At 74.7% G+C, this 57,671-nt stretch carries 41 protein-coding genes (1 of these 41 running past the window's edge); 27 read left to right on the top strand and 14 right to left on the bottom strand.

Annotation, left to right across the window (positions count from 1 at the left end; all coding sequences use genetic code 11):
* Positions 1 to 266: 266 nt before the first annotated feature.
* From RTG05_RS21820 to RTG05_RS21805, 4 genes are all read left to right on the top strand, one after another.
* The gene (locus RTG05_RS21820; RefSeq protein ID WP_166526854.1) at positions 267 to 1,871 is read left to right on the top strand and encodes a methyl-accepting chemotaxis protein; all 1,605 of its coding nucleotides are present in this window, start codon (positions 267 to 269) and stop codon (positions 1,869 to 1,871) included.
* 251 nt (positions 1,872 to 2,122) lie between these two features.
* The gene (locus RTG05_RS21815) at positions 2,123 to 3,730 is read left to right on the top strand and encodes a methyl-accepting chemotaxis protein (RefSeq protein WP_166526853.1); all 1,608 of its coding nucleotides are present in this window, start codon (positions 2,123 to 2,125) and stop codon (positions 3,728 to 3,730) included.
* Between the two features lie 951 nt (positions 3,731 to 4,681).
* Positions 4,682 to 6,322: a methyl-accepting chemotaxis protein gene (locus RTG05_RS21810; protein ID WP_166526852.1), complete on the top strand. Its 1,641-nt coding sequence runs from the start codon at positions 4,682 to 4,684 to the stop codon at positions 6,320 to 6,322.
* Positions 6,323 to 6,605: 283 nt separating this feature from the next.
* On the top strand, positions 6,606 to 8,240 hold the full coding sequence (locus tag RTG05_RS21805) for a methyl-accepting chemotaxis protein (protein ID WP_166526851.1): 1,635 nt from the start codon (positions 6,606 to 6,608) through the stop codon (positions 8,238 to 8,240).
* A gap of 256 nt (positions 8,241 to 8,496) precedes the next feature.
* On the opposite strand, the gene RTG05_RS21800 is transcribed toward RTG05_RS21805, so the two are convergent.
* Entirely contained in the window at positions 8,497 to 10,674 is a 2,178-nt protein-coding gene (locus RTG05_RS21800) for a putative bifunctional diguanylate cyclase/phosphodiesterase (RefSeq protein ID WP_166526850.1), read from the bottom strand.
* 354 nt (positions 10,675 to 11,028) lie between these two features.
* Here RTG05_RS21800 and RTG05_RS21795 point away from each other — a divergent pair, with 354 nt between their 5' ends.
* On the top strand, positions 11,029 to 12,573 hold the full coding sequence (locus RTG05_RS21795) for a PP2C family protein-serine/threonine phosphatase (protein ID WP_166526849.1): 1,545 nt from the start codon (positions 11,029 to 11,031) through the stop codon (positions 12,571 to 12,573).
* Positions 12,574 to 12,796: 223 nt separating this feature from the next.
* Complete coding sequence (locus tag RTG05_RS21790) at positions 12,797 to 13,141, top strand: hypothetical protein (protein WP_166526848.1); 345 nt, start codon at positions 12,797 to 12,799, stop codon at positions 13,139 to 13,141.
* A 147-nt stretch (positions 13,142 to 13,288) separates the two neighbouring features.
* Here RTG05_RS21790 and RTG05_RS21785 read toward each other — a convergent pair whose 3' ends face one another.
* Both RTG05_RS21785 and RTG05_RS21780 read right to left on the bottom strand, forming a co-directional pair.
* Positions 13,289 to 14,518, bottom strand: coding sequence for a hypothetical protein (locus RTG05_RS21785; protein ID WP_166526847.1), 1,230 nt, complete (start codon positions 14,516 to 14,518; stop codon positions 13,289 to 13,291).
* Positions 14,519 to 15,706 carry a type III PLP-dependent enzyme gene (locus tag RTG05_RS21780; protein WP_208104710.1) on the bottom strand — a complete coding sequence of 396 codons (1,188 nt, stop codon included), beginning with the start codon at positions 15,704 to 15,706 and terminating at the stop codon, positions 14,519 to 14,521. It abuts the gene before it with no gap.
* A 141-nt stretch (positions 15,707 to 15,847) separates the two neighbouring features.
* Between RTG05_RS21780 and RTG05_RS21775 the strand changes: the two genes are divergently transcribed.
* From RTG05_RS21775 to RTG05_RS21745, 7 genes are all read left to right on the top strand, one after another.
* Entirely contained in the window at positions 15,848 to 18,589 is a 2,742-nt protein-coding gene (locus RTG05_RS21775) for a putative bifunctional diguanylate cyclase/phosphodiesterase (protein ID WP_166526846.1), read from the top strand.
* A gap of 318 nt (positions 18,590 to 18,907) precedes the next feature.
* Complete coding sequence (locus tag RTG05_RS21770) at positions 18,908 to 20,539, top strand: methyl-accepting chemotaxis protein (RefSeq protein WP_166526845.1); 1,632 nt, start codon at positions 18,908 to 18,910, stop codon at positions 20,537 to 20,539.
* Between the two features lie 293 nt (positions 20,540 to 20,832).
* Positions 20,833 to 23,145: a chemotaxis protein CheW gene (locus RTG05_RS21765; RefSeq protein ID WP_315912139.1), complete on the top strand. Its 2,313-nt coding sequence runs from the start codon at positions 20,833 to 20,835 to the stop codon at positions 23,143 to 23,145.
* A gap of 2 nt (positions 23,146 to 23,147) precedes the next feature.
* The gene (locus RTG05_RS21760; RefSeq protein ID WP_166526844.1) at positions 23,148 to 23,591 is read left to right on the top strand and encodes a chemotaxis protein CheW; all 444 of its coding nucleotides are present in this window, start codon (positions 23,148 to 23,150) and stop codon (positions 23,589 to 23,591) included.
* Positions 23,592 to 23,757: 166 nt separating this feature from the next.
* Positions 23,758 to 24,651 (top strand): hypothetical protein, encoded by an 894-nt coding sequence (locus RTG05_RS21755; protein WP_166526843.1) that lies wholly within the window; start codon positions 23,758 to 23,760, stop codon positions 24,649 to 24,651.
* 190 nt (positions 24,652 to 24,841) lie between these two features.
* Positions 24,842 to 26,926, top strand: coding sequence for a methyl-accepting chemotaxis protein (locus RTG05_RS21750; protein ID WP_315912138.1), 2,085 nt, complete (start codon positions 24,842 to 24,844; stop codon positions 26,924 to 26,926).
* A 2-nt stretch (positions 26,927 to 26,928) separates the two neighbouring features.
* A complete protein-coding gene (locus RTG05_RS21745; RefSeq protein WP_315912137.1) occupies positions 26,929 to 28,500 on the top strand; it encodes a chemotaxis protein CheW in 1,572 nt (523 codons plus the stop codon).
* Positions 28,501 to 28,570: 70 nt separating this feature from the next.
* On the opposite strand, the gene RTG05_RS21740 is transcribed toward RTG05_RS21745, so the two are convergent.
* Positions 28,571 to 29,752 (bottom strand): glucose-1-phosphate adenylyltransferase family protein, encoded by a 1,182-nt coding sequence (locus RTG05_RS21740; protein ID WP_166526841.1) that lies wholly within the window; start codon positions 29,750 to 29,752, stop codon positions 28,571 to 28,573.
* 412 nt (positions 29,753 to 30,164) lie between these two features.
* On the opposite strand from RTG05_RS21740, the gene RTG05_RS21735 reads away from it, so the two are divergent.
* From RTG05_RS21735 to RTG05_RS21710, 6 genes are read left to right on the top strand one after another with little or no spacing between them, the layout of a single operon-like run.
* A complete protein-coding gene (locus RTG05_RS21735; protein ID WP_166526840.1) occupies positions 30,165 to 31,283 on the top strand; it encodes a protein-glutamate methylesterase/protein-glutamine glutaminase in 1,119 nt (372 codons plus the stop codon).
* Positions 31,280 to 32,104: a CheR family methyltransferase gene (locus RTG05_RS21730; RefSeq protein WP_166526839.1), complete on the top strand. Its 825-nt coding sequence runs from the start codon at positions 31,280 to 31,282 to the stop codon at positions 32,102 to 32,104. The genes RTG05_RS21735 and RTG05_RS21730 overlap by 4 nt, the downstream gene beginning before the upstream one ends.
* A gap of 1 nt (position 32,105) precedes the next feature.
* Entirely contained in the window at positions 32,106 to 32,489 is a 384-nt protein-coding gene (locus RTG05_RS21725) for a response regulator (RefSeq protein WP_166526838.1), read from the top strand.
* The gene (locus RTG05_RS21720; protein ID WP_208104709.1) at positions 32,486 to 33,055 is read left to right on the top strand and encodes a chemotaxis protein CheX; all 570 of its coding nucleotides are present in this window, start codon (positions 32,486 to 32,488) and stop codon (positions 33,053 to 33,055) included. The genes RTG05_RS21725 and RTG05_RS21720 overlap by 4 nt, the downstream gene beginning before the upstream one ends.
* Entirely contained in the window at positions 33,052 to 33,414 is a 363-nt protein-coding gene (locus RTG05_RS21715; protein WP_166526837.1) for a response regulator, read from the top strand. The genes RTG05_RS21720 and RTG05_RS21715 overlap by 4 nt, the downstream gene beginning before the upstream one ends.
* Positions 33,411 to 33,914: a hypothetical protein gene (locus RTG05_RS21710; RefSeq protein ID WP_166526836.1), complete on the top strand. Its 504-nt coding sequence runs from the start codon at positions 33,411 to 33,413 to the stop codon at positions 33,912 to 33,914. Before RTG05_RS21715 ends, RTG05_RS21710 begins: the two co-directional genes overlap by 4 nt.
* A gap of 105 nt (positions 33,915 to 34,019) precedes the next feature.
* Here the strand turns inward: RTG05_RS21710 and RTG05_RS21705 are convergent, their stop codons facing one another.
* The 4 genes from RTG05_RS21705 to RTG05_RS21690 form a co-directional block, all read right to left on the bottom strand.
* The gene (locus RTG05_RS21705) at positions 34,020 to 34,481 is read right to left on the bottom strand and encodes an ATP-binding protein (protein ID WP_166526835.1); all 462 of its coding nucleotides are present in this window, start codon (positions 34,479 to 34,481) and stop codon (positions 34,020 to 34,022) included.
* Positions 34,482 to 34,591: 110 nt separating this feature from the next.
* Entirely contained in the window at positions 34,592 to 35,518 is a 927-nt protein-coding gene (locus tag RTG05_RS21700; protein ID WP_166526834.1) for an alpha/beta fold hydrolase, read from the bottom strand.
* A 103-nt stretch (positions 35,519 to 35,621) separates the two neighbouring features.
* Positions 35,622 to 36,803 carry an ATP-binding protein gene (locus RTG05_RS21695; RefSeq protein ID WP_166526833.1) on the bottom strand — a complete coding sequence of 394 codons (1,182 nt, stop codon included), beginning with the start codon at positions 36,801 to 36,803 and terminating at the stop codon, positions 35,622 to 35,624.
* Positions 36,804 to 36,857: 54 nt separating this feature from the next.
* Positions 36,858 to 37,457: a TetR family transcriptional regulator C-terminal domain-containing protein gene (locus RTG05_RS21690; RefSeq protein ID WP_166526832.1), complete on the bottom strand. Its 600-nt coding sequence runs from the start codon at positions 37,455 to 37,457 to the stop codon at positions 36,858 to 36,860.
* 69 nt (positions 37,458 to 37,526) lie between these two features.
* Between RTG05_RS21690 and RTG05_RS21685 the strand changes: the two genes are divergently transcribed.
* The 3 genes from RTG05_RS21685 (at position 37,527) to RTG05_RS21675 (ending at position 43,741) form a co-directional block, all read left to right on the top strand.
* Entirely contained in the window at positions 37,527 to 38,249 is a 723-nt protein-coding gene (locus RTG05_RS21685; protein ID WP_166526831.1) for a GAP family protein, read from the top strand.
* 116 nt (positions 38,250 to 38,365) lie between these two features.
* Positions 38,366 to 38,734 carry a phage holin family protein gene (locus RTG05_RS21680; protein ID WP_315912136.1) on the top strand — a complete coding sequence of 123 codons (369 nt, stop codon included), beginning with the start codon at positions 38,366 to 38,368 and terminating at the stop codon, positions 38,732 to 38,734.
* Positions 38,735 to 38,788: 54 nt separating this feature from the next.
* Positions 38,789 to 43,741: an NAD-glutamate dehydrogenase gene (locus RTG05_RS21675; RefSeq protein WP_166526830.1), complete on the top strand. Its 4,953-nt coding sequence runs from the start codon at positions 38,789 to 38,791 to the stop codon at positions 43,739 to 43,741.
* 145 nt (positions 43,742 to 43,886) lie between these two features.
* Here the strand turns inward: RTG05_RS21675 and RTG05_RS21670 are convergent, their stop codons facing one another.
* Positions 43,887 to 45,302, bottom strand: a complete 1,416-nt coding sequence (locus RTG05_RS21670; RefSeq protein WP_166526829.1) for an amidase — start codon at positions 45,300 to 45,302, stop codon at positions 43,887 to 43,889.
* A 684-nt stretch (positions 45,303 to 45,986) separates the two neighbouring features.
* On the opposite strand from RTG05_RS21670, the gene RTG05_RS21665 reads away from it, so the two are divergent.
* Positions 45,987 to 46,781 (top strand): ANTAR domain-containing protein, encoded by a 795-nt coding sequence (locus tag RTG05_RS21665; RefSeq protein ID WP_315912135.1) that lies wholly within the window; start codon positions 45,987 to 45,989, stop codon positions 46,779 to 46,781.
* An 82-nt stretch (positions 46,782 to 46,863) separates the two neighbouring features.
* Here the strand turns inward: RTG05_RS21665 and RTG05_RS21660 are convergent, their stop codons facing one another.
* Both RTG05_RS21660 and yaaA read right to left on the bottom strand, forming a co-directional pair.
* Positions 46,864 to 49,467, bottom strand: coding sequence for a SpoIIE family protein phosphatase (locus RTG05_RS21660; protein WP_166526827.1), 2,604 nt, complete (start codon positions 49,465 to 49,467; stop codon positions 46,864 to 46,866).
* 168 nt (positions 49,468 to 49,635) lie between these two features.
* The gene (gene yaaA, locus RTG05_RS21655) at positions 49,636 to 50,385 is read right to left on the bottom strand and encodes a peroxide stress protein YaaA (RefSeq protein ID WP_166526826.1); all 750 of its coding nucleotides are present in this window, start codon (positions 50,383 to 50,385) and stop codon (positions 49,636 to 49,638) included.
* A 223-nt stretch (positions 50,386 to 50,608) separates the two neighbouring features.
* On the opposite strand from yaaA, the gene fdhA reads away from it, so the two are divergent.
* Positions 50,609 to 51,829, top strand: coding sequence for a formaldehyde dehydrogenase, glutathione-independent (fdhA, locus tag RTG05_RS21650; RefSeq protein WP_166526825.1), 1,221 nt, complete (start codon positions 50,609 to 50,611; stop codon positions 51,827 to 51,829).
* A 48-nt stretch (positions 51,830 to 51,877) separates the two neighbouring features.
* Here fdhA and RTG05_RS21645 read toward each other — a convergent pair whose 3' ends face one another.
* Positions 51,878 to 52,975 (bottom strand): SPL family radical SAM protein, encoded by a 1,098-nt coding sequence (locus RTG05_RS21645; RefSeq protein WP_166526824.1) that lies wholly within the window; start codon positions 52,973 to 52,975, stop codon positions 51,878 to 51,880.
* Between the two features lie 64 nt (positions 52,976 to 53,039).
* Positions 53,040 to 53,516 (bottom strand): MarR family winged helix-turn-helix transcriptional regulator, encoded by a 477-nt coding sequence (locus RTG05_RS21640; RefSeq protein WP_208104708.1) that lies wholly within the window; start codon positions 53,514 to 53,516, stop codon positions 53,040 to 53,042.
* Positions 53,517 to 53,610: 94 nt separating this feature from the next.
* Between RTG05_RS21640 and RTG05_RS21635 the strand changes: the two genes are divergently transcribed.
* Together RTG05_RS21635 and RTG05_RS21630 are read left to right on the top strand one after the other, a co-directional pair.
* Positions 53,611 to 54,540, top strand: coding sequence for an ATP-binding cassette domain-containing protein (locus RTG05_RS21635; protein WP_315912134.1), 930 nt, complete (start codon positions 53,611 to 53,613; stop codon positions 54,538 to 54,540).
* Between the two features lie 27 nt (positions 54,541 to 54,567).
* Positions 54,568 to 55,410: an ABC transporter permease gene (locus tag RTG05_RS21630; protein WP_166526822.1), complete on the top strand. Its 843-nt coding sequence runs from the start codon at positions 54,568 to 54,570 to the stop codon at positions 55,408 to 55,410.
* Between the two features lie 6 nt (positions 55,411 to 55,416).
* On the opposite strand, the gene RTG05_RS21625 is transcribed toward RTG05_RS21630, so the two are convergent.
* On the bottom strand, positions 55,417 to 56,217 hold the full coding sequence (locus RTG05_RS21625; RefSeq protein WP_166526821.1) for an exodeoxyribonuclease III: 801 nt from the start codon (positions 56,215 to 56,217) through the stop codon (positions 55,417 to 55,419).
* A gap of 115 nt (positions 56,218 to 56,332) precedes the next feature.
* Here RTG05_RS21625 and RTG05_RS21620 point away from each other — a divergent pair, with 115 nt between their 5' ends.
* Positions 56,333 to 57,671, top strand: partial view of an LCP family protein gene (locus RTG05_RS21620; RefSeq protein ID WP_166526820.1) — the 5' portion only. 254 nt of this gene lie beyond the right edge of the window; 1,339 of the gene's 1,593 nt are visible here — the first part of the coding sequence; it begins with the start codon at positions 56,333 to 56,335; the stop codon falls past the right edge of the window.

Here is a 57,671-nt window from a genome sequence, read left to right as displayed (position 1 = left end):
CCGTAGACGTGCGAGGTGCCCACCCGCCCGTGAGCAGCGCGGACGCTCCCGCGCCGTCCGGGCCGGCGGTCGTGCGGCCCCAGCCGCCCGGGTGGTGGGCCGACGACCTCGGTCGACTCGGCGCCTCGCGCAGGCCGGTCACCCGCTCGCCGCGCAACGATCGGCGCACCGGCCGGCCGACGTCCCCCGGGCGCAGCGCCCTCGGCCCGACGATCCGTTCCGACACCAGCCGCCCCCCGGCGAGGACCCGTCCACGAGGAGAGACCATGAGCACTGACCCCACTGCGCGCCGCGGGGGCTGGTTCGCCGACCGCCCCGTCGGCGTCAAGATCGCCACGGCCCTGGTGCTGCTCGGCGTCGTGGCCACGGCCCTCACCGGCCTGGCCGTCCAGCGCATCTCCAGCCTGGCCAGCGACGAGCAGCACCTCTACGAGGAGGCCGTCGAGCCACTCGTCGACCTGGGTGCCATCCTGCGTGAGTTCCAGGGCATCCGTGCCCGCTACGTCACCTACGGCCTGGCCGACGCCCCCGGCCGGGCTCAGCTGGCGACCGAGATCGCCGAGTGGAAGGCGGGCCTGGAGGAGGAGCTCGTCGCCTACGAGGAGCACGCCTCCAGCCCGGAGAACTACGCCCGGCTCGTCGGCCTGGTCGACGGCTACTTCGCCGTCACCGAGGGCCAGCTCGTGCCGGCCGCCGACACCGACAACCGGGCGGCCGTGCAGCAGCTGGTGCTGGGCCCGGTGCGCGAGGCGGCCAACGCCGTGGGCGACGAGCTCGAGGCCGCCCAGTCCCGCAAGGCGGAGCAGGCCCGGCTCGAGGCCGAGGACGGCGCCGGCGCAGCGAGCAGCGCCATCGTGACCCTGTGGGCGGCCCTGACCGCCGGGGTGCTCGTCGCCGGCCTCCTGGCCTGGGTGGTGGTCCGGCAGATCACCCGCACGGTCGGGGCCGTGCAGCGGTCGCTGCAGGCGCTGGCCACCGGTGACCTCACCGTCGACCCCGAGGTGCGGTCGAACGACGAGCTGGGCCGGATGGCCGCCTCGCTGACGCAGGCCCAAGTCTCGTTGCGCGAGGTGATGGCCGGCGTGGTGTCCTCGGCGGACGCGGTGGCCGCGTCGTCGGAGGAGTTGAGCGCGTCGTCGGCGCAGATCTCGGCGTCGGCGGAGGAGACCTCCGCGCAGTCCGGGGTGGTGGCCGGTGCGGCCGAGGAGGTGTCGCGCAGTGTGCAGACGGTCGCGGCCGGTGCGGAGGAGATGGGCGCGTCCATCCGGGAGATCGCCACGAACGCCGCGGAGGCCTCCGACGTGGCGGCCCGGGCGGTGACCGCGGTGGAGACCACCTCGGCCACGGTGACCAGGCTGGGCGCGTCGTCCGCGGAGATCGGCAACGTGGTGAAGGTGATCACCAGCATCGCGGAGCAGACCAACCTGCTCGCATTGAACGCCACCATCGAGGCGGCGCGTGCCGGGGAGGCCGGGAAGGGCTTCGCCGTGGTGGCCAACGAGGTCAAGGAGCTCGCGCAGGAGACGGCCAAGGCTACGGAGGACATCGCCCGGCGGGTGCAGGCGATCCAGGGCGACACCACCGCGGCGGTCACGGCGATCGGGGAGATCAGCATGATCGTGGCGCAGATCTCCGACCGGCAGACCACCATCGCCTCGGCGGTGGAGGAGCAGACCGCCACGACGAGCGAGATGTCCCGGTCGGTGACCGAGGCCGCGGGTGGGGCCACGCAGATCGCGGAGAACATCGCCGGGGTGTCGGGTGCGGCGGACGCGACCACGCAGGCGCTCACCCAGACCCGCACCGCCGTCGACGAGCTGTCCCGGATGGCCGCCGACCTGCGCCTGGGGGTGTCCCGCTTCACCTACTGACCAGCTCGGCACCACGGACAGGAGCCGGCGCCCGGCCCCGCGACCACGCGGGCCGGGCGCCGTTGCCGTTCCCCGGACAGGACCGGGGGTGTGATGTCGACCCCGGGAGAGCGGTGACCGACCTTTCTGCCCTGCACCGATCCGACACGTGGTTGGACGCGCCGAGGAGCGGCACGCAACTCCCTATTTTCCTCTCGCCCGGAGGATCCGGGCGCACGCCTCCACCCGCACCGCACACACAGGAGACAGGGATGTCGCGCACCTCTACCGACCGCCGTCCGGGGGGGTGGTTCGCCGACCGCCCGATCGCCGTCAAGATCGGCGCCGTCGTCGGCCTGCTGGCCGTCGTCGTCCTCGCTACGAACCTGCTCGCCGTCGTGCGCATCTCCGAGCTGCGCGAGAACCAGCAGACGCTCTACGCCGAGAACCTGCTCCCGCTCAACGCGCTGTCCGAGGTGCAGCGGGCGCACGCCGCCCACCGCGCCCGCACCCTGGAGTACGCCGTGTCCACCCCCGAGCGACGGGTCGAGCTGCGCGAGCAGATGGCGGACAAGAACGCCGACCTGGCGGCCGGCATGGACGCCTACGGGCCCCACGTCGTCGCCCCGGAGGCCATGGCGACCTTCGCCACCGACCGCGAGCAGTTCCTCGGCCTGCTGGAGACCGCGCTGTTCCCGGCCGCCGACCGCGGCGACCTCGCGGGTTTCGCCGCCGTCCAGTCCACGCAGCTGCAGCCGCTGCTGGAGACGATGGCCGACGCGCTCGAGGCCGAGGGCGTCGCCCAGTCGGCGCAGGCCGACGCGCGCAACGCCCAGGCGGCCGCCGACGCCGACGCTGCGGTCACCCTGCTGCTCGCCACCGCGGTCGGTTCGGTGGCCGCTGCCGGCGTGCTGACCGTGCTCGTCGTCCGCCGGCTGACCCGGACCGTGCGGTCGGTGCAGGCCGCCGCCGAGGCGATGGCCGACGGTGACCTGACGGTCGCCACCGGCGTGGTGTCCCGCGACGAGCTGGGCCGGATGGCGGCCGCCCTGGACTCCGCGCAGTCGGCGTTGGGCGAGGTGCTGTCCGGCGTCGTCAGTTCCGCGGACGCGGTGGCGGCCAGCTCGGAGGAACTGTCCGCGTCGTCGGCGCAGATCTCCGCGTCGGCGCAGGAGACCTCGGCCCAGTCCGGCGTGGTCGCGGGCGCGGCGGAGGAGGTCAGCCGCAGCGTGCAGACGGTGGCCGCCGGGGCGGAGGAGATGGGCGCGTCCATCCGGGAGATCGCCTCCAACGCGGCGGAGGCCTCCGATGTGGCGGCCCGTGCGGTGACCGCGGTGGAGACGACGTCGGCGACGGTGACGAAGCTGGGGGAGTCCTCGGCGGAGATCGGCAACGTGGTGAAGGTGATCACCAGCATCGCGGAGCAGACGAACCTGCTGGCGCTGAACGCCACGATCGAGGCGGCGCGGGCCGGGGAGGCGGGCAAGGGGTTCGCGGTGGTGGCCAACGAGGTCAAGGAGCTGGCGCAGGAGACGGCCAAGGCGACCGAGGACATCGCCCGCCGCGTGCAGGCCATCCAGGGCGACACGACCGCGGCGGTGACCGCGATCGAGGAGATCTCGGTGATCGTGGGCCAGATCTCCGACCGGCAGACCACCATCGCCTCCGCGGTGGAGGAGCAGACCGCGACCACCAACGAGATGAGCCGCTCGGTCAGCGAGGCCGCGGGAGGCGCCACCCAGATCGCGGAGAACATCTCCGGGGTCTCCGGGGCTGCCGAGGCGACCACGCAGGCGCTCACCCAGACCCGCACCGCGGTGGACGAGCTCTCCCGCATGGCTGCGAACCTGCGCACCTCGGTGAGCCGCTTCACCTACTGAGCTGCCCGCGGGAGCACCGGGCAGGACACCTGGACAGGGGCACGGCTGCGATCCGCGGCCGTGCCCCTGTCGCGTGTCGGGGCTCCTGGCCGGGGTGACGTCTCCCGGACGGTCGGCCGCTCGCCCGGAGACGACACGTCGACGAGAGGCCCTCGGCAGGCAGGCTCTCCCCGCCGACCTGACCCGGCACGACCATCCGGTCCGCGGGGCCGATCGCCGCGACGGCCAGCCGGCCGAGATCCGGAACTCCTCTCGTCGCTCAGCCCCCGCGACCTCCCGTCGAGCCCCAGGAGGGGTCCCCATGACCACCACGCCACCGCCCCCTCGGCCGGCCGGGGAGCCGGGTGGTTCGCTGATCTCCCTCAGCGCGAAGTGAGCCGCTGGGCGAGCGGGGCCACCGGGGGCACGACGCAGATCGCGCAGGACGTCTCCGGGGTCTCCGGGCCACCGATGCGACCACGCAGGCGCTGACCCAGACCCGCACCGCGGTCGACGAGCTGTCCCGGATGGCGGCCGACCTGCGCTCGGGGGTCACCCGCTCCACCTTCTGAGCAACACGCACGCCTCCCGCCGCAGCGGGACCACGCCTGCGGGCCGGGCCCCTCCGGGGTCCGGCCGCCGTCGTGTACGCCGAGGGTCGGCCCGCCGCGCGGCGTGTCGCCCGCCGTGGCGCAGCGACCGGGGGGCGCGGCGACGGCGACCGGCCCCGCGGTGTCGACACCGGAGAAGACGCGCAGGTCGGGCGACCGCGGGACCCGGCGGGCCGGCGCGCCGCGGCGCGGTGCGGTCGACACGGAGAGAACCCCGGAGTGCTCACCCACCCCTCGGGTCGCAATCCGTGCAGAACCCCGCCGGCATGCGCCGTCCGCGCGCCGTCGGCACCCACCCTGGTCCCCGACAGGCAGCCGTGCTGCCCCATCCTGCCCCTGCCCCGTACCAGGAGTGAGCACCGTGTCCGACACCCTCAGCCCGTCCAGCTCCCCCGCTCTCCGCCGCTCCTGGTGGGGTGACCGCGGCGTCAAGGTCAAGGTCCTGACCGCGGTGATCGTCGCCGCCCTCGTCGCCACCGTCATCGGCGTCCTCGGGTTGCAGGCCCTCAGCTCAGCGGCCGGCAGGACCCAGCACATCTACGAGGTCAACCTGAAGGGCGTCAGCGCCATCACGGGCGTCCGCGGGACGACCAAGGACTTCCGGGTCGCGGTGCGGGACGCCGTCCTCGCCGCCGACCCGGCGGCGGCGCAGAAGGCCGTCGACCGCCTGACCGAGCTCGAGCAGGGCTTCGAGACCAAGCTACAGCAGTACACCGACTACACGGCCCCGGCGCCCGGCTCGGAGAAGCAGGCCCTGGTGGCCGAGATCGGGACGGCCTTCGCCGGGTACCTCGACGTGGCGCGGACGGAGCTCACCCCGCTCGCCCTGGTCAAGGACTATGCAGGCTGGGTGGCGGCCAACACGACCAAGGCCAAGCCGCTCGCCGATCGGGTCGAGGAGGCGGCGACCGCCCTCGTGGCGATGGAGGACGCCGAGGCAGCGGCCGCCGCGCAGGCCGCGGCCTCGGCAGCGACCGCCCAGCGGACGACCTCGATCGTCCTGCTGCTCGCCGGCATCGCACTGGCCACCGGGCTCGGTCTGGTCGTGGCCAGTGGGATCGCCCGGGCGACCCGCCGGGTGCAGGACGTGGCCGAGGCGCTGGCGGCCGGTGACCTGACCCGCACCTCCGGGCTGACCACGCGCGACGAGCTGGGTCGGATGGGCGCCTCGCTGGACACCGCGGTCACCGGGCTGCGCGAGCTGATGGCCTCGGTGGTGTCCTCGGCCGACGCGGTGGCCGCCAGCTCGGAGGAGCTGTCGGCGTCCTCGGCACAGATCTCGGCGTCGGCGGAGGAGACCTCCGCACAGTCCGGCGTGGTCTCCGGCGCCGCCGAGGAGGTCTCGCGCAGCGTGCAGACCGTGGCCGCGGGCGCGGAGCAGATGGGCGCGAGCATCCGCGAGATCAGCCAGAACGCCGCCGAGGCGGCACGGGTGGCCGCGCAGGCGGTGACCGAGGCGGAGACCACCACGGCCACGGTGACCAAGCTCGGCGAGTCCTCCCGGCAGATCGGCGACGTCATCAAGGTGATCACCTCGATCGCGGAGCAGACGAACCTGCTGGCGCTGAACGCCACCATCGAGGCGGCGCGGGCCGGGGAGGCGGGCAAGGGCTTCGCGGTGGTGGCCAACGAGGTCAAGGAGCTGGCGCAGGAGACGGCCAAGGCGACCGAGGACATCGCGCGGCGGGTGGAGGCCATCCAGGGCGACAGCACCGGTGCGGTCGCCGCGATCGGGCGGATCAGCACGGTCATCGGGCAGATCAACGACTACCAGACCACCATCGCCAGCGCGGTGGAGGAGCAGACCGCGACCACCAGTGAGATGTCCCGCTCGGTGAGCGAGGCGGCAGGGGGCACCACCCAGATCGCGGAGAACATCTCCGGGGTCTCCGGGGCGGCCGATGCCACCACGCAGGCGCTCACCCAGACCCGCACCGCGGTCGACGAGCTGTCCCGGATGGCCGTGGACCTGCGCACCACGGTGGGCCGCTTCACCTACTGACGACCGCAGCACCACCGGACAGGGGCACGGCCGCGAGAGTGGCCGTGCCCCTGTCCGGTCCGGGCGCGGGTCGTCGACACCCGTCATCGCCGGCCGTGGACGCGGGCGTGGTTGTCGACACGCAGACGCACCAGGGACGCCCACCCGACTCTCCTGTCACGAGTCGGTGGCATGGCTCGACAGTCGGACCCGCCCCGCCGACAACGACTCCTGAGGGCGCTCGTCAGGGACGGCGCCGTCTCCTCCCGCGGTGCAGTCCCTACTCCTGATTGGACCAACTCCCATGGCCACCACTCCGTCCGAGACCGGCCGGCGCCCCGCCGGCGGGCCGCTCGGGTTCTTCCGCAACCTGCGGACCGCACAGAAGCTGCTCGCCGGCTTCCTCGTGGTCGTCGGCCTGACCGCTGCGGTCGGGTTCGTCGGCTACACCAAGCTGAACCAGGCGGCCAGCGACGCCCAGGGCATCTACGAGCAGAACCTGCTCGGTGGGATGGAGGTGGCCGAGATCCGGCGTACGGCGCTGCAGTCGCGGCTGGAGCTGAGCGGTCACGCCCTGGCTGCCACCGCCGAGGCGAAGGGCAAGGCGGACACCAAGATCGTCGATGCGGACACGGCGCTCGACGCGGCGGTGCAGACCTACGACACGGAGCTGTCCGCCACCGAGCGCGGACTGCTGGACACCTTCACCGCCCAGTGGGGGCAGTACCGCTCCATCCGGGACGCGGAGCTGCTGCCGCTGAGCCGGGTGGGCGACATCGCCACCTTCAACGCCGTCCGCTCGGCGAAGCACACCGGGATCGTGGACGAGGCGTATGCGGCCCTGGACGGTCTCGCGGCCTACCAGGCCGACGAGGCTGAGGCCGCCGCCCGGTCCACCGCCCGGTCCGCCGACTCCGCCGGTCTGCTCATCCTCGGGGTCGTGGCCGGTGCCGTCGGCCTGGGGCTCGGGCTGGCCCTGGGGCTGGGCCGGATGATCGCCGCCCCGCTGCGGCGCACGGTGGAGGTGCTGCAGGGTGTCGCGGAGGGGCGGCTCGACCAGCGCCTGGACCTGCACACCCGGGACGAGGCCGGTGCCATGGCCCGCGCCCTGAACACCGCGGTCGAGAACATGGCCACGGCGATGCGCAGCATCGGGTCCAACGCGCAGACCCTGTCGGCGGCCTCGGAGGAGCTGTCGGCCACCTCGGCGCAGATGTCCACGAGCGCCCAGGAGTCCGCGGCGCAGGCCGGCGCGGTGTCGGCGGCCGCCGAGGAGGTGTCCAGCAACGTGCAGACCGTGGCGGCGGGCACCGAGGAGATGGGTGCGTCCATCCGGGAGATCGCCACGAACGCCGCGGAGGCCTCCGACGTGGCGGCGCGGGCGGTGACGGCGGTGGAGACCACCAGCGCGACGGTGACCAAGCTCGGAGAGTCGTCGGCGGAGATCGGCAACGTGGTGAAGGTGATCACCAGCATCGCGGAGCAGACGAACCTGCTGGCGCTGAACGCCACGATCGAGGCGGCGCGGGCCGGGGAGGCCGGCAAGGGCTTCGCGGTGGTGGCCAACGAGGTCAAGGAGCTGGCGCAGGAGACGGCCAAGGCGACCGAGGACATCGCCCGCCGGGTGCAGGCCATCCAGGGCGACACCACGGCGGCGGTCACCGCCATCGAGGAGATCAGCACGATCGTGGCGCAGATCTCCGACCGGCAGACCACCATCGCCTCCGCGGTGGAGGAGCAGACCGCGACCACCAACGAGATGGCCCGCAACGTCTCCGAGGCCGCGGCCGGCGCCTCGGAGATCGCCCGCAACGTCACCGGGGTGGCCCAGGCCGCCCAGGAGACCACCAGCGGGGCGAGCAACACGTCATCGGCGGCCGGGGACCTCTCCCGGATGTCGGCCGAGCTGCAGGAGCTGGTGGGCCGCTTCCGCTTCTGACCACCAGTCGCGCCCGTTCCGGCCGCGGTGCCCCGCCACGGGGCACCGCGGCCGTCGGTGTCCCGTGGCCCCGCCGCGTGCGGCGACACGCCCACGGGTCCCCGTCAGGGAGGTGACGCAGGCTGCCGAGATCCATGGTGTACACCACGGTCGTCCCCCAACACCCCTCGGGGGATGCGTCGTGGCGGCAGCACCCCAGCGGACCCACAGGCCGGGAACCGTCTCGGCTCCCGCACGTGCAGATCTGGGTCAGCCGCTACGCCACCGGGTGTCCGCTCCCCACGCGGTCGGTCGGCCTGGGGGAGGGGACCGTTCCCGACGACGCGGGCGGTTGGTGGCCGACGGCCAGCGTGGCGACGCGGGCGGCGGTCGTGGGTGCGGAGAACAGGTACCCCTGGGCGAGCTGGCAGCCGAGCTGCCGCAGTGCGGTCAGCTGGTCGGCGTGCTCGACGCCCTCGGCGACGGTCTGCAGGCCGAGGGAACGTCCCAGGGTGACCACGGCGGCGACGATGGCGGCGTCACTCGTGTCGTCGACCAGGTCGCAGACGAAGGACCGGTCGATCTTGACCACGTCGATGGGGAAGCGCTTGAGGAAGGTGAGGGAAGAGAACCCGGTGCCGAAGTCGTCCAGGGCCAGGCGCACGCCGAACGCGTGCAGGCGCCGCAGGGTCGCCACCGTCGCCCCGGTGGCGTCGAGCAGTGCGGTCTCGGTGAGCTCGAGGCAGACGGCGGCCGGGTCGACGCCACTGGTCGTCACGACGGCCGCGACGAGGTCGGGGAACTGCGGGTCGGCGAGCTGGCGGGCGGAGACGTTGACCGCCACGGTGAGGTCCAGCCCGGCGCGCCGCCAGGCCGCCAGCTGGCGGCAGGCCTCCTGCAGGACCCACTCGCCGAGGGGCACGACGAGCCCGGTGTCCTCGGCGACGGCGATGAACGCGTCGGGCCCGAGCAGGCCGCGCGTGGGGTGCTGCCAGCGCACCAGGGCCTCGACGCCGACCAGGCAGCCGGACGCGGTGTCGACCACCGGTTGGTAGAGCAGGCGCATCTCGTCGCGGGTGATGCCGGCGCGCAGGTCGGCCTCGGTGCGCTGGCGCCGCTCGAGGGCCGCCCGCAGCGCACCGTCGAAGACCACGATGCTGCCGCGACCCCGGTCCTTGGCCTCGTACATCGCCAGGTCGGCGTCTCGCAGCAGCGCCTCGGCACTGTCCTGGCCGCGCGCGGAGACCGCGATGCCGATGCACGCGCCGAGGGTGAACTGCTCGCTGCCGACGTGGAACGGCGCGGCCATCGCGTCTCGCAGGCGCTCGGCGACCACCAACAGCTCGCGGTCGCCGCCGATGTCCTCGCACACCACGACGAACTCGTCGCCGCCGAAGCGTGCGGCGCAGTCGGCGGCCCGCAGCTGCGCCGACAGCCGCTGGGCCGCCGTGCGCAGCAGCGCGTCGCCCACGGTGTGGCCGGCGGAGTCGTTGACGGTCTTGAAGCGGTCCAGGTCGACGAACAGCACCGCCACCGCCGTTCCGCGCCGGCGTGCCCGGGTGAGGGCCTGGTCGAGCCGGTCGGCCAGCAGGCGCCGGTTGGCCAACCCGGTGAGACCGTCGTGCAGCGCGTGGTGGGCCAGCTGGTCCTCGGCCTCCCGGCGTCCGGTGACGTCGACCAGCTGGAGCACCGCGTGCACCGGCCGGCCGTCACCGTCGCGCAGCACCGAGATGCTGGTGTCCGCCCAGACCACGGCCCCGTCGGCGTGTCGGAAGCGCTGCTGCCCCAGGTGGTGAGCCAGCTCTCCGGCGGCCAGCTGCTCGATCGCGGTGCGCAGGGCGGCCCGGTCGTCCGGATGGGACAGGTCCTCGACCGTCGTGCGGCGCAGCCGGGTGGGTGGGTGGCCGACGATGCGGCCCAGTGCCGCGTTCGTCTCCACGAACCGGCCCAGGTCTCCCGGCGTCAGGCTGAGCAGCGCCATGCCGGTGGGGGCGTCGGCGAAGGCCGACCGGAAACGGTCCTCCGACACCGCCAGCGCGTCCAGTGCCGCCGTCCGCTCGGCCAGCAGCTCCTGGTTGGCGGCGAGGGCCGCCTCCTTCTCCTGCAGGTCGGCGAACAGTGCCCCACCACCCAGCAGCGCGCCGTACGTGCGCCGCAGCGACCAGTAGTAGACGGCGACGGCGGCGGTCACCAGCGCCCAGAACGTGTCGTGCCAGCCCCAGCTGTCCCGTACCGCGTGCAGGTCGTGCGCCTCGGCGCCGGGCAGCGGCAGCAGGTGGACGACGTGCAGGGCGTGGCCCACCGCGCAGGAGAAGAAGATCAGCCCGGTCGCCGTCCCCAGCCGGTTGGACAGCAGCTGCCCGCTGCGGGCCAGCGGAGCGAAGACCGCCACGGAGATCGCGAGGTAGGCGACGGCGATGACGCCGCCACCGACCGCACTCAGCTGCCAGGACACAGCTCACCTCCGCACGCCATCGGATCGTGTACGACGCGTTCATCGGTACCGCCGCCGGTCCGGCTAAACCCGGAGTCCCCCCAAGGGGGCAGGTGGCTCCCTGACCCTTGCCGACGTCGACTGCGGTGCGTCCCGCCGCCGTGCTGCCAGCAGATCACAGCGGTGTAACGATCACGACCGTGACAGCGTCCACCGGCCGTTGTCAACCGGCGCGCCGGGCAGTTGCGGCCACGGCTCGACGTCCACCGGCCGCCCTCCGTGACCCGACCACGGACGCGTCCTGCGCGACGCGCGTGGCGGCAGGTGCTGGGCACTCGACGGAACGGGCACTGTGGTCTGGAACACTCCTCCTGCGTGGGGCAGTGGACCGACGATGCGGGTGAGGTCGACCGTCAGGCAGGGCTGCTCCGGGCACTGTTCGCCGGTGACGCCGTCGGGATGGCGGCCGGCTCCGGAGAGGCGATCACCCAGGCCAACGACGAGCTGCTGCGCATCCTCGGTCGCAGCCGGGCGGACGTCGACGCCGGGCTCGCGTGGCCGGCCATCACGCCGACCGACCACGCCGAGCGGGATGCCGGAGGGGTGGACGACGTCCGCCGCACCGGGTCGGCGGTGGTGCAGAAGGACTTCCTGCGGCCGGACGGCAGCCGCACCCCGGTCCTGGCGGCCGTGGCCGCGGTGAGCTGGAACCCCTACGAGTGGGTCGCCGTCGTCATCGACCTCAGCCAGCAGGAACGCCTGCGCCGACTGGTGCAGTCGGAGGCCGCCATCGTCTCCACCCTCCTGGAGGACGCCCCGGTCGGCTTCGCCCTCATCGACCCGGACCTGCGCTTCGTCCGCATCAACCGGGAACTGGCCGCCATGAACGGCTTTCCCGTCGCCGAGCACGAGGGCCGGTCGGTGTTCGACCTGCTGCCCGATCTGCGGGCGGAGGCCGAGCCCCTGCTGCGGCACGTCCTGGAGACCGGCGAGCCGCTGCGGGACGTCGAGATCGTGGGCACCACGCCCGCGGACCCCGGTCACAGCCACACCTGGCTGGAGTCCTTCTTCCCCGTGCGCGTGCCCCAGGGGCCGACCATCGGCGTGGCCGCGGTCGCTCGGGACGTCACGGCGGTGCGCCGCCTCGAGCAGGAGCTGACCGCCACGCTGGACCGCCAGCGGCAGGTCCTGCACGAGTTGCAGACCAGCGTGCTCCCGGAGCTGCCCGACGTCCCGGGGGTGGACCTGGCCGCGCGCTACCTCGGCGCCTCGCAGGAGGTGCACCTGGGCGGCGACTGGTTCGACGTGTTCACCGCTCCCGATGGGCGCCTGGTCCTGGCCGTCGGCGACGTCGTGGGCCACGGACCAGCTGCCGTCGGGCTGATGGCGCGGCTCAGTGGTGCCGTGCGCGCGTATGCCGGCGACGGCCGGGCTCCCGCGGAGGTGCTGGCTGGTCTCAACCGGCTGCTGGACCACTCGCTGGCCCCGGCCATGGCCAGTGCCGCGATGGTCTTCCTCGACGTGGCCTCCGGCGAGGTGGAGTACGCCAGTGCCGGTCATCCCCACCCGCTGCTGTGTGGACGCAGCGACGCACCCGAGGTGATGGACCGCGCCCAGGGACGGATGCTCGGCGCCAGCGCGGACTCGGCATACCCGACCGGGCACGCCACCCTGGTCGATGGTGCGACGGTGCTGCTGTACACCGATGGCCTCGTCGAGCGGCGCGGCCAGACCCTGGACGAGGGCATGGCCCGCCTCACCGCCGCCGTCACCGAGCACTGCGGGACCGGCAGGGACGCCGGGCGACTCGTCCACGCGGTGGTCGAGCACAGCCACACGGCCCTCGACCGGGACGACGACGTCTGTGTCCTGGCCGCCCGGAGGGTCAGCGGTCCGCAGTCGCCGCCCGCCAGCGCCTGATCGAGGGCGCGGCGCGTCGGTGCCCGACTCCTCGGCCGTCCCGCTCCACCACCTCCCCGATGGGCACGGAGCGCATGCCCAGGGCCCGTGCCCGGAGACCCTCCGGACCACTGACGGCAGCGGCGCCGGGTGTCAGCGAGATCCGGGCGGTCCGTACAGATCTGTCACGGACCTGCCGATGGGCTGGTGTCCGTGCCACACGACCTGACGAGAGGGGCTTGGAGTGCTGATCTCCGCCCGGACGACGAGACCCGCGACCGACGCAGACGTCACCCGGGAGGTCCCCCGGTACTTCGCGCGTCGGGCAGCCCTCGAGCAGCCGCCGGCCACGCTGACCGTCTCCGACGCGGTCGCGCTCGGCATCGCCGGCTCCTTCGGCAGCCGGACGCCGTCCGGACAGCTGCTCGGCCGCTTCGCCACCGGGGGCCTGGTCGACAGCGACGCCCTCCGGGAGGCAGCACGTTTCGAGCAGGGGTTCGCCACGCCGGAGGGGCACGCCGCGTTGCGGTGCCTCGTCCTCTGGGTCGACGGCCAGGTGCACGAGCGGCGGAGTCTGGCCCAGGCCTGAAGCCGGCGGCGCGCCGGTCCGGCCCGCCCGACCCGCGCCCACGGGCACCACGCTCGACGGGGAGGGCGCCGCGCTGACCGTCGGGGTGAGCCGGCCACCGTCACCGCTGTCGACACGGCGCGACCGACGACGTCCTGGAGGGCCCGGTCAGGTGCCGAGGGGGAGCGCCGGTGCGCGACGTGCGACGGGCGACGTCGTCTCGCGCGGCTTCCCCGCGCGACGCACCCGACCGGACAGTGCGGCTGCGCCGGCCGTGGCCAGCAGCACACCGGTGGCGGTCACGGCGACCGTGGCCATGGGCACCCCGGTCAGCACCAAGGGCAGCACCCCGGTCGCCGCCGCCCCGCCCAGGGCCCGCCCGGCGGTGACCGAGGCGAGCGCGCCGGTGACCTGGCCGGGCCGACGGCGGACGGCCGCGTCGTCGAGGAGCCCCTCCAGCAGGGTGAGACAGAGACCGGACAGCACCTGGGCGGTACACAGCAGCACCACCGACAGCGGGGCGACGGTCCAGCCGGCGACCATGCCGGCGGCCGCCAGTGACCACGTCACACCCCCGTCCGCATGGGCTCGGCGGGTCGCCCGCACCACCAGGGGGGCCAACAACGAGCCTGCCGTGAACGCCACAGCGGCCAGCGCGACCGCGCCCCGTCCGTGCACCTGCTCGCTCAGTGCGACGAACAGCAGGGTGGGGCCGGCCGCCAGCACCATCAGCAGCGCGCCCGCCAGCACGGGCCCCGACGGCACGAGACGCACGCCGTCCGCGACCGAGGAGACCATGCGGGGTACCCGCGAAGCACCGGCGACCACGACGGTGGGGACCAGGGAGAGGACGTAGCAGCAGGCGACGCCGAGGAGCAGGGCGCCGCCGTCCTCGGCGGTCACGGACACCAGCGCCGCCAGGGCGACACCGGTGGCCTCGGCCGCGGCGACGAGCGTTCCGTACCCGGTGAGTGCGCCTGCGCCGGGGCGGACAGCGGCGACCTCGGCACGCATCGCGGCGTAGCCGGTCCACGCAGTGACGTTCATGGCCCCGATGACCACGGCCGTGAGGACGATCGGCGCCTGCGCCGCCACGAGGAGCACCAGCCCGGTGCGCAGCGCCATCTCGGTGCCCGCGGCGGCCCGCAGCACACGGCGACCGTCCCCCAGACGCGCCGCCCGTCCGGCCACCGGTGCCGAGAGTGCGACGCCCACGAGCATGGCTGCGGTGCAGAACCCGACCGCGGGCAGCCCGTGGGAGTCGGCGATCTGCAGGACCACGAGGGTCCACCCGACCGACAGGAACAGGGAGTCGGTCAGGCCGGCGGCGCAGATTGCGGTCAGCCGCCGACGGTCGGGGTCCCGTGCCGTCCGGCGCGGCGCCGAGTGCCTGCCCACTCAGCCGCCGGTGAAGTGCGTCCCCGGTGGCGGGAACCCGTTGAACGAGGAGGCGTAGCTGAGCGTGTAGGCGCCGGCGGAGGCGATGAACAGCCGGTCGCCCTCGGCCAGCGTGACCGGCAGCGGTGCCCCGTAGAACATCGTGTCCGAGCTGTCGCAGCTCGGGCCGGTCACCGTGACCGGGACCTGGTCGACCGCGGAGTGGTCGTGCCGCGACGACCACATCGGGAAGGGCCACCGACCGCCCATCTGCTGGGTCTCCATGAGGCCGTTGTAGGCGCCGACGTCCAGGTACAGCCACTCCTCGCCGGCCCGCTGCTCCCGCCCGAGGACGCTGGCGACCATGACCGCGGTCTCGGCGACCATGTGCCGCCCCGGTTCGGCCACCAGCAGGGGCGGCTGGTACGGCAGCAGGTCGTCCAGGGAGGTCTCCACCACGGTGCCGATCTGGTCGATGGACGGCACGGGCGCGCCGTACGAGGCGGGGAAACCGCCGCCGACGTCCAGCATCTCCAGCCGGATGCCGTCGGCGGCGAGTTGACGCATCAGCCGGCCGGCCGAGGCGATGGCCCGTCGCCACGCCGACGTCTCGACGCACTGCGAGCCGACGTGGAAGGTCAGTCCGTACGGCCGCAGGCCCAACCGCTCGGTCTGCTGGAGCAGGGCACGGGCGTGGTGGACCTCCGCGCCGAACTTCCTCGACAGCGGGAAGACGCTGCCGCCGTCGTCGACCCGGATCCGGACGTAGACGGCGCTGCCCGGCGCCACCCGGGCGATCTTGCCGAGCTCCCCCGCGGAGTCCGCGGCGAAGCGCCACAGCCCGGCCTCGGCTGCGGCGGCGACGTGCGCTGCGGGCTTGACCGTGTTGCTGTACAGCACGTCAGCCGGGGCCACCCCGATCCCCTGCAGCATCCGCAACTCGCCCAGCGAGGCGACCTCGAAGCCGGCTCCCTGCGCGGCCACGGTCCGGAGCACCTCCGGCGCGGGGTTGCACTTGACCGCGTAGTGCGGGCGGACCCGGGGCAGTGCCGCACGGAACCGGGTGAACCGGTCCGCGACCATGTCCAGGTCACAGGCGAGGAACGGCGTGGGCAGGTCGATCGCGCCCAGCACCTCGGGGGACAGCCCCTCCGGCCAGCCGGCCGGCAGCTCCACCGCCGGTCCCGTCCTGACCATCGATGCGGTCACGCCATCTCCTCCCGTCCGGGCACCGGGTGTGCCCGCGCAGGTCTTCGACCGGCCGGCGCACAGTGTTGAACCCACTCACCCCTCGGGAGGAGACGACGCCGTGGAGGTCAGGTGAACGGCTGACCGGTCGATGCAGCAGGCATGACCACGATCACGGCGGCCTCCCGGCGCGTCCTCGCGGCGGCCGCGAGCGGCGCGCTCGCCGTCTGGGCCCTCGCGCTGACGACGGTCCCTGCGGGCACCTCGATGCACCTGTCCAACGCCGGGCTCGTCGCCTTCCCACTGCTCGCGGGGGTGGCCGGCCTGGTCCGTGGCCGTCGGGACGACGGCCCAGCACGCCGGTTCTGGCTGCTGCTCGGCGCCGCCTGCCTGTCCTGGGCCGGAGGCATGGTCGTGTGGACCTGGTACGAGTCCGTGCGCGGGGCCGAGGTGCCCTTCCCGTCGCTGGCCGACCTGGGCTACCTCGGTCTCCCGCCCCTGGCCACCGCCGCGCTGCTGTCCCTGCCGCTCGCGGCCCGGACGCTGGCCGGGCGGGTCCGGACCGTGCTCGACGGGCTCGTCGTCGCCAGCGCGCTGCTGCTGTGCAGCTGGGTCGCCGTGCTGCGGGCGGTGGCCGAGGCCGGTGGCGAGCCGCTGGCCCAGGTCATCTCCCTCGCCTACCCGGTCAGTGACGTCGTCGTGATCACGCTCGTCGCCTACACCTGGATGCGGGCCCGGCAGCGCGGCATGCGGCTGCCGGTCCCCCTGCCGCTGCTGGGCGCCGGCCTGGTCGCCTTCGCGGTCGCCGACTCGGGGTTCGTCTACCTCACCAGCGTGGCCAGCTACAGCTCCGGCAACCTCATCGACATCGGGTGGGGGCTGGGCTTCGTCCTGCTGTTCCTCGCCGCCCTCGCCCGCACCGGGACCGAGGCGGACGTCGCTGACGACGACGGTGGCGGTCGGCCGCTCGGGAACCTGCTGCCCTACGCGGCCGTGGGCGCCGCGCTGCTCGTCTCGGCGGCCTCGACGGTGCGCAGCGGGACGACGGACACCTTCACGAGCTGGGCGCTGATCGTGATCGCCGTCCTCCTGGTCCTCCGCCAGGTGCTGACCCTGCAGGAGAACGACTCGCTGACCCGCAACCTCGAGCGCCTGGTCGGGGAGCGCACGGCGGAACTGCGGGCCAGCGGAGAGCGCTTCGCCGCCCTCGTCCAGCACAGCTCCGACCTGGTCACCCTCGTCGACCGCGAGGGGCTGATCCGGTACCAGAGCGAGTCGAGCCTGCGCGTGCTGGGCCGCCCCGCGGAGTCACTCGTCGGCCGCGACCTGACCGCGCTGATGACGCCGGAGCAGGCTGCCGAGCTGCTCGCCGTCCTGCAGCAGGCTGCCGGTGGTGACCCCGACCGGGCCCTGACCTTCCAGGGCACCTGGTCGCACGCCGCCGGACGGGAGCGCCGGGTGGAGGTCACCGTGACCAACCTGCTCGGCAACGACGCCGTCGGCGGTCTGGTGTTGAACACCCGGGACGTGACCGATCGCGTGCGGCTGGAGCGGCAGCTCACCCACCAGGCCTTCACCGACTCGTTGACCGGCCTGCCCAACCGGGCCCTGTTCCGGGACCGCCTGCAGCAGGCGCTGTCCCGGCGAGACGCGGTCGGGTCCTCACCGGCCGTGTGCTTCCTGGACCTCGACGGCTTTAAGGAGGTCAACGACACCCTCGGCCACAGTGCGGGCGACGCCCTGCTGGTCGAGGTGGGGGCGCGACTGCGCACGGCGGTGCGGCCGGGCGACACCGTCGCGCGCTTCGGCGGGGACGAGTTCGCCATCCTGGTGGACGACGTCCCGGCGGGTGACGACGGCACGCAGCTCGCCGAGCGGGTCTGCCAGGTGTTGGAGGCACCCGTGGACCTGGACGGGGAGACGGTGCACGTCGCGGCCAGCATCGGCATCGCCCACCAGGACGGGGTGGGCATCGACGCCGAGCAGCTGCTGCGCAACGCGGACCTGGCCATGTACCGGGCCAAGGCCGCCGGCGGGGGCTTCGCCGTCTACGCCCCCGAGATGCACGAGGGTCTCGTCGCCCGGGTCCGCCTGGAGGCCGACCTGCGGCGCGCCCTGCGCGACGGGGAGTTCGTCGTCCACTACCAGCCCATGGTGACGATGCGCACCGGCACGATCACCGGTGTCGAGGCCCTGGTCCGCTGGGAGCACCCCGAGCACGGACTCATCCCGCCGGATGACTTCATCCCGCTGGCCGAGGCGACCGGGCTCATCCGGCCCCTGGGGCTGTGGGTGCTCCGAACGGCCTGCCGGCAGGCGATGGAGTGGCAGGTCCTCGACCAGCGCGAGGAGCCCCTCAAGGTCAGTGTCAACGTGTCCGGCCGCCAGCTCCACCACCCGGACCTGGTCGGAGAGGTCGCGGACGTGCTGGCCGAGACGGGTCTGCCCGCCCACAAGCTGACCCTGGAGATGACCGAGAGCGTCCTGATGGAGAACAGCGACGACACGATCGCGACGCTCGAGTCGCTGCGCGCCATGGGGATACGCCTGGCCATCGACGACTTCGGCACGGGGTACTCCTCGCTGAGCTACCTGCACCGCTTCCCCGTCGACATCCTCAAGATCGACCGGAGCTTCGTCGAGGGGCTGGCCACCGGCGGTGACGCCGCCCTGGTGAACACCATCCTGCGGCTGGGCAAGGCGCTGCGGCTGGAGACCGTGGCCGAGGGCATCGAGCACGCCGAGGAGATGGTGCTGTTGCGCCGGCAGGGGTGCACCACGGGACAGGGCTACCACTTCTCACCCCCGGTCCCGGCTGCTCGCCTCCTCGAGATGCTCACCACGGACGAGGGCCGGCGACAGCGGGTCGTCGGCCGGTCGCCCGCAGCGGTCGGCGCGGACTGACCGGCCGCCCGGGTCAGCTCCGTGCCGGGACCCGCGGCGCCCGCACCGCGACCGCGCCCCAGGCGTCGTCGGGCCCGTGACCCCGGCGCGCAGCTGCTGACAGGCGCGGTGCGTGCCCCGGCCGTGGTCGGCCGGTGGTCGCCACCGGGACACCACCGCGACACCTCAGTGGCGCTCGTGCGTCCCGTCCGTCCCTCCCGTGCCGCGCGTTCCTCCAGTGGCGCGTGCGGCGGCCGAGAAGGGGTGCGGAGGCCCCCGTCGAGAACGGCGCGTCCCGGCCCCCGGCGCAGCACCGACTCCCTCGATTGGACCCGACGCATGAGCACGACGACGAAGGCCCCCGCGCGCAGCCCGGGCGGGCCGATCGGCTTCTTCCGCAACCTCAAGACGGCGCCGAAGCTGCTCGCCGGATTCCTGGTGATGGTCGTCTGCACCGCCGCCGTGGGCCTGCTCGGGCTCACCCAGCTCGGCGCCGCACAGGAGCGCATCCAGGTGCTGCTCGACGACCGCATCTCCGCCGCCGAGCAGCTGGGCAAGATCGAGGCGCGCTTCCAGACGATGCGCTACCGGGTCACCGACCTGGCGCTGCAGACCGACCCGGCGACCCGCACGGAGCTCGAGAACCGCATCGCCGAGCTCGACGCCGGGATCGACGAGCAGGTCGTCGCCTACAAGGAGGGCCTGGAGGGCCAGCAGGTCGAGTTCATCGCCGAGTTCGACGAGCTGCTCGCGGGTTACCGGCAGATCCGCGACACCGAGCTGCTGCCGCTGGCCCGCGCCGGCAACCTGCCGGTCTTCCTCGCCGTCCGCAAGGACAAGGCGTCGGCCCCGTCGGACCGGATCGCCGACATCGTCGACGAGCTGCTGGTCATCGAGAACGACGACGCCCGGGCCAGCGTCAGTGCGGCGGAGGCGGCCTACGGCACCGCCCGGACGACGATCGTCACCGTCATCGTCGGCGCCGTCGTCCTGGGCCTGGGCCTGGCGTTCGGCCTCGGCCGGCTGGTCGCCGGCCCGCTGCGCCGGACCGTCGAGGTGCTGCAGGGGGTCGCCGCCGGCCGGCTGGACCGGCACCTGGACATCGACACCCGGGACGAGGTCGGCGACATGGCCCGCGCCCTGAACGCGGCCATCGACAACGTCGGCTCGGCGATGCGCAGCATCGGGGCCAACGCGCAGACCCTGGCCGCCGCCTCCGAGGAGCTGTCGGCCACCTCGGGGACCATGTCCTCCAACGCCCAGCAGTCCGCGGCGCAGGCCGGCGCGGTCTCGGCCGCCGCCGAGGAGGTGTCCAGCAACGTGCAGACCGTCGCCGCGGGCACCGAGGAGATGGGTGCGTCGATCCGGGAGATCGCGACCAACGCGGCGGAGGCCTCCGACGTGGCGGCGCGGGCGGTGACGGCGGTGGAGACGACGTCGGCGACGGTGACCAAGCTCGGAGAGTCGTCGGCGGAGATCGGCAACGTGGTGAAGGTGATCACGTCGATCGCGGAGCAGACGAACCTGCTGGCGCTGAACGCCACCATCGAGGCGGCGCGGGCCGGGGAGGCGGGCAAGGGCTTCGCGGTGGTGGCCAACGAGGTCAAGGAGCTGGCGCAGGAGACGGCCAAGGCGACCGAGGACATCGCCCGCCGCGTGCAGGCCATCCAGGGCGACACCACGGCGGCGGTGACCGCGATCGAGGAGATCTCGGTGATCGTCGGGCAGATCTCCGACCGGCAGACCACCATCGCCTCCGCGGTGGAGGAGCAGACCGCGACCACCAACGAGATGGCCCGCAACGTCTCCGAGGCCGCGGCCGGCGCCTCGGAGATCGCCCGCAACGTCACCGGGGTGGCCCAGGCCGCCCAGGAGACGACCACCGGGGCGACCAACTCCTCCGCGGCCGCCGAGGACCTCTCCCGGATGTCGGCGGAGCTGCAGGAGCTGGTGGGCCGCTTCCGCTGCTAGGTGAAGGACCCCCCTGCCCCCCGTCACTCGCAGGCTCGTGGCGGGACCCTGCAGGGGGGCCACCCCCGTGCCCCTCAGACCTCGCTCCGCTCGGCGTGGGGCCCTGCACGGGGGCCGTTCCAGCACACCACCTGACGCCCCGGACCGGTCCACGGTCCGGGGCGTCGCGGCGTCCTGGCGCGCCGGGACCGGGCCGGCACGTCGACCGGTGCGGCGGTTGGGGTCAACCGGGCCGCCGGACTGCCGATGACTCCCCCGGGGCGCGCACGCCCCGTGGAGAGAGGGAGAGCACCGTGGACGGTCTGGACGACATCGTCGAGGAGTTCCTGGTCGAGAGCCACGAGAACCTCGACCAGCTGGACACCGACCTGGTCGCCCTCGAGCAGGAGCCCGACTCCCGGGAGCGGATCTCCAGCATCTTCCGCACGATCCACACCATCAAGGGCACCAGCGGCTTCCTGGCCTTCAACCGCCTGGAGGAGGTCACCCACGTCGGGGAGAACATGCTCTCCCGGCTGCGCGACGGCGCGCTGGAGCTCACCCCGCACCGGACCAGCGTGCTGCTGCGCATGGTCGACACCGTCCGCTCGCTGCTGGCCTCCATCGAGGCCACCGGCGGCGAGGGGGCGGTGGACGTCGCCGACGTCGTCGCGGACATCACCGCCGCCATGGAGGACAGGCCCGCGCCCGAGCCGGCCCCCGCGGCCGCCACCGGGCCCACCCCCGAGGTCCCGGCCACCGTGCAGGCACCGGCCGCCGCCGTCGAGGTGCCCGCCCCTGCGGCCGAGGCGCCCGCCGTCCCCGCCCCCCGCCCCGTCCCCGCGGCCGAGGCCGTCCCCGAGCCGGCGCACGAGGCCCCGCACGAGCCGGAGGCGGCCCCCGCCGCCGACGCCGGCTCCCAGGCCCGCCGCGGCGTCGCCGACAGCACCATCCGGGTGGACGTCGACCTGCTCGACGAGCTGATGCTGCTGGTCGGGGAGCTGGTGCTCACCCGCAACCAGATCGTCCAGCACGTCGGGCGCTCCAACGACACCGACCTGCTGCGGTCCTCCCAGCGGCTCAACCTGATCGCCAGCGAGCTGCAGGAGGGGGTCATGAAGACCCGCATGCAGCCGATCGACCACATCTGGTCCAAGCTGCCGCGGGTCGTGCGCGACCTGGGCATCCAGTGCGGCAAGACCGTCCGCCTGGACATGGAGGGCAAGGACACCGAGCTCGACAAGACCCTGCTGGAGGCGGTCAAGGACCCGCTGACCCACCTGGTCCGCAACTCCGTCGACCACGGCATCGAGGCACCGGACGCGCGCCGGGCCGCCGGCAAGCCGGCCGAGGGCGTGCTGACGCTGCGGGCGCGGCACGAGAGCGGCCAGGTCGTCGTGGAGGTCGCCGACGACGGCGCGGGGATCGACCCGGCCCGCATCGGCGCCAAGGGTGTCGAGCGGGGGCTGATCACGCACGACGCGCTGTCCCGGATGAGCCCGCAGGACCTGCTGCAGATGATCTTCCTGCCCGGCTTCTCCACGGCCGCGGCGGTCACCAACGTGTCCGGCCGCGGCGTCGGCATGGACGTCGTCAAGACCAACATCGAGTCCATCGGCGGCACCATCGAGGTCGAGTCGGTGCACGGCCAGGGCACCGTCTGCCGGCTGCGCATCCCGCTGACCCTGGCCATCGTCCCGGCGCTGACCGTCGAGTGCGCCGGCGACCGCTACGCCATCCCGCAGATCAGCCTGCAGGAGCTGGTCAGCCTGGACGCGGAGAAGGCCGCCAGCGCCGTCGAGGAGGTCGGCGGCGCGCCGGTGTACCGGCTGCGCGGCGAGCTGCTGCCGCTGGTCCGGCTCACCGACGTCCTCGGCCTGACCTCCGACCGGCACGACGGGCACGTGGTCATCGCCGTCCTGCGCTCGGAGGGCCGGCGCTTCGGCCTGGTCGTCGACCGGGTCATCAACACCGAGGAGATCGTGGTCAAGGCCGTCGGCGGCCAGCTCAAGGCGATCGGCCTCTACTCCGGTGCCACCGTCCTCGGAGACGGCACCGTGGCCCTCATCCTCGACGTGCAGGCCCTGGCCCGCCGGGCGCTGCGCACCGAGACCACCGAGCGCCAGGAGTCCCGCGCGGCGGCGCTGCGCGCCGCAGCGAGCGACGCCGAGCGGCAGCGGATGCTGCTGGCCGCCATCGGCGGGGCCCGCCGGGTCGCCATCCCGCTGGACACCGTCACCCGCCTGGAGCAGGTGCGCACCGAGTCGGTGGAGCGGGTCGGCAACCGCGAGGTGGTGCAGTACCGCGGGGCGATCCTGCCGATCGTCCGCCTGGACCGGCACCTGGGCTCCTACGGCGAGAGCGACCGCGAGGTCCTCGAGGTGATCGTCTACAGCGACCACGGCCGCAGCGTGGCCATCGTGGTCGAGGAGATCCTCGACATCGTCGACGGCGAGGCCGCCGTGCGCAGCGACATCGACGACATGGGCCTGCTCGGCTCGGCCGTGCTCGGCGACAAGGTGACCGAGCTGCTCGACGTCCGAGCCGCCATCCTCGCCGCCGACCCGGCGTTCTACTCGACCCCCGTGACGCCGGACGGCGTCCCGGCGTCCCTCCTGGAGGCCTGACGATGACCACTGCCGAGGCCCCCGCCATCGGCGGCCAGCTGGCCACCTTCTGGCTGGACGGCGACCTGTACGGCGTCGAGGTGGCGCACGTGCAGGAGGTCCTGAAGAGCCAGGGCCTGACCCGGGTGCCGCTGGCCCCGGCCGCCGTCGCCGGGCTGATCAACCTGCGTGGGCAGGTGGTCACCGCGATCGAGCTGCGCGAGCGGCTCGGCCGGCCGCCGCGGCCCGAGGACACCGCCGCCGTCGTCATCGTCGTGCGCCTGCACGGCGAGGCGGTCAGCCTGCTGGTCGACGCCATCGCCGACGTCGTGGACGTCGACCCGGCCGACTTCGAGGCACCGCCGGACACCCTCGGCGGTGCCGGCCGGGAGCTGATCCGCGGGGCGTTCAAGCTGGACGGGCAGCTGCTGCTGGCTCTCGACGTGCACAAGGCGGTCAGCCCGTAGCCGGAGGCCTTGCCCCCCGTTGTCACTCTGCGTATCCGATTCGGAGCTGATTCGCGTCGGACACGCAGGTGACACGGCGGTGGTGTCCTGCCTGCGAGTGATGGCCACGTGGCGTGAGCAGCCGGTGGCGGCGAGCATGGCGGGACCTACGTCCGGGGGAGACGCCGTGCCCTACTCGCTCGTCAGTGCCGCCACGCTCGGGTTCGACCTGGTGCGGCTGCCGCACGGCCGTGCCGTCGCCGACGCCCTGCTCGCCGGGCTGGCCGCGGACGCGGACGCCCTGGGGCGGCTCGCCGCCGCGCACCCGGCCGCCGGGGGCGACCGCGAGCAGCGCGCCACCGTCGCCGTCCGCGCCCGGAAGGCCCGGGAGCTGGCCGCCGCCGTCCCGCACCTGCGCACCGTCGCCCACGCACCGGCCGCAGCGCCGGCCGGCGAGGACCGGGCCGCGGTCCTGGTCGCCCAGCTGGAGCGCAGCACCATCGGGGACGCCGCGGCGCTCGAGCGGGTGCTCCGCGAGGACGTCCTGGGCCCCGAGCACCCCGCGGTCGCGCTGGTCGACGAGCAGGTCCGCGACGCCGCCGCCGACGTCCTGGCCGACGCCGCCGTGGGCTCCTGGGCCGCCGTGGTGCTGCCGCCCCTGGTGCACCGCCAGCTCACCGGCCCCTTCGCGGTCGCCACGGCCACCGGCGTGCCCACCACCCCCGAGCTGGACCTGGGCCCGGCCACCGGCGAGCTGGCCGAGCTGCTGACCGGCCTGCGCAGCACGGGCGCCCTCGGCCGGGTCCGCTGGCTGGCCGCCGTCGACGCCGTCCGCGCCGAGCGCAGGCCGTGGGCCGCCGCCATGCACGAGGCGTCGTGGGCCGCGCACGTCTCCGGCCGGACCCGCACCCTGGCGATCGCGCAGCTGCTCGCCGTGCGCGCCTTCATCGACGGCGAGTTCACCCCCGCCGAGGCCGCCGCGGGCGCCTGGAACGCCGTCGCCGGCTGCGTGCAGGGCATCGTCATGGGCGACCTGCTGGACGCCCGCTCCGTGGGCGTGCTGGCGGTCCGGCTGCCCTAGGGCGAGGCGGCCGACGGTCGGGCGACGGGGCGCCGACGATCCGGGTCCGTCCGTTCTCGCAGGTCAACGGCGTGTCGTGGGACGTCACCCCATGGCAGGAGAGTGCTCGGCTTCGCCTCAAGGGCGGCCGCCGGGGTGCCGACAGGGAACGGCGACACCCCGCGTTCCCCCCACCCGGAGGCCCCCGACCATGGCCGTGCCCGCCGCCAAGACCCCCACCGCCCCGACGCGGCACGAGCTGCAGGGCGTCGTCGACGCCATCCAGCGCTCCCAGGCGGTGATCGAGTTCTCCCCGGACGGGACGATCCTGACCGCGAACGCCAACTTCCTGGCCGCGACCGGGTACGCGCTCGACGAGGTCGCGGGCCAGCACCACCGGGTCTTCTGCGACCCGGCGGAGGCGGCCTCGGCGGAGTACGCGGAGTTCTGGGCGCGGCTGGGCGCCGGGGAGTTCGAGGCCGGGGAGTACAAGCGGGTCCGCAAGGACGGGTCGGCGCTGTACCTGCAGGCGACCTACAACCCGATCCTGGACGTCGACGGGTCGGTGCTGAAGGTGGTGAAGTTCGCCTCCGACATCACCGAGCAGACCCTGGCCAAGGCCGACCAGCTCGGCAAGGTCGCCGCCATCTCCCGCTCCCAGGCGGTCATCGAGTTCGACCTCGGCGGGCGGATCCAGCACGCCAACGAGGTCTTCTGCGCGACGATGGGCTACTCCCTGGCCGAGATCCGGGGCAAGCACCACCGGGTCTTCTGCGACCCGGAGTACACCGCCACCCCGGCCTACGCACAGTTCTGGGAGTCCCTGGCCGCCGGTGAGTTCCAGCGCGGGGAGTTCCGCCGGGTCGCCAAGGACGGCCGGGACGTGTGGCTGCAGGCCACCTACAGCCCGATCCTGGACGCCGACGGCCGGCCCTACAAGATCATCAAGTTCGCCAGCGACGTCACCGAGGCCAAGCGGGTCACCGCCGAGTACCAGGGCAAGGTCGCCGCCCTGGACCGCGCTCAGGCGGTCATCGAGTTCGGCCTCGACGGCACGATCATCACGGCCAACCAGAACTTCTGCGACGCCACCGGCTACCGGCTCGCCGAGATCGAGGGCAAGCACCACCGCATCTTCTGCACCCCGGAGCTGGCGCAGAGCCAGGAGTACGCCGACTTCTGGGAGCGGCTGGGCACCGGCCAGTTCGAGGGCGGGGAGTACAAGCGGCTGAAGAAGGGCGGCCAGGAGATCTGGCTGCAGGCCACCTACAACCCGATCTTCGACGCCGAGGGCCGGCCGTTCAAGGTGGTCAAGTTCGCCAGCGACGTCTCCGCGGCCAAGCTGCGCAACGCCGAGATCGAGGCGCGGATCAACGCCGTGGACGCCTCCCAGGCGGTGATCGAGTTCGACCTCGAGGGCACCGTGCTCACCGCCAACGACAACTTCCTGCGCACCATGGGCTACTCGCTGCGCCAGATCGTCGGGCAGCACCACAGCCTGTTCTGCTCCGACGAGTACAAGCAGTCCGCGGAGTACCGCGACTTCTGGCTGCGCCTGGGCCGCGGGGAGAGCCTGGTGAGCCGGTTCCACCGCAAGGGCAACTACGGCCGCGACGTCTACATCCAGGCGACCTACACGCCGGTGCTGGACCTGTCGGGCAACCCGTTCAAGGTCGTCAAGTACGCCTTCGACATCACCGAGCAGGTGGAGAAGGAGAAGAAGGTCGCCCAGGGCGCCCGCGACATGACCGCCACCGTGCGCAACCTGGCGGCGTCCATCGACGACATCTCGCGCAGCTCCCGGACCGCCACCGAGCTGGCCCAGGAGACCTCCGGCAACGCCGAGCAGGGCGTCGCGGCGCTGCGCGCGTCGCTGGAGGCGATCGGCCTCATCCAGCGGTCGTCCACCTCGATCGGCGAGATCGTCCGGGTCATGGGCGAGATCGCCAACCAGACCAACCTGCTGGCCTTCAACGCCTCCATCGAGGCCGCGCGCGCCGGCGAGCACGGCGTCGGCTTCTCCATCGTCGCCGGGGAGGTGCGCAAGCTGGCCGAGCGGTCCTCGGAGGCCGCCGCGCAGATCGTCAAGCTGATCGAGGAGTCCGCCGAGCGCGTGGACCAGGGCTCGGAGGTCTCCAAGCGCGCCGAGGGTGCCTTCGAGCGGATCGCCACCAGCGTCGCGCGCACCAACGACGCCATCCGGACCATCTCGGAGTCCACGCGGGTGCAGCAGACGGCCTCGCAGGAGGTGGACAAGCTCATCACCGAGCTGGCCACCGTCGACACCTCCTCCTGACCGTGGTGCCCTCCCGCCCGCCCGTCGGGGCGCCGCCGGCACCGGCCCCCCGGTCCTCGGCGGCGGCCGGCGCCGGGGACGCCGTCTTCGGCCTGCTGCGGCTGGCCGGCATGGACGTCGCCGTCCCGCTCGCCTCGCTGCGCGAGGTGGTGCCCTGCCCGGCCGACCTCGCCGGGCTGCCCGTGGCCGCCGACGGCCTGCTCGGTGCCATGCAGCTGCGGACGCTGGTGCTGCCGGTGCTGGACCTGCGGCCCGTCATCGGCCGGCCGGCGCCCCGGGACGCCGACCAGGTCACCGTCGTCGTCGCGCACGGCGGATCAGCCCTCGGCCTGCTGGTCGACGAGGTGCGGGGGATGGTGCGGGTCCCGGTGGAGACGCTGGTGCCGGTCACCGCCACCGCCGGGGAGCTGCTGTTCGACTCGGCGTTCCTGCACCCGGAGACCGGGTGCCCGGTCAGCGTGCTCGACGCCGCGGCGCTGCTCGGGCGCCCGGGGGTGCCCGTCGTCCGCGACCTCACCCGCGCCGCAGCGCCCACCGGACCGCCCGGGGCGGACGCCGGCGTGCCGCCGCGGCGCCTGGTCACCGTCCGCTGCGGGGACTCGGTGCTCGCCCTGGACGTGGCCTCCGTGCACACCACCCTGCCCGGGTTCACCGCGCGCCCGTCGGTGCTGTCCAGCGCACTGTGCCGCGGTGTCGTCGAGTTCTCCGGGCAGGAGGTGCCCGTGGTCGACCCGCTGGCACTGCTCGGCCTGGGCGGGCTGCCCGCCGGCGGGGTCGGCGCCGGGCTGGTGCTGGACCTCGGGCACGGCCACGTGGTGCTGGCCCTCAGCGCCCTGCTGGACCTGGTGGAGGTCCCGGCCGCCGACGTGCTGGCCTTCCCGGCCTTCGCCGCGCACCGACCCGAGCTGCTCACCGGCACCGCGCGGCTGGGCGGCAGCGTGCCCGCGCTGGTCCTCGACGGCCCGGCCCTGCTGGCCGAGCCCGACCTGGTGGCGCTGGCCTCCATGAACACCGCCACGACCGACCCCGCGACCCCGGCCGTGCCCACCCCGCGGACCGGCGAGGACGCCGGGGCCGGCTCGGCGCTGGTCGGCCGGCCGCACCTGGTGCACTCCGCCGGGGTGGACGTCGCCACGCCGCTGGAGCAGGTCGTGGAGATCCTGCCGTTCCCGACCGACCTGCTGCCCACCGACGTGGGCGGCGGGGTCCTCGGCATCGTGGTGCACCGGGAGGCGGCGGTGCCGGTCGTCGACCTCGCCACCGTGCTGGGCCGGACCGGTGCCGGGCGGACGGCGACGTCCTGCCTGCTGCTCGTCGAGGCCGCCGGCGGCCCGGTGGCCTTCGCGGTGGACGCCCTCCGCGGCATCGAGCCGCTGACCTGGTGCGACCCCGACCAGCCGCGCCGGGACGCCGGCGGCACCGGGCCGCGGGCGCTGCAGACCTCGCCGCTGGCCCAGCTGGGGAGCGACAGCCGGCTGCTGCCGGTCCTGGACCTGCAGGCGCTGGCCTGCGGCATCGCCGGCCCGCCTCCGGAGGCCGCGCCGCTGCCGGCGGAGGACCTGGTCGCCGTGTAACGCGCTGGAACGGCCCTGCGTCAGGGGCCCGTCCCGAGCCTGCGAGGGATGGGGGGACGCGGGGTCCTCCTCAGCCGGCGGCGGGGTCGGGGAAGCGGGCGCCGGCTGGCAGTTCGGTGCCGGCGTCGACCTCCGCTCCGCGGCCGACCAGGGTGACCGCGCCGTCCCCGCCCACCGTGGCGCGCTGGCCGACGACCACCTCGCTGTCCAGGACCGCGCGGGTGACCGTTGCCCCCGCGCGGACCCGCGCCCCGGGCAGCAGTACCGAGTCGACGACGCGGGCGCCCTCCTCGACGACCACGCCGGGGGACAGCACCGAGCCGTGGACGTCGCCCAGCACCCGGGTGCCGCCGGAGATGAGGCTGTTGTCCACCGCGGAGTCCAGCAGCACCCGGGCCGCGCTGTGCCGTCCGCCGCGGGTGTGCACCGGCCAGCGCGGGTCGTCGAGGTCCAGCGGCGGGTCGGCGGAGAGGAACTCCTGGTGGGCCCGCCAGTAGGAGTCCACGGTCCCCACGTCGCGCCAGTAGCCGTCGAACGGGTGCGCGCGGGCCGCCCCGTCACCGGTCTGCCCCGGCAGCAGGTGGGTGCCGAGGTCCTCCAGGGCCTCCTCGCCGTGCTCGGCGGTCAACGCCTCCAGCCGGTCCAGCGTGGGGCCGGGGGAGAAGACGAAGACCTCGTTGGTCGCGGTGGTGGTTCTCGGCTCGTCGGGCTTGTACGCGTAGTCGGTGACCCGGCCGCCCTCGCCGACCTGCACGATGCCGTAGCGCGACGCGTCGTCCGCCGCCACCTCGGTGGTGACCATGGTGACCTCCGCACCGGACTCCAGGTGCCCGTCGACGACCTCGCGGTAGTCCAGCTTGTAGACCGCGTCGGCGCTGAGCACGACCAGCGCGTCGGCGTCGAAGTCGCGGATCAGCGGCGAGTAGCGCCACAGCGAGTTCGCCGTCCCCGAGACCCAGCCGCCGCGGTCGGTGCCCTGGTAGGGCGGCAGCACCAGCAGCCCGCCGTCGGTGCGGTCGAGGTCCCACGGCCGGCCGTTGGCCAGGTGCCGGGACAGCGACGCCGGGTGGTGCTGCACCGACACCCAGACGTCGGGCAGCTGGGAGTGCTGGCAGTTGCTCAGCGGGAAGTCGATCAGCCGGTACACCCCGGCGAAGGGGACGGCGGGCTTGGCGCGCTGCTCGGTGAGCAGCTCGAGGCGGCCACCGGCACCGCCGGCCAGCACGAGGACGAGGACCCGGGGGAGTGCCATGCCCGGCCGCTACCCGCCCGGGCCAGGTTCACCCGCACAGGCGACACCCGAGCGCGTCCGCCACGAGGTGACCGCCGTCCTGGCTCACCGTCGGGGGTCCTGGCTCACGACCGGCAGTGAGCCAGGACCTCCGTGGATCAGCTGACCTGATCATCGCCGGCCCTGGGCGACGTGTCGACGGCGGTGAGGCGGTGACCGGGTGAACTGCCGGTCGGGTGCAACCGATCCCCGTGATCGGCTCAAGGAGGCGCCGGGAGCGGCCGACAACACCGGGGACAGGCACCGACTCGGGCGGGCGCCGGACCTCGGCGCCCCGCCGGCTGCGTCCCGCTCCCGGGTCCCCGGGCGGGTGCCGACCCACGAACGCCAGCTCGCCCCTGGCCGGCACCCCCCACGGGGAGACGGAGGACGCATGGACCCGATCCGGGTGTTGGTCGTCGACGACTCGGTGGTCGTCCGCAAGATCGTCACCGACGTCCTGTCCGAGGACCCTCAGATCGAGGTGGTGGGGACCGCGGTCAACGGCCGGATCGCGGTCGGCAAGCTCGAGCAGCTCAAGCCCGACCTGGTCACGATGGACATCGAGATGCCGGAGATGAACGGCATCGAGGCGGTCCGGGCGATCCGGAGCACGCGCAGCCGGGTGCCGATCATCATGTTCAGCACGCTCACCGAGCGGGGCGCGTCGGCCACCCTGGACGCACTGTCCGCCGGTGCCAACGACTACGTCACCAAGCCGGCCAACGTCGGCAGCGTCGCCGCCTCCATGGAGAGCGTGCGCCAGCAGCTCATCCCCAAGATCAAGGCGCTGACGGGGCGCCCGGTCGTCACCGGCGCCGCCCGGGCCGCCGCGCCCGCCCCCGTCGCCGTGCGGCCGCCGGCACCGCGCACCGGCGCGGTCAAGTCCCCCGCCGTCCTGGTGGTCGGCTCCTCCACCGGTGGGCCGGAGGCGCTGGCCCGCGTGCTGCCGTCGCTGCCGGCGTCGCTGCCCGTGCCGGTGCTGCTCGTGCAGCACATGCCGCCGGTGTTCACCCGCCAGTTCGCCCAGCGGCTGGACCGGCTGTGCGCCCTGCGCGTCGTCGAGGCCGTCGACGGCACCCCGCTGGCGCCGGGCACCGTGCACCTGGCCCCGGGCGACCACCACCTGACCATCCGGAAGACCAACCGCGGCCTGTTCACCGCACTGGACCAGGCGCCACCGGAGAACTTCTGCCGGCCCGCCGTCGACCCGCTGTTCCGCTCCGCGGTCGACACCTTCGACGGAGCCGTCCTCGGTGTCGTGCTCACCGGCATGGGCGCCGACGGGCGGATCGGCGCCGGGCGCATCCGCGAGGCCGGCGGCGAGGTCCTCGTCCAGGACCAGGCGACCTCCGTGGTCTGGGGGATGCCCGGTGCCGTGGCCACGGCCGGCTTCGCCGACGAGGTGCTGGCGCTGGACCGGGTCGCCGAGGCCGTCCTGCGGCGGCTGACCGGCCCGCGCCTGGCGCCCGCCCGCACCCCCGTTCCTGCGACCACCGGAGGACGACGATGACCCTCACCGCCACGAGCTTCGACTGGGTCCGCCAGCTGGTGCACCGGGAGAGCGCCATCGTGCTCGCCCCCGGCAAGGAGTACCTGGTCGAGGCCCGGCTGCTGCCCATCGCCCGCTCCATGGGACTGCCCGACGTCGGCCAGCTGGTCGACTCCGTCCGCACCCGGCCCAGCCCGGAGTCCACCCGGAAGATCGTCGAGGCGCTCACCACCAACGAGACGTCCTGGTTCCGGGACGGCGACCCGTTCACCGCACTCACCTCGACCGTGCTGCCCGCCCTGCTGGCCGCCCGCGGGCCGGCCGACCGGCTGCAGGTGTGGTCGGCGGCCTGCTCCAGCGGGCAGGAGCCCTACACGATCGCGATGCTGGTCGAGGACGCGATGCCGCACGCCTCGCCGCGGGTCTCCATCACCGCGACCGACCTCTCCCGGGAGATGGTCGAGCGGACCCGGGCGGGCCGGTTCACCCAGCTCGAGGTCAACCGCGGGCTGCCCGCGCCCATGCTGGTGCGCCACTTCACCCGGGCCGGCAGCGAGTGGCAGGTGTCCCCGTCGCTGCGCCGGATGGTGACCGCCAGCGAGTGCAACCTGGCCGCCCCGCTGCCGCGGATGGGCCCCTTCGACGTGGTCTACCTGCGCAACGTCCTCATCTACTTCGACCTGCCCACGAAGCAGGCGATCCTCCGCCGGGTGCGCGCGCTCATGCGCCCGGACGGGTGGCTGTTCCTCGGCGCCGCCGAGACCACCCTCGGCGTCGACGACTCCTGGGAGCGGGTCGTCATCGGACGCAGCTCCGCCTACCGCCCGCTGAAGGGGGCCTGACGTGCGTGCCTTGGTGATCGACGACTCCCGCGCCATGAGACGGATCGTGGGCGCGGCCCTGGAGGGGTTCGGCTACGAGACCCGCCAGGCCGGCCACGGCCGGGAGGCGCTGGACGTGCTCCAGGAGGGCTACGCGCCCGACCTGTGCACGGTCGACTGGAACATGCCGGTCATGGACGGGCTGCAGTTCGTCTCCGCCGTCCGGGCCAACCCGGCCTGGCGCGGCCTCACGCTGATGATGGTGACCTCGGAGAGCGAGCAGGGGCAGATCGTGCGGGCGCTGGCCGCCGGCGCGCACGAGTACGTCATCAAGCCGTTCACCGCCGACGCGCTGCGCGACAAGCTGGCGCTCCTCGGCATGCTCCCCGAGGAGGCCGTCCTGTGACCGCAGTCCCGCAGGCACAGTTCGACACCGGCGAGCGTCGCCGGACCGCCGACGTCCGCCCGCTGATCACCTCGCTGATCGACGAGGCCACCGTCGAGGCCATCGCCGGTGAGGCGTGGGTCGCGCTGGTCGGCGAGGACGAGCTGCTCCTGCCCGTCCCAGGTGACCTGCCGGCCGACACGCTGTCCGCGTGGGTGGACGTCGTCGGCCCGTGGACCGGCAGCGTCGTGCTCACCACCGGCCGGCAGACCGCCGCCGACCTGACCCGGGCGCTGCTGGCCGAGGCCGCGCCCGAGCTGCTCGACCACGAGGACGTCGCCGACGCCTTCGGCGAGATCGCCAACGTGGTCGGCGGCAACGTCAAGGCCGCCCTCCCCGGGGCCTCGACCCTCGGCCTGCCCGAGGTCGGACCGGCACCCGCCGTCCGCAACTCCGAGGACGTCTGCCGCATCGACGTCCTGTGGCGCGGCCAGCCCCTGGCCGTGTCCGTGCAGGGGGCCCTGCCGCCCCTGCCCACCCCGAACCCCCAGCACGACAACCCGCACCCGAACGGAGCGTCCCTGTGAAGATCCTCGTCGCCGACGACAGCCGCGTGATGCGGCAGATCGTCATCCGCACACTGCGTCAGGCCGGTTACGACGACCACGAGATCGTCGAGGCCGAGGACGGCGCCGACGCGCTGGCCAAGGTCTCGTCGGAGAAGCCGGACCTGGTCCTGTCGGACTGGAACATGCCGAACATGACCGGGCTGGAGTGCCTGCAGGCGCTGCGCTCGGCCGGCTCGGGCGTCCCGTTCGGTTTCGTCACCTCCGAGGGCTCGGCGGACATGCGGGAGAAGGCCGCCAACGCCGGCGCGCTGTTCCTCATCGCCAAGCCGTTCACCGCGGACACCTTCACCGAGCACCTGGACGGGGTGATCGCATGAGCGCCCCGCTGACCGTGGTCCTGCCCGACGCCAAGGCCGTCAAGGACATGCTCACCGGCCTGACCGGCAAGCCCGTCGGCGTGACGCCCGGCGCGCCGGTCACCCCGACGCCGAGGTCCCCGGTGTCGGTGGCCGTCTACGTCGACCCGCAGCTGTCGATCAACGCCCTCTGCGTCATGGACCTCGGCGCGTCGGCCTACACCGGCGCGGCGCTGGCCCTGCTGCCCCCCGGCGGTGCGCAGGACGCCGTCGAGGAGGACGGCGAGCTGACCGGCATGCTGACCGAGGCGCTGCACGAGGTCGTCAACGTGCTGTCCGCGCTGTTCAACGTGCCCGGTGCGCCGCACTCGAAGCTGTACAAGCTGTACGCGCCGGGTGAAGACCTGCCGGGTGACATCGCCGGCTCGCTGGCGGACTTCAACCGGCTGGACCTGGCCATCGACGTCCCCGGCTACGGCAAGGGCGCCCTCTCGCTGGTCATCCCCTCGCTGGGGGCCTGACCGGCAGCACACGCCCCGGGACGGCGCAGGAGTCATCCTCCCGCCGTCCCGGGCGCACGACCACGAGACCCCGGGGCCGTACGGCCCCGGGGTCTCGTCCGTCGCTCAGGCCAGGGCGGGCTCGCGGTCCTCGGTGGCCGTGGGCAGGCAGGCCCAGACGTGCTTGCAGTCGTCGTCGACGTACCAGCCGTGCGCCAGCGACAGCCGGGCCACCAGGTGCAGGCCCAGGCCGCCCTGGGCGGGGTCCCGGTCGACGGCCGGGCACGGCATCGTGTCCGGGTCCCGGTCGCTCACGTCGAGCAGCCAGCCGCCACTGCCGGCGATGACCGTGGCGACGACGGGGGAGGAGCCGTGCCGCAGCGCGTTGGACGCCAACTCGTCGAAGGCCAGGACGAGCCGCTCGGCGGGGGTGTCGTCCTCGTCGTCAGGGAGTGTGCCGACGCCCGCCAGCCGGGCCCGCAGCACCGCGCGTGCCGCCGGGAGCTCGGCGACGGCCTGGAGGTCCCAGCGCCACACCTCGCCCCGCCCGTCCGGTCGTGGGCGCACCGGCCACGTGAGTCGACCCACTGCCCGCTCCCCGTCCGTCGCCTTCTCCGACACCGTCCGGGGTGCCCATGCGGCTGGGGGCTCAACCGTGCCAGGGGGGTTTCCGCCCACTCCGGGTGACGAGCGTCTCCTCAGCTCCGGGCGGCGGCGTCCCGGACGGCGGCGGCGACCGCCTCGACGCCCTGCGACGCCCAGAGGATCGAGTAGTGGTTGGTGTCGGGCACCTCGCGGGCGGTGATCCCGCTGGGCTCCAGGCCCAGCTGGGCCAGCCGCACCTCGTCGTAGAGGCCCGGTGTCTGGTCGAGCAGCCCGCGGGTCGCCCACAGCAGGGTCGCGGGCACCGGCAGGTCGGTGGTCGCCTCCAGGACGCGCTCGTTGAGCAGCACGTCGCCGCCGTCGACCCGGACCGCCTCGGGCACGCACGCGCTGCGCAGCGCCGGCGGCTCGCCGAGCAGGTCCCGGGCGAGGTAGGCGGCCACCGAGGGCACGTCGACCCACGGGCCGACCGCCGGGTGCTGCGCCCAGAAGGCCCGCACGGCGGCCAGGTCGGGGAACGTCATCGACAGCCGGTCCAGCGACGGGCCGAGGACGGCGGACAGCACCGCGTCCAGGTCGGCCCCCGGCGGGGTGGGGAAGGCCAGGCCCCCGTCGACGAGCACCAGCCCGTGCACGCGGTCGCGGGCCACCCCGGCGGCGGCCAGGGCGGCGACGAAGGCGCCCATCGAGTGCCCGACGAGCACCGCGGCGTCGGCGCCGGCGTCGCGGTCGGCCCCCAGGTGGTCGAGCAGGGCGGCGACGTCGGCCGCGTGCGCCTCCATGCCGTACGGGCCGGGCAGGCCGGCCGACGCGGCACGACCGCGCAGGTCGGGGGCGACCACCTCGAACCCACCGGCCAGCGCGCCGGCCACCCGCGCCCAGGCCATGGCGTTGCCGGTGATGCCGTGCACTAGCACGGCGATCGGCGCACCGGGGGCGTCGGCGGTCCAGTGCAGCGCGGCGAGCCCACCACCCTGCACCGGCACGGAGATCAGCTCGGGCTCACGGGCGGGGTCGGTCACGGTGCCCACCCTGCCGGTTCCCGGCGAGATCGGCGATCTCGCCGGGTTGCGCCGCCCGGGACGTGCGAGATCGCCGATCTCGCCGGGGCGGGACCGGCCGCCGTCACGGGTGGCGCAGCAGGTAGCGGCCGAAGTGCGGCACGGTGAAGGCGATCTGGCCGCGCTCGGCGGAGTACACCAGCCCCTTCTTGATCAGCGAGTCCCGCGCCGGGGACAGCGAGGCCGGCTTGCGGCCCAGTGACGCCGCCACCTCCGACGTCGCCACCGCGGCGCCGCCCGGCCCGCCCAGCTCGGCCATGGCGTGCATGTACTCCCGCTCGGCCGGGGTGGCGCGGTCGTAGCGCGAGCCGAAGAAGCCCACCGCCAGCTCGGCCTCGGCGACCGGCGCGGCCACCCGCACGTCGGCGGCGGTGACGGGGGAGGTGGCAGCGACGTCCCAGGTGACCTTGCCGTAGGCCTGCACGAAGTACGGATAGCCGTCGGCGGCCGCGTAGAGGGCGTCCAGCGCCTCGGGCTCGAAGGTGACGTCCTCCCGCTCGGCCGGGGCGAGCAGCGCCCGGTCCGCGGCGGGCCGGTCCAGCCGGTCGATGCGCAGGTAGCGGAACAGCCGCTCGGAGTAGCTCTTGGACGCCGACAGCACCGCCGGCAGGTGCGGCAGGCCCGCCCCGACGACGATCAGCGGCGCCCCCTGCTGGGACAGCTCGTGGCAGGCCGCGCAGATCGCCGAGACGTCGTCGGCCGGCACGTCCTGCATCTCGTCGATGAACAGCGCCAGGCCGCGGCCGACGTCGGCGGCCAGTCCGGCGGCGTCGCTGAGCAGCTCCACCAGGTCGATCTCCATGTCGCCGGAGTCGGCCCGCCCGCCGGTGGCCGGCACGTCGATGCCCGGCTGCCACCGATCCCGCAGCTTCGCGTCAGCCGTCTGCCGGAGCGCGAAGGCCTTGACCACCCCGAGGACGGCGTCCATCGACTCCTGGTCGGGGTGCCGCAGCTCGCGCAGGGCCATGTGCAGCGCCGAGGAGACCGGCCGGCGCAGCGACTGCTCCGGCCGGGCCTCCAGCTTGCCGGTGCCCCAGCCGCGGCCGATCGCCGCCGAGCGCAGCTGGTTGAGCAGCACCGTCTTGCCCACCCCGCGCAGGCCGGTGAGCACCAGCGAGCGCTCGGGCCGGCCGCGGGCGATCCGCTCCAGCACGACGTCGAAGGCGGCCAGCTCGGCGTCCCGGCCGGCCAGCTCGGGCGGGCGCTGGCCGGCGCCGGGGGCGTAGGGGTTCCGGACGGGGTCCACGTCGAGCACCGTATGGGCCGGTCTAGCCCCCGCGGTAGACCGGGGTAGACCGTCCTAGGACCGGTCGCCCAGCGCGGCCAGGTGCGCGGCCAGCACCGCCCGCGCCCGGTCCGGCGGCAGCACCGACGGGCGGGTCAGCGCGTGCACCGCGAGCCCGTCCACGACGGCGTACAGCCGCTCGCCCTCCAGCTCGACGTCCAGGCCCGCGGGCGCGACCCCCTCCGCGACCAGGACCCGCACCGCCTCGGTGCAGAACCCGTGCAGCTCGTCGGCCGACCGGTCGCGGAGCTCGGCGAGGGCGGGGTCGACCAGCGCCCGCGCGGTGAGGGCCAGCCACACCTCGGCCTCGGCCCGCCGGTCGTCGTCCAGCGGCAGGGTCTCCTCCAGCACCCGCAGCAGCCGGTCGACCAGGGTGCCGCCGGCCGCGTCGGCCACCACGGCCCGCGCCCGCGCGCGCTGGACCACCAGCGTCATGGCGAAGTGCAGCAGCTCGTCCTGGGTGGCGAACCAGTGCCGCAGCGCGCCCATGGAGGTACCCGCCTCCCGGGCGACGGCCCGCACCGAGGCGGCCGCGACGCCGTCGCGCCGGATGACCCGCCACACCGCCTCGGTCAGCTCCCGCCGGCGCTGCTCGGCGTCGACGATGCGGGGCACGGCTCTTGATAGCACGACTGTGCTACTGTCCGTTGGCAGCACGGTCGTGCTGCCAAGGACGGAGGGCCGGTGGACGTCGCGGTGCTGCTGTCCCTGGCCGGGCTGGCGCTCGTGGACAGCACGAGCATCGGCACGCTGGTGCTCCCGGTGTGGCTGATGGCCGCACCCGGCCGGGTGCGCGTCGGCCGCATCCTGACCTTCCTCGGCGCGGTCGCCGCGTGCTACCTGCTCATCGGCGTGCTGCTCCTGCTCGGGGCGGCCGAGCTGGCCGGCCCGGTCGCCGCGGCCCTGGACAGCACGGCCGGACGGGTCGTCCAGCTGGTGGTCGGGGGCGTGCTGGTGGTGCTCGGGTTGACCGTGGAACCGTGGACGACGGCCGGCAAGGAGCGGCGCCGGGCGGCCCGCGCGGCGCGCGGCCCCGGCCGGCTGGCCCGCTGGCGCGACCGGGTCCGCGGGGACGAGGCCGGCGGTGGCGGAGCGGTCGTGGCCCTGGCGGTCACCGCCGTGGGGGTCGAGGCCGCCTCGATGGTCCCCTACCTCGCCGCGATCGCCCTGCTGGTGACCTCCGGGCTGGACACCGTGCCGATGGTCGCCGTGCTGGCCGGCTACTGCCTGCTGATGGTCCTGCCCGCGCTGGTGCTGCTCGCCCTGCGCGTGGCGCTGCACGAGCGGATCGCCCCGCTGCTCGCCCGGGTCGAGCGGCTGCTGTCCCGCGGCACGGGGGAGACGGTCGCCTGGGTGCTGTTCCTGCTCGGGGCGTACCTGGTGTGGGACGCGCTGCCCGTGACCTGATCCCCCGCACCCGGTCGACCCCCGCCGTGACCATCGGCGGGTGGCGGCCCGACACGCCGACCGGGCCCGCCGCTCGCCGATGATCACGGTGGAGGGGGTGCGGTTAGCGTGGGCGCGTGTTCCGGTTCCTCGCCAAGGTCGTCCTGATGGCCGCCGTCTTCTGGGGCGTCACCCAGGTGGTCGGCGGCATCACCGTGCTGCCCAACCCGCAGGGCCCGCTCGGGGAGCCCGGCACCTGGTTGTGGATCTCGTTGCTGTTCGCCTTGGTCAACGCGGTCGTCGGGCCGGTGCTGCGGCTGCTGTCGCTGCCGTTCGTGCTGGTCACCCTCGGGCTGTTCCTGCTCGTGGTCAACGCCGCGCTGCTCGGCACCACCGCCGTCCTCAGCGACCGGCTGCAGGTCGACGGCGTGGGCGCTGCGGTCCTCGGGGGGCTGCTGCTGGCGGTCGGCGGCTGGATCGTCGACCAGCTGACCGAACGGCGCTGAACCACGCCGCGTCGCGGTGACTCGGGAGCCCCGTCGGGGATAGCGTCGGGCGTCATGGCCCGTACCACCGGCACGGTCCCGGCGATCCCGGTACCGGCCCCCGCGGAGGACGGCACCCCCGCCGCCGCGACCGAGCTCGCCGCCCTCGAGGCGGCCCGTGACGAGAAGCGACGCCTGCTCGAGCGCGCCGCCGCCGACGCCCTCGCCGGCGGCCCGGGGCTGCCGGCCGGGTGCGGCACCGACGACGTCGCGGCGCTGCTGCGCCGCTACTACTGGAGCGAGCCGGCCGCGGAGGTGCAGGGCCACGACCCGGCCGACCTCGCCGCGCTCGCCCTGCGCCACCTGCGGCTGGCCGAGGTCCGGCCCGAGGGGTCGGCCACGGTCGACGTCCAGGAGCTGCCGGGTGCCGACGGCGGCGCACCGCGCGCGCTGGTGCTGGTGGTCACCGACGACATGCCCTTCCTCGTCGACTCCGTCACCGCCGAGGTGGTGCGCCAGGGCTTCGGCCTCGAGCACGTCGTCCACCCGGTCCTGGTGGTCCGCCGCGACGTCACCGGCCGCATCCGCGCCTTCTGCGACAGCGCCGACCCGGCGACCTGCGGCGCCGACGCGCTCGCCGAGTCCTGGATGGCCGTCCTGCTCGACGGGCCGCTGGACGCGGAGGCGGCCGGTGACCTGGTCGCGGGGCTGCGCACCGTGCTGGCCGACGTCCGCGCCGTGCACGAGGACACCGCGCGGATGCGCGCCCGCGCCCTGGAGCTGGCCGACCGGCTGGACCGGGCCGACGGCGCCACGGAGGCCCCGTCGCCGCCCGAGGACCCGGCCGACGACCCGGCCGAGGCCGCGGAGCTGCTGCGCTGGCTCGCCGACGGCAACTTCGTGTTCCTCGGTGCCCGCGACGTCGACCTGGTGCGCTCCCGGGGCCGGGTGACCGCCGCTCCGGTGGCCGGCAGCGGCCTCGGCGTGCTGCGCGGCGACGCCGACGTGGCGACCGCCCCCGAGGCGGTCCCCGGCACGCGACTGCTCACCGTGACCGAGGCCGACGCCCGGTCCACCGTGCACCGCCGCACCTGGCTGGACCTGGTGACGGTCACCCTGCCGGCCGGGGACGGCGGGCCGGCGCGGCAGCACCGCCTGGTCGGGCTGTTCCCGTCCGCCGCCGCCGCGCACCCCGTCCGCGAGGTGCCGCTGGTGCGCCGCCGGGTGGCCGAGGTGCTGACCGGCTCCGGCGTCCCGGCCGACAGCCACACCGGCAAGGAGCTGCTGGAGGTCCTGGAGACCTACCCGCGCGACGAGCTGTTCCAGGTGGGCACCGACGAGCTGCTGCCGGTCGCGCTGGCCGTGCTGCAGCTGCAGGAGCGCCGGCAGACCCGGCTGTTCCTGCGGCAGGACGCCGGCGGCCGGTTCTGGTCGGCGATCGTCTACCTGCCCCGGGACCGGTACACCACGGCGGTCCGGACCCGCGTGCAGCAGCTGCTGCTCGAGCGGCTGGGCGGCTCCAGCATCGAGTACACCGCCCGGGTCACCGAGTCGGTGCTGGCCCGGCTGCACTTCGTCGTCCGCCCGCCGGTGGCGCGCGGCGGGCCGGCGACGCTGCCCGCCGTCGACGTGCCCGCACTGCAGGAGGCACTCGCCGCCGTCGTCCGCAGCTGGACCGACGAGCTGGCCGACGCGCTCACCGCCCGGTACGGCGCGGACGCCGAGCGCCGCCTGGCCCGCGTCGCGGACGCCTTCCCCGGCGCCTACCAGGACGACTTCCCCGCGACCACCGCCGTCGAGGACCTCGAGCGGCTCGACGGGCTGGCCGAGGGCGAGCTGGGCCTGCTGCTGCGCCGCGGTCCCTCGGCCGCCGAGCCCCGGCTGGTCGTCTACCGGGTGGGGGAGCGGCTGCTGCTGTCCGACGTGCTGCCGGTGCTGCAGCACCTGGGTGTCGACGTGGTCGACGAGCGCCCCTACGAGATCGACCGGATCGGCGCCCCGCTGGCCTGGGTCTACGACTTCGGGCTCACCGCGCCGTCCGGTGAGCTGCCGTTCCCGGGCTCGCTGCCCGAGCGGTTCACCGAGGCCCTGTCGGCGGTGTGGCGCGGCGACGCCGAGGACGACGGCCTGGGCGCGCTGGTGCTGCTGGCCGGGCTGAACTGGCGGCAGGTCGCCGTGGTGCGGGCCTACGTGCAGTGGCTGCGCCAGGCCGGGCTGCCGTTCGGGCAGGGCTACGTGGAGACCACGCTGGCCGCGCACCCGGACGTCGTCGCCCGCCTGGTGGCACTGTTCGAGACCCGCTTCTCACCCGGTCGCGACGGCGGGCGGGCGGCGCGCACCGACGAGCTGGTCACCTCGCTGCGCGAGGCGATCGGCCGCGTGGAGTCCCTCGACGCCGACCGGGTGCTCACCGCGATGCTCGCCGCGGTCCAGGCCACGGTGCGCACGACGTACTACGCCATGTCGCCGACCGCGCCCACCCCGCTGGCGCTCAAGCTGCACCCGGCGCAGGTGCCCGACGTGCCCGAGCCGCGCCCGGCCCGGGAGGTGTGGGTCAGTTCGCCGCGGGTCACCGGCGTGCACCTGCGCTTCGGCGCGGTCGCCCGCGGCGGGCTGCGCTGGTCCGACCGGCACGAGGACCTGCGCACCGAGGTGCTGGGCCTGGTCAAGGCGCAGATGGTCAAGAACACCGTCATCGTCCCCACCGGCGCCAAGGGCGGCTTCGTCGTCCGCCGGCCACCCCCGGACAGCGCCGGCCGGGACGCCTGGCTGGCCGAGGGGCAGGCCTGCTACCGGCTGTTCATCGGCGCGCTGCTGTCGCTGACCGACGACCTGCGGGACGGCCGCGTCGTCCCGCCGGACCGCGTCGTGCGGCACGACGGCGACGATGCCTACCTCGTCGTCGCCGCGGACAAGGGGACGGCGACCTTCTCCGACCTGGCCAACGCCGTCGCGCTGGAGCGCGGCTTCTGGCTGGGCGACGCGTTCGCCTCCGGCGGCTCGGTCGGCTACGACCACAAGGCCATGGGGATCACCGCCCGTGGCGCGTGGGAGTCGGTGACCCGGCACTTCCGCGAGCTCGACCTCGACGTCCAGTCGCAGGACTTCACCGTCGTCGGCATCGGCGACATGTCCGGCGACGTGTTCGGCAACGGGATGCTGCTGTCCGAGCACATCCGGCTGGTGGCCGCCTTCGACCACCGGCACGTCTTCGTCGACCCCACCCCGGACGCCGCGACCTCGTCCGCCGAGCGGCGCCGGCTGTTCGACCTGCCCCGCTCCTCGTGGGCGGACTACGACCCCACGCTGATCAGCGCCGGCGGCGGGGTGTGGCCGCGGACGGCCAAGTCGATCCCGGTCAGCGAGCCGGTGCGGACGGCCCTCGGCCTGGCCGACGACGTCGAAACGCTGTCGCCGGTCGAGCTGATCCGCGCCGCCCTGCTGGCGCCGGTGGACCTGCTGTTCAACGGCGGCATCGGCACCTACGTCAAGGCCTCGACCGAGAGCGCCCTCGACGTGGGGGACAAGGCGAACGACGCCGTCCGGGTCGACGGCCGCGACCTGCGGGTGCGTGTGGTGGGGGAGGGCGGCAACCTCGGCCTGACCCAGCGCGGCCGGGTCGAGTACGCGCTGGCCGGAGGCAAGCTCAACAACGACGCCGTCGACAACTCCGCCGGCGTGGACACCTCCGACCACGAGGTCAACATCAAGATCGCCCTGGGCCGGGTGGTCGAGGCCGGCGAGCTGGACGCCGAGGGGCGGGCGGCGCTGCTCGAGGAGATGACCGACGAGGTCGCCGCCGCCGTCCTGACCGACAACCACGCGCAGAACGCGGCCCTGGCGGTCGAGACCGCCTCCGCGCGCAGCCTGCTGGACGCCCACGCCCGCTTCCTGCGGGCCCTGGAGCGCTCCGGTCGGCTGACGCGCAGCGTCGAGTTCCTCCCCGACGACCGCCGGCTCGCCGAACGGCGGCGCGACGGGCAGGCGCTGACCGGCCCCGAGCTGTGCGTGCTGCTGGCCTACGCCAAGCTGGAGACCGGCGACGCCGTCCTCGCCTCCGGGCTGCCCGACGACCCGGCGACCGGGGAGCTGCTGGTCGGCTACTTCCCGACGGCGCTGCGCGACCGGTTCCCCGCCGCGGTCACCGGGCACCCGCTGCGGCGGGAGATCATCGCGACCGCGCTGACCAACCGGGCGGTCAACCTGGCCGGGGTGACCGGGCTGTTCCGGCTGGCCGAGGAGACCGGGGTGCCCCTGGCCGGGGTGGTGCGCGCGCACGCGGCGGCCCGGGCGGTGTTCGACGTCGACCGGCTGTGGGACGCCGTCCGCCCGATGGACAACCGGGTACCCGCGGCCACCCAGGTCGAGCTGCGCACCGAGGCCACCCGGCTGGCCGAGCGGGCCGCCCGCTGGCTGCTGCGGCTGCCCAAGCTGACGGCCGAGGACGCGGCCCCGCTGGCGACCGTGACGGACCGGTTCGCCGCGCCGGTGGCCGCGGTCCGGGCCGGGCTGGCGTCGTGGCTGCTCGGCGCCGAGGCCGAGGCGCACGCCGCCCGCACCGCCCGCCTCGAGGCGGCCGGGGTGCCCGCGGCGCTGGCCGCCGAGGTGGCCGCGGCGCCCCTGCTGGCCGCCGCCCTGGACCTCTCCGTCGTCGCCGAGCGCACCGGCGCGCCCATCGAGCTGGCCGGCCGGGTGCACCAGGCCGTGGCCGAGCGGCTGGCCCTCGTCCCGCTGCGCGAGCTGGTCGTCGCACTGCCGCGCGACCGCCGCTGGCCGTCGATGGCCCGCGCCTCGCTGCGCGACGACCTCGCCGCCGAGCAGGCCGAGCTGACCGCGGAGGTGCTGGCCGGCCGGACCCGCGACGCCGACGACGCCGGAGAGCTCGTCGAGCGCTGGGTGTCCGACTGGGACGGCGCGCAGCAGCGGGCGGCCGCCCAGCTGGCCGACATCACCGCCGGGGACCGGCAGGAGCTGGCCGAGCTGCTGGTCGCCGTCCGCACCCTGCGCGGCCTGCGCCGGCGGACCTGAGCCGGTCGATGATCAGGTCAGCTGATCCCCGCGGGTCCTGGCTCACTGTCGGACGTGAGCCAGGACCCGTGGAGGTGAGCCCGGACAGGCCGTCGAGGTCCGTCTGCCGGTCTCTAGCGGTGCCGGTAGACGGGTCCAGACGGCGTCAGAGAGGCGGACGGCGCTCGCCGAAGCGGGTGGCCTGCTCGAAGGCGTACCCGACCTCCAGCACCCGCCGGTCGGCCCGCGGCGCGGCGACCACCTGCAGCCCGACCGGCAGGCCGTCCGGCGTGAAGCCCCCGGGCACCGACAGCGCCGGGCAGCCGGTCGGCGTGATCAGCGTGCAGGACCGCATCCACTCGAGGTAGTCCTCGAGCGGCCGGCCGTCGATCTCGGCCGGGTACTCCAGTTCCACCGGGAACGGCAGCACCTGCGTCGTCGGCGCGAGCAGCACGTCGTAGCGGTCGAAGAAGCCGACGACCCGCTGGTGGAGAGCGGTGTGCGCGATCTCCGCGCGGGCCACGTCGGCGCCCGTGAGCTCGGCGCCCAGCGCGGCGTTCCAGCGGATCGACTCCTTGAGCCCGTCCGGGTGCTGCCGGGCCAGGTCGCTGAACGTGGCGTCGAACTGCCAGGCCCGCAGCGTGCCGAACACGTCGTCGGCGTCGGACAGGTCGGGGCAGTCGACCTCCACGGTGGCGCCGAGCTCCTCGAACACCGCCACGCCCGCCGACAGCGCCGCCGTGATCGCCGGGTCCACCCGCACCCGGCCGCCCAGGTCCGGCGCCCAGGCCACCCGAACGCCGTCGAGCCGTTCGGGCAGCGGCGCGGCGAACGGGGCGCCCGGGTCCTGCAGCGAGATCGGCACCCGCCGGTCCGGCCCGGCCAGCGCCGACAGCACCAGCGCCACGTCGGCCACGGTGCGGCCCATCGGGCCCTGCACCGACATCTGCGACCAGCCCATCGACGCCGGCCAGGTGGGCACCCGGCCCGGCGTCGGTCGCAGCCCGACGACGTTGCAGAACGCCGCCGGGTTGCGCAGCGAGCCGCCGAAGTCGCTGCCCTCGGCCACCGGCACGAACCCCGCCGCCAGCGCCGCGGCCGCGCCGCCGCTGGAGCCCCCGGCGGAGGACCCGTGCCGGTACGGGTTGTGCGTCGCGCCGAACAGCGTGTTGAAGGTGTGCGAGCCGGCCGCGAACTCCGGCACGTTGGTCTTGCCGACCCGCACCGTCCCGGCCGCGCGCAGCCGGGCGACCACCAGCTCGTCGTCGGCCGGCACGGTGTCCGCCAGTGGGGAGCCCCAGGTCGTGCGCATCCCCCCGGTGGCGTGGGTGTCCTTGTGCGCCACCGGCAGCCCGTGCAGCGGACCGACCTCCTCGCCCGCGGCCAACCGGGCGTCCGCGGCGTCGGCCGCCGCCCGCGCGCCGTCGGCGTCCAGCGTCACCACCGCGTTGACCCGGCCGTCGAGTGAGTCGATGCGCTCCAGGCAGGCGTCGGTCAGCTCCCGGGCGGACAGCTGCCGGGCGCGGATCAGCGCCGACAGCTCGGTGGCGGGGAGCAGGCACAGCTCGTCGGTGGTGGTCACGACGACATCGTCGTCCTACCGGACGACACCGCCACCAGGAGCCGTCCCCCCGCCGCGCTGAGCCCCTCCCGGGCCTCGTCGCGGAGGCCTCCGGCCCCCACTCCTCGACCCGACACCGCCACCAGGAGCCGTCCCCCTGCCGCGCTGAGCCCCTCCCGGGCCTCGTCGCGGAGGCCTCCGGCCCCCACTCCTCGACCCGACACCGCCACCAGGAGCCGTCCCCCTGCCGCGCTGAGCCCCTCCCGGGCCTCGTCGCGGAGGCCTCCGGCCCCCACTCCTCGACCCGACACCGCCACCAGGAGCCGTCCCCCTGCCGCGCTGAGCCCGTCCCGGGCCTCGTCGCGGAGGCCTCCGGCCCCCACTCCTCGACCCGACACCGCCACCAGGAGCCGTCCCCCCACCGCGCTGAGCCCGTCCCGGGCCTCGTCGCGGGGGCCTCCGGCCCCCACTCCTCGACCCGACACCGCCACCTAGAGCCGTCCCCCCGCCGCGCTGGACCCGTCCCTGACCTGCCGGGAACGCCGAGGACCTGCCGGCCGGGCGATCCGGGTAGTGTCACTCCAGCGCCGGTCAGCCCGGCGCGGCGGTACACGTCGAACAACCGGCGTGCGTGGTCAGGCGGGACGCCAGCTCGGCTCCCGCGGCCGAGGTGACCCGCCCCGGTGCATGGACGGAAGGCGTCCCGTGGCCGTCGACCCCTCCTCGCAGCCTGCGACCGCCGTCGAGGCACTGGAGACGCTGGGCCGGCTCTCGCTGCGACAGCTGTCCATGGAGGAGCTGCTGCAGACCGTCGCGCGGCTGGCGGGCTCGGTGCTCCCCGGTGCGCCCGAGACCTCCGTGACGCTGCTCGACCGGGGCCGCCCGACGACGGTGGTGCACACCGGCCCACTGGCCCTGGAGCTGGACGAGACCCAGTACGAGCAGGACGAGGGGCCGTGCCTGCACGCCGCCCGCAGCGGCGAGGTCACCGAGATCGCCGACACCCGCACCGACGCCCGGTGGCCGGACTACGCGCGCCGTGCGGTGGACCGGGGCAGCCTCAGCTCCCTGTCGGTGCCCCTCCGGGTCGACGAGGACGTGACCGGTGCGCTGAACGTCTACGCCCGCCGGGCGGAGGCCTTCGACGACGCCGCCCGGGCGGCGGGCGCGGGCTTCGGCTCCTACGCCGCCATCGCGGCCGGCAACCTGTACGCCTACCGGCGGGCCCGCAGCGAGGCGGACAACCTGCAGGCCGCGCTGGAGTCCCGGGGCGTGATCGACCAGGCCAAGGGCATCCTCATGGAGCGGTACCGGCTCACCGCCGACCAGGCGTTCCAGTTGCTCACCCGGGCGTCGATGGGCGCCAACCGCAAGGTGCGCGACATCGCCGACCAGCTCGTGCACACCGGGGAGCTCCCCGTCACCCTGCCGGGTGCCGGCGGCCGGCGCCCGCGACCCCCGTCCGGTCGCCCGACCCCCCGGGCGCCGGGAGACTCCTGAGCAGCCGCCGAGGTCTCCCGGGGGGCTCCGGCGGTCAGGTCCCGCTGCTCTAGAAGGAGGGGCGGCGGGGCCGCCCCTCCGGTCAGTCCGCCGGGTGCTGGGGGACGACGTGCGGCACGACGTTGGGTCCCGCCTCGACCGGCCGCGGCCGGTCCTGGCGGTGCAGCCGGACGGCGACCAGCGCGACGTCGTCCTCGGGCCGGCCGTCGACCAGTCGCTCGAGCACCTCGTCCAGCAGCTGCTGCAGCGGCAGGTGGGCGAGCTCGACGAGTGTCTCGCGCAGCCGCACCAGCCCGGCGTCCAGGTCGGCGTCGCGGCGCTCGACGAGGCCGTCGGTGTACAGCAGCACCGTGGCGCCCCGGTCGAGGGTCACCACCGACTCCTGACGCTGCACCTCGTGGTCCACACCCAGCAGCAGGTCACCCCGCCAGGCCGCCAGCTCGGCCACGCTGCCGTCGGGGTTGATCACCAGGGGGGGCAGGTGCCCGGCGTTGGCCCAGCGCATCCGGGTGACGCCGCGGCGCCGCTCGTCGTCGGACTGCTCGAAGCGGGCCACCGCCGCCGTCGCCAGCACGTGCGTCTGCAGCACCGCCATCGACGCGTCCAGCCCGCGCAGCACCTCGACCGGTGAGGCGTCGCTGTAGGTGGCGATGCCGCGCAGCAGCCCGCGCAGCTGGCCCATGGCCGCGGCGGCCTCGGTGTCGTGGCCGACGACGTCCCCGATGACCAGCATCGTCGCCCCGTTGGGCTGCAGGAACGCGTCGTACCAGTCGCCGCCGACGCGGGCCGCCTCGACGGCGGGCAGGTAGCGGACGGCGATCTCGGCGTGGTCGGGCTCCGGTGGCTCGGTGAGCAGGCTGCGCTGCAGCCCCTCCGCGAGCTGCTGCTGCTGGGCGTACAGCCGGGTGTTGTCCAGGGCCAGGCCGGCGCGGTCGGCGACGTCCTGGGCGGTGGCCTGGTCCTCCCGGGACAGCGGCTCGCCGGGGGGTGAGTAGAGGGTGAGCACGCCCAGCGTGCGGCCGCGCCCGCGCAGCGGCAGGCACATCGCCGAACCCGGTGCCAGGGCGGTGAGCAGGCTCCTCGCCTCGCCGTCGGGCAGCAGGACGACCACCTCGTCGGCGTCGGCGCGCACCGCCTCCCCGGTCAGCAGCGACCGGGCCACCGGCGAGGTGGCGGGCATGGCGTCCAGCCGCACGGCGGCGTAGCGCTCGACCAGCGCGCGGGACGACGGGTCGGCGTGCCACCAGCCGACGTCGCGCGGGCGCCCGTCGCCTTCGACCACGGTCACGATGCCCCACTGGGCCAGGGCGGGCACGAGCAGCCGGGGGAGGCGGCTGGTGGCGGCCTGCGCGTCCAGGGTGCCGGCCAGCTCGGCGCTGACCTGCGCGAGCAGCGCCAGCCGCGTCGCGGAGCGCTCGGCGCGGTCGCGGGCCAGCTTCCGGTCGGTGACCTCCAGGAAGTAGACCGACAGGCCCTCGGGGCTGGGCCAGGCGCGCAGCTCGTACCAGCCGTCCAGCGGTGCCGGGTAGTGCGCGTCGAAGGTGACCGGCTGCGCCGTCCGCACGGCACCGCGGTAGCTGTCCTCGAAGACGCTGCCCACCGTGGCGGGGAACGCCGTCCAGATCACCTGGCCGAGCAGCTCGTCGCGGTTGCGCCCGAGCAGCCGCTCGGCCTCGGCGTTCACGTGCGTGAAGCGCCACTCGTGGTCCAGCGAGTAGAAGCCGGCCGGCATGGCCTCCAGCACGCGGCTGACGCGGACCTGCCCGGTGCGGTCCTCGGTGGTGTCGTACGCCGCGCCCACCATGCGGACGGCGGTCCCGTCCGGGCCGGCCAGCGCCCGGCCGCGGGCCTGCACCCAGCGGGTGTCGCCGGCGGGGCGCACCACCCGGTACTCGGCCTCGAAGTCGCTGCAGGTCTCGATGCAGGTGCGCACCGCCTCGCCGACCCGGGGCAGGTCGTCGGGGTGCAGCCGCCGGTTGAAGGCGGTGATGGTGCCGTCGAACTCCTCGGCGGTGTAGCCGAAGATCGCCAGCATCGGGTCGTCCCACACCAGCTCGCCGGTGCGCAGGTCCCAGTCGAAGGTGCCCACCCCGCCGGCGTCCATCGCCAGCCGCCAGCGCAGGTGCTGGCGCTCGTACTCCCCGGTCAGCGCGAGGTACTCCAGCTCGGTGACCACCGAGGCGGCCAGCTGGCGCAGCGTCGCCACGTCGGTCCCGGACCACTCACGGGGGAGCGGGTCGTGGACGCACAGCGTGCCGACGACGTGCCGCTCGCCGTCGGTCAGCGGGACGCCGAGGTAGGCCGTGACCTGTCCGGCCACCACCGGAGGCAGGTGGCTGACCCGCTCGTCGCTGCGGGCGTCCCCGATCGCCAGGACGTCGCCACCACCGGCGGTCAGCGTGCACATCGCCTGGGGGAGCTCGGTCTCGCGGCCCGTCCTCCCCGGCGGGAGCCCGGCGACCGCGGCGACGGACTGCACGTCGTCGAGCAGGGAGACCTGGGCGGCCTGCGCGCCCAGCAGCCGGGCGGCCAGCTCGGCCAGCCGGTCGACCGCCGGGGAGCCACCCGGTGCGGTGCGGAGCCGGCGGGCCGCGCGCAGGCGGGGGACGTCGCTGCGCAGGGCCTGCGCCGCCCGGTCGACCTCCGACGGGTGCGCGCCCTCGAGCTGCCGCGGGGAACCCTCCACCGGTACCTCTCCGTCGTCGGCGCGCGGTCGGGGTGCGCACCCAGGGGCCGCGGCAGCCACGCTCTTCGGGCTCACGCGTTCCCGACGTTATGCCACGGCAACTCGATCGGGTGCAACCGTCCGGACGCAGATCACTCCGGTGGCCGGCGGGCGCCGACGCTGCGCCGGTCAGCCGTGCCCGGGCACGACGAGGGTGAGCGCGCTGCCGCCGGCGTGGTCGACCCGCAGCCCCGCCCGCCGCAGCAGCGCCCGCAGCCGGACGACGTCGTCGGGCTCGCCGGTCGTGGTGGCCAGCAGGCGGGCGACGCGGCCCTTGTGCGCCTTGTTCGCGTGGCTCACCACGGTCCGCGTGCCGTCCGCGCGCTCGCTGCGGACGTCGAGGGTCACCGCGCCGGGAGCCGGGGCCAGGGCGGCGTAGGCGCCGCTGCGCAGGTCGACCACCAGCTCGTCGACGGCGGCCAGCACCGGGCCGAGGACCGGACGCCACACGGCGCGCAGCGGCGGCAGGCCGGGCAGCACCGACCCGGCCGACAGCCGGTAGGCCGGGATGCGGTCGGTGCCGCGGACGAGGCCGAACAACGCCGAGCCGACCGCCAGCCGCCGGTCGGCCCGCGCGCGCTGGGCCCGGGTCAGGGAGCGCACGTCCAGCGCGGCGTGCAGGACGCCGGTGTAGCGCTCCAGCGCGGGCACCGTCGGCGCGTCGCACAGCGCGGCGTTGCGGGCGACCTCGCCGTCCTGCGCCTCCGACAGACCCAGCGCCGCCCGCGCCGCCGGGCGGTCCCCGGAGAGCCCGACCAGCGCGGCCACCAGCCGGGCGCGCACACCGGTCAGCTCCGGCCAGGACAGCCCGGCGAGGTCCAGCGGGGCGCCGTCCCCGCCCGAGGCCTTGGTCTCCGACGGTGGGAGCAGAACGAGCACGGGAGGCCACGCTACGTGTGCACAGGCCGTGGACGTGGCCGGGCCGGGTCGATCCCCGGTACCCGACCGGGTGGTGCACACCACACTCTGTGCCTGTCGCCTCCCAGCTCCTGCAGGTCCCGTCCCGGCGCGCACCCGCGCCCGCGCGGACCGGCCGGGGCCGTGGGTGGGGCACCTGCACGGCCGGCACACCGGTGTGCCGGCCGCCGAGAGAGGAGCGTCCGTGGCAGGCAACAAGGCGGTCAAGTACATGGGGCCGGGCAAGGTCGAGGTGGCCGAGCTGGACTACCCGAAGCTGGAGCTGCAGGACGGGCCGGGGGTGCACCCGTCCAACGTCGGCCGCAAGACCCCGCACGGGGTCATCCTGCGGACGGTCAGCACCAACATCTGCGGCAGCGACCAGCACATGGTGCGCGGGCGGACGACCGCGCCAGAGGGTCTGGTCCTCGGCCACGAGATCACCGGTGAGGTGGCCGAGAAGGGTCCGGACGTCGAGTTCCTCGAGGTCGGCGACATCGTCAGCGTGCCGTTCAACATCGCCTGCGGCCGCTGCCGCAACTGCAAGGAGGGCAAGACCGGCATCTGCCTGACGGTCAACCCCGACCGCCCGGGCTCCGCCTACGGCTACGTCGACATGGGCGGCTGGACCGGCGGGCAGGCCGAGTACGTGATGGTCCCCTACGCGGACTTCAACTGCCTGAAGTTCCCCGACCGCGACCAGGCGCTGGCCAAGATCCGCGACCTCACCATGCTGTCGGACATCTTCCCGACCGGCTTCCACGGCTGCGTCACGGCCGGGGTGGGCCCCGGGTCGACGGTCTACGTCGCCGGCGCCGGCCCGGTCGGGCTCGCCGCGGCCGCCTCAGCGCAGCTGCTCGGCGCCGCGGTGGTCATCGTCGCCGACCTGGTGCCCGACCGGCTGGCCCAGGCCCGCAGCTTCGGCTGCGAGACCGTCGACGTCTCCCAGGGCGACCCCAAGGACCAGATCGCGGAGATCCTGGGCGAGCCGGAGGTGGACTGCGGTGTCGACGCCGTCGGCTTCGAGGCCCGCGGGCACGGCAAGGACGCCGAGCGCGAGCAGCCGGCCACGGTGCTCAACTCGCTGATGGGCATCACCCGGGCCGGTGGCTCCCTCGGCATCCCGGGCCTGTACGTGACCGGTGACCCGGGAGCGGCCGACGACGCGGCCAAGGTCGGCTCGCTGTCCATCCGCCTCGGGCTGGGCTGGGCGAAGTCGCACGCGTTCACCACCGGCCAGTGCCCGGTGATGCGCTACAACCGCCAGCTGATGATGGCGATCCTGCACGACAAGGTGCAGATCGCGAAGGCGGTGAACGCCGAGGTGATCCCGCTGGAGGACGCCCCGCGCGGCTACCAGGAGTTCGACCAGGGCGCGGCGAAGAAGTACATCCTCAACCCCAACGGCCTGGTCCCGGCCGCATGACGGGTGCGGAGTCGCTCGAGTGCGGAAGACGCACTCGAGCGACTCCGCTCAGGTCCAGTACAGGAACTGGGCCTGGGGCAGCCGGTCGGCCAGGGCGGCCTCGAACCAGCCGCGCAGCTCGCCCATCGTGTCCTTCGGGTAGACGTGCTTGACCGACCCGAACTTCCCCCGCTTGGTGGTCCGGCTCGCCTCGTCCATCTCCAGCTTGGTCCGCGGGTACCAGTCCAGCAGCGTCTCCTTGCTGCCCGGCGTGAACCGGTGGGTGATGCACTCGACGGTGAGGTCGGCGTCGGCGGGCAGCACCGCGGCGACGGCGTCCAGCAGCTCGCCGTACTCCTCCTGCCAGCCCTCGACCGGCATGATCGGCGCGATGGTCAGCCCCACCGGGTAGCCGGCGGCGGCCACCGCCGACAGGGCCCGCAGCCGCCCGGGCACCTTGGCCGTCGCGCCCTCGAAGCGCCGGTCGACCGACGCCGCGTTGACCGAGAAGCGCAGCCGGGTGCGCCCGCCGTGCGGCAGGCCGAGCAGACCGGTGACGTCGTCGAACTTGGTCGTGGCCCGCAGCTGCACCGGCCCCGGCCACTCGTGCGTGCCGAAGTGCTCCACCATCCGGGCCAGCCCGCCGGTGAGGTGCTCGATGGCCAGCGGGTCGGTGTAGCAGGAGGCCTCGAACGTCGTCCCCTCGCCGCCGCGGGCCACCGTGCCCGAGGTGACCGAGCCGCGGCCGACGTAGCCGTCCAGGCCGGCGAGCACCTCGTCGAGGTCGGCGAAGACCCGGGTGATCGGCGGACCGGACAGCGAGCCCGCCAGGTAGCAGTACTGGCAGTGCGCGGGGCAGCCCTCGGCCAGGTCCAGGCGCCAGTCGGCGGACGGCGCGATCGGCTGCAGCGCCCGCTTGGAGGCCGGTGGGACGACGAGGGCGAGGGTGTCCTTGGCCGCCATGAACGCCGCGCGGTCGCCGTCGCCGCGCAGGTTGGGCAGCCGGTCGCCGGCCAGCAGCTCGACGTCGAACACGCCGGCGGCCTCGAGCCGGGCCAGGACGCGCTGCCCGTGCGGCCGCTCGGCCGCCGACCGGGTGACGAGGACCCGCTTGGGGGTCCACAGGCGGGTGGGGGTGGGGGCCTCGATCAAGGCTGGTGCGCTCATCACTGGGTACAACACCGGCCGGACGCCGTTCCTGCCGGCCGACCGGTGAGGTCGACCACCCGGCTCACCGGTCGGGGTGCTCCCCGGCGGGGTCGTCCGGCCGGGCCAGCGCCTGCAGCTGCCGGCTGAGCCTGCGGGCCGCCTCGCCGTCCAGCCGGGCGAACAGCGGGTTGTCCGTGCGGGTGCGCTGGACGAGGTCCGCGCGCGCCGACTCCCCCGCCGGGGTCAGGACCACCGCGCGCACACGACGGTCGGCCGGCGCGGCACGGCGTTCCAGCAGCCCCCGCTGCTCGAGGCGGTCGACCAGGCCGGTCGCGTTCGAGGTGTCGCAACCCAGGAGCCGGGCCACCTCGGTCATGGGCAGCGGCTGCCCGGGCTGCAGCACGTCGATCAGCCGCGCCTGCGGGACGGTCAGCCCGCCGGCCTCCGCGGCGGCGTGCAGGGTGCGCGCGAAGGCCTCGAAGAAGCGCATCACGGCCTCGCCCAGGTCCGACCGCTGTGCCGCGGTGGCCCGGACACGCGAGTCGTCGACGGTGGACACGCCGGGAGTCTAGCAAGTTGGTACCTGCCGATAGTTGACACACCGGAATGTCTGTTGTGCCATGGAGGCCGTACACCCGCGAGAGGAGACGGACGTGATCGAGGTCAGCGGCCTGTGCAAGGCCTTCGGGGCGGTGCAGGCCCTCGACGGGATCGACCTGTCCGTGGCCGGCGGGACGGTGCTGGGGCTGCTCGGACCCAACGGGGCCGGCAAGACGACGGCCGTCCGGGTGCTCGCCACACTGGCCCGGCCGGACGCGGGCAGTGCGCGGGTCGCGGGCTTCGACGTGGTGCGCGACGCGCCGCAGGTCCGCCGCAGCATCGGGCTGGCCGGTCAGTTCGCCGCCGTCGACCCGAACCTCACCGGCCGCGAGAACCTGCTGCTCGCCGGCCGCCTCGCCCACCTCCGGCCGTCGGCGGCCCGCCGTCGCGCGGGCGAGCTGCTGGAGCGGTTCGGGCTGACCGACGCCGGCCGCCGGACGGCGGGCACCTACTCCGGGGGCATGCGCCGCCGGCTGGACCTCGCCGCCGCGCTGGTCGCCGAGCCGCTCGTGGTCTTCCTCGACGAGCCGACGACCGGCCTGGACCCGGCCAGCCGCGCCGACCTGTGGTCGGTCGTCCGGGACCTCGTCGCCGCGGGCACGACCGTGCTGCTGACCACGCAGTACCTGGAGGAGGCCGACCAGCTGGCCGACCGCATCGCGGTCATCGACGCCGGCCGCGTCGTGGCCGAGGGGACGCCGGCGGAGCTCAAGTCACGGCTGGCGGCCACCCGCCTGGTCGTCCGGCTCTCCACGACCGAGGACGTCCGGACGGCGGCGGAGCGGCTGGCCGGGGTGGGCACCGGCGTCCCGGAGGTGGACGCGTCGGCCGGCTCGGTGGCGGTGGAGGTGGCCGACGGCCCGGCCGCGCTCACCGAGGTGGTCCGCCGGCTGGACGCCGCGGGCATCGCCGTCCGCGGCCTCACCCTGACCGAGCCCAGCCTGGACCAGGTCTTCCTCTCCCTCACCTCCCGCGCTGCCTGAGCAGCCCCGATCGCAGGAGCCCCACGCATGAGCACAGGCACGACGATCGCCGACCTGGACCGGCCCGCCCGCGACCGGCCGGGGAGGGCGGTGACGGAGGAGTACCGCCCACTGCTGGGGTGGGCCGTCACCGACGCCCTGACGGTGACCTGGCGCAACCTGGTCGGCCAGCTGCGCCAGCCGCAGATCCTGGTCTTCGCGGCCATCCAGCCGATCATGTTCACCCTGCTGTTCCGCTACGTCTTCGGCGGCGCGATCAGCGTGCCGGGCGTCGACTACGTCGACTACCTGATGGCCGGGGTGTTCGTGCAGACGGTCGTCTTCGGCGGGATCGCCACCGCGGTCGGGCTGACCGAGGACCTCGCCTCCGGCGTGGTCGACCGCTTCCGCAGCCTGCCGATGGCCCGCTCGGCCGTCCTGACCGGGCGGGTGCTCGCCGACGTCGCCCGCAACCTGCTGTCGATCACGCTCATGGTGGCCGTCGGCCTCGCCGTGGGCTTCCGGCCCGACAGCGTCGGCGGCCTGCTCGCCGCGGTCGGCCTGCTCCTGCTGCTGGGCATCGCCTTCAGCTGGTACTACGCCCTCGTCGGCCTGGTGGTGGGCAACGCCGAGGCGGCCCAGGCGGCCGGCTTCCTGGTCATCTTCCCGCTGACCTTCGCCAGCTCGGCGTTCGTCCCCACCGGGTCGATGCCCGACTGGCTGCAGGCCTTCGCCGACAACCAGCCGATCACGGCGGCCATCGACGCCATCCGCGCGCTGGTGCTGGGCCAGCCGCTGGGGGAGGTGGTCCCGGTCGCGCTGGCCTGGATCGCCGCGATCACCGTCGTCATGGCGGCCCTGGCCATCACCCGCTACCGGCGGGCCCGGTGACCGGCCTCAGCTGAGCTCGACCACCACGGGGGCGTGGTCGCTGGCGCCCTTGCCCTTGCGCTCCTCCCGGTCGATGCGCGCGCCGGCGACCCGGGCGGCCAGGGCGGGGGAGCCGAGCACGAAGTCGATCCGCATGCCCTCGCGCCGGGGGAAGCGCAGCTGGGTGTAGTCCCAGTAGGTGTAGACCCCCGGCCCGGGGGCGTGCGGCCGGACGACGTCGGCGTACCCGGCCTCGACGACGGCGCGGAACGCCGCGCGCTCGGGCTCGGAGACGTGCGTGGCGCCCGCGAAGACGCCGACGTCCCACACGTCGTCGTCCTGCGGGGCGATGTTCCAGTCGCCGACCAGGGCCACCTGCGCGCCGGCGTCCCCGGCCAGCCAGCCGGCCGCCGCCGTCCGCAGTGCGCCGAGCCACTCCAGCTTGTACCGGTAGTGCGGGTCGGCCAGCGTCCGGCCGTTGGGGACGTAGAGGCTCCACACCCGCACGCCGCCGCACGTGGCGCCCAGGGCGCGCGCCTCCGCGGCCGGCTCGGCGCCCTCCTTCGCCGACCACGACGGCATCCCGGGGAAGCCGACCTCGACGTCGGCCAGCCCGACGCGGGACAGCAGCGCCACGCCGTTCCACTGCGAGTGACCGACGTGCGCGACCTGGTAGCCGAGGTCGGTGAACCGCGACTCCGGGAATTGGTCGTCCCGGCACTTCGTCTCCTGCAGGGCGACGACGTCGACGTCCGAGCGCTGCAGCCAGGCGGCCACCCGGTCGGCGCGGGTGCGGATCGAGTTGACGTTCCAGGTGGCGAGACGCACGGGGACCCAGCCTAGGTGGCGCCCCCAGCGGCGCGCGGGCGTCCGCCGGATCCCCGGACCCGCTGCCGGATGGGAGCATGGGTCCGGTGAACGAGCAGGGAACGGGGAGAGGCGTGTGAGCGAGCACGACTGGGACGCCACGCGTCCCATCGGCCCGCGCCGCTCCCGCCCGCTGCCCCCGCCCCCCACCACGGCCCCGCCGGGGCCGGGGTCCGGATCACCGGACCGCGGCCGGGGGTTCCCCGCCGTGCTGGGCCTGACCGTGCTCAACGCCGTCCTGCCGGGCACGGCGTTCCTCGCGGCCGGCCGACGGCGGCTGGGTGCCGGCGTCCTCACGGTGACCCTGCTCCTGCTGGGCGTCGCCGTCTGGCTGGCCACCGCGGGCCGGCGGACCGCCGCGCAGGTCGCCGTCGACCCGACCGCCCTGCTCGGGGTCTTCGTCGCGATCGTCGTCCTGGGCCTGCTGTGGGCCGTCGTCGTCGTGGCCGGTCACCGGGCCCTGGTGCCGCCCCGGACGCCACGGTCGCGGCAGGTGGTCGGCGGCGTCCTCGTCGCCGCGCTCGTGGCCGCCGCGGCCTACCCGGTCGTCGCGGCCGGGCAGGTGGTCCTGGCCCAGCGGGCGCTCATCGGCGGCCTGTTCGCCGACCGGGAGTCGGCCACGGTCGACGCCGCCGACCCCTTCGGTGACCAGGAGCGGGTGAACGTGCTGCTGCTGGGTGGGGACGGTGGGGTGGGCCGCGACGGCGTGCGCACCGACACCGTCATCGTGGCCAGCATCGACACCGAGACCGGCGCGACCACGCTGTTCAGCCTGCCGCGCAACCTGCAGAACCTGCCCTTCCCCGCGGACAGCCCGCTCGCCGAGGTGTACCCGGACGGGTTCGACGCCGGCAGCGAGACCGAGAGCCTGCTCAACGCCGTCTACCGCAACGGCCCGGCGGAGTACCCCGACGCCCTCGGCCCCACCGACGACCCGGGCGCGGACTTCCTCAAGCTCGGGGTCGGTGCGGCGCTCGGCCTGGACATCGACTACTTCGTGCTCGTCAACCTCGACGGCTTCGCCCGGCTGGTCGACGCCCTCGGCGGGATCACCGTCAACGTCAACTACTGGGTCCCGGTGAACGGCAACCCCGGGACCGGCGAGCTGCCCGACGACTACATCGCCCCCGGTCCCGCCCAGCGCATGGACGGCGTCCGGGCGCTGGACTTTGCCCGCGGCCGGTTCGGGCTCACCGACTACGACCGGATGGCCCGTCAGCGCTGCACGATCGACGCGATCATCGACGCGGCCGACCCGGTGACCTTGCTGGAGCGCTACCAGGAGCTGGCCGCCACCACCCAGGACATCGTCAGCACCGACATCCCCCGGTCGGCCCTCGACGACTTCGTCGACGTCGCCTTCCTGGTCAAGGACGCCGAGGTGCGCAGCGTGGTGTTCGACGACACCGTGATCG

Origin of the sequence: Geodermatophilus sp. DSM 44513 (genome assembly GCF_032460525.1) — a bacterium.
Classification (GTDB): domain Bacteria; phylum Actinomycetota; class Actinomycetes; order Mycobacteriales; family Geodermatophilaceae; genus Geodermatophilus.
This window is presented reverse-complemented; position numbering and strand designations above follow the sequence as displayed.

What these genes read in the sequence shown, in the direction of transcription:
- RTG05_RS21675 (WP_166526830.1), top strand. Translation starts at nt 38,789, where the DNA reads ATGGCCCGTACCACCGGCACGGTCCCGGCGATCCCGGTACCGGCCCCC.
- RTG05_RS21805 (WP_166526851.1), top strand. Translation starts at nt 6,606, where the DNA reads ATGGCCACCACTCCGTCCGAGACCGGCCGGCGCCCCGCCGGCGGGCCG.
- RTG05_RS21775 (WP_166526846.1), top strand. Translation starts at nt 15,848, where the DNA reads ATGACCACGATCACGGCGGCCTCCCGGCGCGTCCTCGCGGCGGCCGCG.
- RTG05_RS21760 (WP_166526844.1), top strand. Translation starts at nt 23,148, where the DNA reads ATGACCACTGCCGAGGCCCCCGCCATCGGCGGCCAGCTGGCCACCTTC.
- RTG05_RS21770 (WP_166526845.1), top strand. Translation starts at nt 18,908, where the DNA reads ATGAGCACGACGACGAAGGCCCCCGCGCGCAGCCCGGGCGGGCCGATC.
- RTG05_RS21730 (WP_166526839.1), top strand. Translation starts at nt 31,280, where the DNA reads ATGACCCTCACCGCCACGAGCTTCGACTGGGTCCGCCAGCTGGTGCAC.
- RTG05_RS21735 (WP_166526840.1), top strand. Translation starts at nt 30,165, where the DNA reads ATGGACCCGATCCGGGTGTTGGTCGTCGACGACTCGGTGGTCGTCCGC.
- RTG05_RS21740 (WP_166526841.1), bottom strand. Translation starts at nt 29,752, where the DNA reads ATGGCACTCCCCCGGGTCCTCGTCCTCGTGCTGGCCGGCGGTGCCGGT.
- RTG05_RS21750 (WP_315912138.1), top strand. Translation starts at nt 24,842, where the DNA reads ATGGCCGTGCCCGCCGCCAAGACCCCCACCGCCCCGACGCGGCACGAG.
- RTG05_RS21815 (WP_166526853.1), top strand. Translation starts at nt 2,123, where the DNA reads ATGTCGCGCACCTCTACCGACCGCCGTCCGGGGGGGTGGTTCGCCGAC.
- RTG05_RS21630 (WP_166526822.1), top strand. Translation starts at nt 54,568, where the DNA reads ATGAGCACAGGCACGACGATCGCCGACCTGGACCGGCCCGCCCGCGAC.
- RTG05_RS21710 (WP_166526836.1), top strand. Translation starts at nt 33,411, where the DNA reads ATGAGCGCCCCGCTGACCGTGGTCCTGCCCGACGCCAAGGCCGTCAAG.
- RTG05_RS21820 (WP_166526854.1), top strand. Translation starts at nt 267, where the DNA reads ATGAGCACTGACCCCACTGCGCGCCGCGGGGGCTGGTTCGCCGACCGC.
- RTG05_RS21645 (WP_166526824.1), bottom strand. Translation starts at nt 52,975, where the DNA reads ATGAGCGCACCAGCCTTGATCGAGGCCCCCACCCCCACCCGCCTGTGG.